At 69.6% G+C, this 57,671-nt stretch carries 52 protein-coding genes (2 of these 52 cut by a window edge); 35 read left to right on the top strand and 17 right to left on the bottom strand.

Annotated features, from left to right (window positions below; all coding sequences use genetic code 11):
* The 3 genes from leuC to murA all read left to right on the top strand — a co-directional run.
* Positions 1–1,176 carry the 3' portion of a 3-isopropylmalate dehydratase large subunit gene (gene leuC / locus BLU77_RS09705; protein WP_089772741.1) on the top strand. It extends 306 nt beyond the left edge of the window, so the window shows 1,176 of its 1,482 coding nt (coding positions 307–1,482); its start codon lies off the left edge, out of view; the stop codon is at positions 1,174–1,176.
* 26 nt (positions 1,177–1,202) lie between these two features.
* Entirely contained in the window at positions 1,203–1,841 is a 639-nt protein-coding gene (leuD, locus tag BLU77_RS09700; protein WP_089772740.1) for a 3-isopropylmalate dehydratase small subunit, read from the top strand.
* Positions 1,842–1,989: 148 nt separating this feature from the next.
* Entirely contained in the window at positions 1,990–3,303 is a 1,314-nt protein-coding gene (gene murA, locus BLU77_RS09695) for a UDP-N-acetylglucosamine 1-carboxyvinyltransferase (protein WP_089772739.1), read from the top strand.
* Between the two features lie 73 nt (positions 3,304–3,376).
* On the opposite strand, the gene BLU77_RS09690 is transcribed toward murA, so the two are convergent.
* Both BLU77_RS09690 and BLU77_RS09685 read right to left on the bottom strand, forming a co-directional pair.
* Positions 3,377–5,278, bottom strand: coding sequence for a hypothetical protein (locus BLU77_RS09690; protein WP_089772738.1), 1,902 nt, complete (start codon positions 5,276–5,278; stop codon positions 3,377–3,379).
* A 16-nt stretch (positions 5,279–5,294) separates the two neighbouring features.
* The gene (locus tag BLU77_RS09685) at positions 5,295–6,188 is read right to left on the bottom strand and encodes a MurR/RpiR family transcriptional regulator (RefSeq protein ID WP_089772737.1); all 894 of its coding nucleotides are present in this window, start codon (positions 6,186–6,188) and stop codon (positions 5,295–5,297) included.
* A 317-nt stretch (positions 6,189–6,505) separates the two neighbouring features.
* Here BLU77_RS09685 and BLU77_RS09680 point away from each other — a divergent pair, with 317 nt between their 5' ends.
* From BLU77_RS09680 to BLU77_RS09670, 3 genes are read left to right on the top strand one after another with little or no spacing between them, the layout of a single operon-like run.
* Positions 6,506–7,765: a sensor histidine kinase gene (locus BLU77_RS09680; protein WP_089772736.1), complete on the top strand. Its 1,260-nt coding sequence runs from the start codon at positions 6,506–6,508 to the stop codon at positions 7,763–7,765.
* Entirely contained in the window at positions 7,762–8,370 is a 609-nt protein-coding gene (locus BLU77_RS09675) for a response regulator transcription factor (protein ID WP_217632392.1), read from the top strand. The genes BLU77_RS09680 and BLU77_RS09675 overlap by 4 nt, the downstream gene beginning before the upstream one ends.
* The gene (locus tag BLU77_RS09670; protein ID WP_139177710.1) at positions 8,370–9,101 is read left to right on the top strand and encodes a lysophospholipid acyltransferase family protein; all 732 of its coding nucleotides are present in this window, start codon (positions 8,370–8,372) and stop codon (positions 9,099–9,101) included. The genes BLU77_RS09675 and BLU77_RS09670 overlap by 1 nt, the downstream gene beginning before the upstream one ends.
* A 4-nt stretch (positions 9,102–9,105) precedes the next feature.
* On the opposite strand, the gene BLU77_RS09665 is transcribed toward BLU77_RS09670, so the two are convergent.
* From BLU77_RS09665 to BLU77_RS09650, 4 genes are all read right to left on the bottom strand, one after another.
* A complete protein-coding gene (locus BLU77_RS09665) occupies positions 9,106–11,973 on the bottom strand; it encodes a fibronectin type III domain-containing protein (protein WP_139177708.1) in 2,868 nt (955 codons plus the stop codon).
* Complete coding sequence (locus BLU77_RS09660; RefSeq protein ID WP_089772733.1) at positions 11,883–15,215, bottom strand: Ig-like domain-containing protein; 3,333 nt, start codon at positions 15,213–15,215, stop codon at positions 11,883–11,885. Before BLU77_RS09660 ends, BLU77_RS09665 begins: the two co-directional genes overlap by 91 nt.
* Positions 15,216–15,314: 99 nt before the next feature.
* On the bottom strand, positions 15,315–16,013 hold the full coding sequence (locus tag BLU77_RS09655) for an AMIN-like domain-containing (lipo)protein (protein ID WP_089772732.1): 699 nt from the start codon (positions 16,011–16,013) through the stop codon (positions 15,315–15,317).
* Between the two features lie 24 nt (positions 16,014–16,037).
* Positions 16,038–17,207 (bottom strand): trans-sulfuration enzyme family protein, encoded by a 1,170-nt coding sequence (locus BLU77_RS09650; RefSeq protein ID WP_089772731.1) that lies wholly within the window; start codon positions 17,205–17,207, stop codon positions 16,038–16,040.
* Between the two features lie 95 nt (positions 17,208–17,302).
* Here BLU77_RS09650 and BLU77_RS09645 point away from each other — a divergent pair, with 95 nt between their 5' ends.
* The gene (locus BLU77_RS09645) at positions 17,303–18,418 is read left to right on the top strand and encodes a D-alanine--D-alanine ligase family protein (RefSeq protein WP_089773115.1); all 1,116 of its coding nucleotides are present in this window, start codon (positions 17,303–17,305) and stop codon (positions 18,416–18,418) included.
* A 3-nt stretch (positions 18,419–18,421) separates the two neighbouring features.
* Here the strand turns inward: BLU77_RS09645 and BLU77_RS09640 are convergent, their stop codons facing one another.
* Positions 18,422–18,919, bottom strand: a complete 498-nt coding sequence (locus BLU77_RS09640; protein ID WP_089772730.1) for a DUF3515 family protein — start codon at positions 18,917–18,919, stop codon at positions 18,422–18,424.
* Between the two features lie 35 nt (positions 18,920–18,954).
* Here BLU77_RS09640 and BLU77_RS09635 point away from each other — a divergent pair, with 35 nt between their 5' ends.
* The 6 genes from BLU77_RS09635 (at position 18,955) to BLU77_RS09610 (ending at position 22,914) form a co-directional block, all read left to right on the top strand.
* The gene (locus BLU77_RS09635) at positions 18,955–20,007 is read left to right on the top strand and encodes a thiamine-phosphate kinase (RefSeq protein WP_089772729.1); all 1,053 of its coding nucleotides are present in this window, start codon (positions 18,955–18,957) and stop codon (positions 20,005–20,007) included.
* A gap of 36 nt (positions 20,008–20,043) precedes the next feature.
* Positions 20,044–20,475, top strand: a complete 432-nt coding sequence (locus tag BLU77_RS09630; protein WP_089772728.1) for a CBS domain-containing protein — start codon at positions 20,044–20,046, stop codon at positions 20,473–20,475.
* Positions 20,476–20,606: 131 nt separating this feature from the next.
* Complete coding sequence (locus BLU77_RS09625) at positions 20,607–20,981, top strand: YciI family protein (RefSeq protein WP_089772727.1); 375 nt, start codon at positions 20,607–20,609, stop codon at positions 20,979–20,981.
* Between the two features lie 25 nt (positions 20,982–21,006).
* Positions 21,007–22,206 (top strand): RNA polymerase sigma factor, encoded by a 1,200-nt coding sequence (locus BLU77_RS09620; RefSeq protein WP_089772726.1) that lies wholly within the window; start codon positions 21,007–21,009, stop codon positions 22,204–22,206.
* Between the two features lie 202 nt (positions 22,207–22,408).
* Positions 22,409–22,642, top strand: coding sequence for a hypothetical protein (locus BLU77_RS09615; RefSeq protein WP_089772725.1), 234 nt, complete (start codon positions 22,409–22,411; stop codon positions 22,640–22,642).
* A 5-nt stretch (positions 22,643–22,647) separates the two neighbouring features.
* Entirely contained in the window at positions 22,648–22,914 is a 267-nt protein-coding gene (locus BLU77_RS09610) for a hypothetical protein (RefSeq protein ID WP_175477011.1), read from the top strand.
* 143 nt (positions 22,915–23,057) lie between these two features.
* Here the strand turns inward: BLU77_RS09610 and rpmB are convergent, their stop codons facing one another.
* Positions 23,058–23,249 carry a 50S ribosomal protein L28 gene (gene rpmB / locus BLU77_RS09605; protein WP_089772724.1) on the bottom strand — a complete coding sequence of 64 codons (192 nt, stop codon included), beginning with the start codon at positions 23,247–23,249 and terminating at the stop codon, positions 23,058–23,060.
* A 333-nt stretch (positions 23,250–23,582) separates the two neighbouring features.
* Here rpmB and BLU77_RS09600 point away from each other — a divergent pair, with 333 nt between their 5' ends.
* The 4 genes from BLU77_RS09600 to rsmD are packed head-to-tail and all read left to right on the top strand — an operon-like array spanning position 23,583 to position 28,672.
* The gene (locus tag BLU77_RS09600; protein ID WP_245708749.1) at positions 23,583–25,823 is read left to right on the top strand and encodes an ATP-dependent DNA helicase RecG; all 2,241 of its coding nucleotides are present in this window, start codon (positions 23,583–23,585) and stop codon (positions 25,821–25,823) included.
* On the top strand, positions 25,816–26,526 hold the full coding sequence (locus BLU77_RS09595; RefSeq protein ID WP_245708748.1) for an ABC transporter ATP-binding protein: 711 nt from the start codon (positions 25,816–25,818) through the stop codon (positions 26,524–26,526). The genes BLU77_RS09600 and BLU77_RS09595 overlap by 8 nt, the downstream gene beginning before the upstream one ends.
* The gene (locus BLU77_RS09590; RefSeq protein WP_089772722.1) at positions 26,523–28,121 is read left to right on the top strand and encodes a DUF6297 family protein; all 1,599 of its coding nucleotides are present in this window, start codon (positions 26,523–26,525) and stop codon (positions 28,119–28,121) included. Before BLU77_RS09595 ends, BLU77_RS09590 begins: the two co-directional genes overlap by 4 nt.
* Positions 28,118–28,672 carry a 16S rRNA (guanine(966)-N(2))-methyltransferase RsmD gene (gene rsmD / locus BLU77_RS09585; RefSeq protein WP_089772721.1) on the top strand — a complete coding sequence of 185 codons (555 nt, stop codon included), beginning with the start codon at positions 28,118–28,120 and terminating at the stop codon, positions 28,670–28,672. Before BLU77_RS09590 ends, rsmD begins: the two co-directional genes overlap by 4 nt.
* Here rsmD and BLU77_RS09580 read toward each other — a convergent pair.
* Positions 28,654–29,838, bottom strand: coding sequence for a Gfo/Idh/MocA family protein (locus tag BLU77_RS09580; RefSeq protein ID WP_089772720.1), 1,185 nt, complete (start codon positions 29,836–29,838; stop codon positions 28,654–28,656). The two genes, rsmD and BLU77_RS09580, sit on opposite strands and share 19 nt — an antisense overlap.
* Positions 29,835–30,707 (bottom strand): DUF6807 domain-containing protein, encoded by an 873-nt coding sequence (locus BLU77_RS09575; protein ID WP_175477010.1) that lies wholly within the window; start codon positions 30,705–30,707, stop codon positions 29,835–29,837. Before BLU77_RS09575 ends, BLU77_RS09580 begins: the two co-directional genes overlap by 4 nt.
* A gap of 113 nt (positions 30,708–30,820) precedes the next feature.
* Between BLU77_RS09575 and BLU77_RS09570 the strand changes: the two genes are divergently transcribed.
* From BLU77_RS09570 to BLU77_RS09560, 3 genes are all read left to right on the top strand, one after another.
* Entirely contained in the window at positions 30,821–31,531 is a 711-nt protein-coding gene (locus tag BLU77_RS09570; protein WP_175477009.1) for a ThuA domain-containing protein, read from the top strand.
* A gap of 389 nt (positions 31,532–31,920) precedes the next feature.
* Positions 31,921–32,178 carry a hypothetical protein gene (locus BLU77_RS09565; RefSeq protein ID WP_089772717.1) on the top strand — a complete coding sequence of 86 codons (258 nt, stop codon included), beginning with the start codon at positions 31,921–31,923 and terminating at the stop codon, positions 32,176–32,178.
* Between the two features lie 3 nt (positions 32,179–32,181).
* Positions 32,182–33,579 (top strand): HNH endonuclease signature motif containing protein, encoded by a 1,398-nt coding sequence (locus BLU77_RS09560; protein WP_139177706.1) that lies wholly within the window; start codon positions 32,182–32,184, stop codon positions 33,577–33,579.
* A gap of 114 nt (positions 33,580–33,693) precedes the next feature.
* Here the strand turns inward: BLU77_RS09560 and BLU77_RS09555 are convergent, their stop codons facing one another.
* Positions 33,694–35,238, bottom strand: coding sequence for a UxaA family hydrolase (locus tag BLU77_RS09555; protein ID WP_089772715.1), 1,545 nt, complete (start codon positions 35,236–35,238; stop codon positions 33,694–33,696).
* A gap of 112 nt (positions 35,239–35,350) precedes the next feature.
* On the opposite strand from BLU77_RS09555, the gene coaD reads away from it, so the two are divergent.
* Genes coaD through mutM form a run of 5 tightly spaced genes read left to right on the top strand, consistent with a single transcriptional unit; the run spans position 35,351 to position 38,593 of the window.
* Positions 35,351–35,851 (top strand): pantetheine-phosphate adenylyltransferase, encoded by a 501-nt coding sequence (gene coaD / locus BLU77_RS09550; protein WP_245708747.1) that lies wholly within the window; start codon positions 35,351–35,353, stop codon positions 35,849–35,851.
* Positions 35,851–36,372 carry an ATP synthase subunit B family protein gene (locus BLU77_RS09545; RefSeq protein ID WP_089772713.1) on the top strand — a complete coding sequence of 174 codons (522 nt, stop codon included), beginning with the start codon at positions 35,851–35,853 and terminating at the stop codon, positions 36,370–36,372. Before coaD ends, BLU77_RS09545 begins: the two co-directional genes overlap by 1 nt.
* Complete coding sequence (locus tag BLU77_RS09540; RefSeq protein WP_245708746.1) at positions 36,369–36,953, top strand: YceD family protein; 585 nt, start codon at positions 36,369–36,371, stop codon at positions 36,951–36,953. Before BLU77_RS09545 ends, BLU77_RS09540 begins: the two co-directional genes overlap by 4 nt.
* Positions 36,950–37,666 (top strand): ribonuclease III, encoded by a 717-nt coding sequence (gene rnc / locus BLU77_RS09535; protein ID WP_089772712.1) that lies wholly within the window; start codon positions 36,950–36,952, stop codon positions 37,664–37,666. The genes BLU77_RS09540 and rnc overlap by 4 nt, the downstream gene beginning before the upstream one ends.
* Positions 37,667–38,593 carry a bifunctional DNA-formamidopyrimidine glycosylase/DNA-(apurinic or apyrimidinic site) lyase gene (mutM, locus tag BLU77_RS09530; RefSeq protein WP_089772711.1) on the top strand — a complete coding sequence of 309 codons (927 nt, stop codon included), beginning with the start codon at positions 37,667–37,669 and terminating at the stop codon, positions 38,591–38,593.
* A gap of 235 nt (positions 38,594–38,828) precedes the next feature.
* Here mutM and BLU77_RS09525 read toward each other — a convergent pair whose 3' ends face one another.
* Both BLU77_RS09525 and eda read right to left on the bottom strand, forming a co-directional pair.
* Positions 38,829–39,929, bottom strand: a complete 1,101-nt coding sequence (locus tag BLU77_RS09525) for a sugar kinase (protein WP_089772710.1) — start codon at positions 39,927–39,929, stop codon at positions 38,829–38,831.
* A 44-nt stretch (positions 39,930–39,973) separates the two neighbouring features.
* Positions 39,974–40,612, bottom strand: coding sequence for a bifunctional 4-hydroxy-2-oxoglutarate aldolase/2-dehydro-3-deoxy-phosphogluconate aldolase (gene eda / locus BLU77_RS09520; RefSeq protein WP_089772709.1), 639 nt, complete (start codon positions 40,610–40,612; stop codon positions 39,974–39,976).
* 143 nt (positions 40,613–40,755) lie between these two features.
* Here eda and BLU77_RS09515 point away from each other — a divergent pair, with 143 nt between their 5' ends.
* The gene (locus BLU77_RS09515; protein WP_217632391.1) at positions 40,756–41,742 is read left to right on the top strand and encodes a LacI family DNA-binding transcriptional regulator; all 987 of its coding nucleotides are present in this window, start codon (positions 40,756–40,758) and stop codon (positions 41,740–41,742) included.
* A 12-nt stretch (positions 41,743–41,754) separates the two neighbouring features.
* Here the strand turns inward: BLU77_RS09515 and BLU77_RS09510 are convergent, their stop codons facing one another.
* Positions 41,755–42,186, bottom strand: coding sequence for a DoxX family protein (locus BLU77_RS09510; RefSeq protein ID WP_089772707.1), 432 nt, complete (start codon positions 42,184–42,186; stop codon positions 41,755–41,757).
* Positions 42,187–42,305: 119 nt separating this feature from the next.
* On the opposite strand from BLU77_RS09510, the gene BLU77_RS09505 reads away from it, so the two are divergent.
* The 3 genes from BLU77_RS09505 to BLU77_RS09495 all read left to right on the top strand — a co-directional run bounded on the left by BLU77_RS09505 (position 42,306) and on the right by BLU77_RS09495 (position 45,951).
* Positions 42,306–42,959, top strand: coding sequence for a response regulator (locus BLU77_RS09505; RefSeq protein ID WP_425441215.1), 654 nt, complete (start codon positions 42,306–42,308; stop codon positions 42,957–42,959).
* Positions 42,960–43,042: 83 nt separating this feature from the next.
* Complete coding sequence (locus BLU77_RS09500) at positions 43,043–44,467, top strand: dipeptidase (protein WP_245708745.1); 1,425 nt, start codon at positions 43,043–43,045, stop codon at positions 44,465–44,467.
* Positions 44,464–45,951: an arylsulfatase gene (locus BLU77_RS09495; protein ID WP_089772706.1), complete on the top strand. Its 1,488-nt coding sequence runs from the start codon at positions 44,464–44,466 to the stop codon at positions 45,949–45,951. The genes BLU77_RS09500 and BLU77_RS09495 overlap by 4 nt, the downstream gene beginning before the upstream one ends.
* Before the next feature lie 94 nt (positions 45,952–46,045).
* On the opposite strand, the gene BLU77_RS09490 is transcribed toward BLU77_RS09495, so the two are convergent.
* Positions 46,046–46,498: a DUF6326 family protein gene (locus tag BLU77_RS09490; protein WP_089772705.1), complete on the bottom strand. Its 453-nt coding sequence runs from the start codon at positions 46,496–46,498 to the stop codon at positions 46,046–46,048.
* A 200-nt stretch (positions 46,499–46,698) separates the two neighbouring features.
* Positions 46,699–47,712, bottom strand: a complete 1,014-nt coding sequence (locus tag BLU77_RS09485; RefSeq protein WP_089772704.1) for a LacI family DNA-binding transcriptional regulator — start codon at positions 47,710–47,712, stop codon at positions 46,699–46,701.
* Between the two features lie 163 nt (positions 47,713–47,875).
* Between BLU77_RS09485 and BLU77_RS09480 the strand changes: the two genes are divergently transcribed.
* The 6 genes from BLU77_RS09480 (at position 47,876) to BLU77_RS09455 (ending at position 56,679) form a co-directional block, all read left to right on the top strand.
* Entirely contained in the window at positions 47,876–50,185 is a 2,310-nt protein-coding gene (locus BLU77_RS09480; RefSeq protein WP_089772703.1) for a beta-xylosidase/alpha-l-arabinosidase, read from the top strand.
* 4 nt (positions 50,186–50,189) lie between these two features.
* The gene (locus BLU77_RS09475) at positions 50,190–51,173 is read left to right on the top strand and encodes an ABC transporter permease (protein ID WP_089772702.1); all 984 of its coding nucleotides are present in this window, start codon (positions 50,190–50,192) and stop codon (positions 51,171–51,173) included.
* On the top strand, positions 51,167–52,081 hold the full coding sequence (locus BLU77_RS09470; protein WP_089772701.1) for a carbohydrate ABC transporter permease: 915 nt from the start codon (positions 51,167–51,169) through the stop codon (positions 52,079–52,081). The genes BLU77_RS09475 and BLU77_RS09470 overlap by 7 nt, the downstream gene beginning before the upstream one ends.
* 66 nt (positions 52,082–52,147) lie before the next feature.
* A complete protein-coding gene (locus BLU77_RS09465; RefSeq protein ID WP_089772700.1) occupies positions 52,148–53,797 on the top strand; it encodes an ABC transporter substrate-binding protein in 1,650 nt (549 codons plus the stop codon).
* A gap of 5 nt (positions 53,798–53,802) precedes the next feature.
* Positions 53,803–54,549 carry a glycosyltransferase gene (locus tag BLU77_RS09460; protein ID WP_139177704.1) on the top strand — a complete coding sequence of 249 codons (747 nt, stop codon included), beginning with the start codon at positions 53,803–53,805 and terminating at the stop codon, positions 54,547–54,549.
* An 81-nt stretch (positions 54,550–54,630) separates the two neighbouring features.
* Positions 54,631–56,679 (top strand): beta-galactosidase, encoded by a 2,049-nt coding sequence (locus BLU77_RS09455; protein ID WP_089772698.1) that lies wholly within the window; start codon positions 54,631–54,633, stop codon positions 56,677–56,679.
* Between the two features lie 105 nt (positions 56,680–56,784).
* On the opposite strand, the gene BLU77_RS09450 is transcribed toward BLU77_RS09455, so the two are convergent.
* Positions 56,785–57,671, bottom strand: the 3' portion of a protein-coding gene (locus BLU77_RS09450; RefSeq protein ID WP_089772697.1) for a GAF domain-containing sensor histidine kinase. It continues 754 nt past the right edge of the window; the window shows 887 of its 1,641 coding nt (coding positions 755–1,641); its start codon lies off the right edge, out of view — the gene reads right to left on this strand; its stop codon occupies positions 56,785–56,787.

Raw genomic sequence — 57,671 nt, 5'->3', positions numbered from 1 at the left:
GATGCCGACCAGGGCATCGTGCACCAGGTCGGCCCGCAGCTCGGCCTGACCATGCCCGGCCTGACCGTCGTCTGCGGCGACTCACACACCTCCACCCACGGCGCCTTCGGCGCGCTGGCGTTCGGTATCGGCACCTCCGAGGTGGAGCACGTGCTGGCCACCCAGACCCTCCCGCTCGCCCCGTTCAAGACGATGGCGATCACCGTCAACGGTGACCTGCCCCCGGGTGCGACCTCCAAGGACATCATCCTGGCGATCATCGCCAAGATCGGCACCGGCGGCGGCCAGGGCTACGTGCTCGAGTACCGGGGCGAAGCCATCCGCAAGCTCTCCATGGAAGCGCGGATGACGATCTGCAACATGTCTATCGAGGCCGGTGCCCGGGCGGGGATGATCGCCCCGGACGAGACCACCTTCGCCTACCTCAAGGGCCGGCCGCACGCTCCCGAGGGAACTGACTGGGACGAGGCGGTCGAGTACTGGAAGACGCTGCGCAGCGATGACGACGCCGTCTTCGACACCGAGGTGGTCCTTGAGGCCGACGACCTGGAGCCGTTCGTCACCTGGGGCACCAACCCGGGCCAGGGGCTCCCACTGAGCGCCAACGTGCCGGTCCCGGAGCAGATCGCCGACGAGAACGAGCGCGTCGCCGCGGAGCGGGCCGTGGAGTACATGGGCCTGGTGCCCGGCACCCCGCTGCGCGACATCACCGTCGACACCGTGTTCATCGGCTCCTGCACGAACGGCCGGATCGAAGACCTCCGCTCGGTGGCCAAGGTGCTCAAGGGCCGGAAGAAGGCCGACAACGTCCGCGTGCTCGTCGTTCCCGCTTCCGCACGGGTGCGCCTGCAGGCTGAAGCCGAGGGCCTGGACCAGATCTTCCTGGACTTCGGTGCCGAGTGGCGCAACGCCGGGTGCTCGATGTGCCTGGGTATGAACCCCGACCAGCTCGCCCCGGGGGAGCGGTCCGCCTCCACGTCGAACCGTAACTTCGAGGGCCGGCAGGGCAAGGGCGGTCGGACCCACCTCGTCTCCCCGCTGGTCGCCGCGGCGACCGCGGTACGCGGCACGCTGTCCTCCCTGGCCGACCTCGGCTTCGGCGCCGAGGTGGATCTCGCCACCTTCGACGGCACCCCACTGGCCCCGCTCGACCCGCGCGTACCGCTGCAGGTCTGAGCTAGAGACTCGTCAGGAGAAGAGCTATGGAGAAGTTCACTACGCACACCGGCGTCGGGGTCCCGCTGCGCCGCAGCAACGTCGACACCGACCAGATCATCCCCGCCGTCTACCTCAAGCGGGTCACCCGCACCGGGTTCGAGGACGCCCTGTTCGCCGCCTGGCGTGGCAACCCGGACTTCGTGCTCAACCAGGACGCCTACTCCTCCGGTTCCGTGCTCGTGGCCGGCCCGGACTTCGGCACCGGGTCGTCCCGTGAGCACGCCGTCTGGGCGCTGAAGGACTACGGGTTCAAGGCGGTGCTCGCCTCCCGGTTCGCTGACATCTTCCGCGGCAACTCCGGCAAGCAGGGTCTGCTCGCCGCGCAGCTCGCCCAGGATGACATCGAGCAGATCTGGAAGGTGCTCGAGACCGAGCCCGGCACCGAAATCACGGTGGACCTGGAGAACCGGACTGTCACCTGCGGATCCGTGGTGGCACCGTTCCAGGTGGACGAGTACACCCGATGGCGCCTGATGGAGGGTCTGGACGACATCGGCCTCACCCTCAACCACGAAGCGGACATCACCTCCTTCGAGGCCAGCCGTGGTTCCTGGCGGCCGAAGACCCTGCCGGCCAAGCACCTGCCGACGGTCGAGATCGAGGCAGCCCGCTCGAGCTCCTGATCGACCCCATCGAGTGCCCGGCTTCTCGGCCATATCCAGCGGATATGAACGAGACGCCGGGCACTCGCGCGTGGAGCCGGTGACGTAGGCTTGACTGGCCCGTTCCACCGGACGGGCACGAGTCAGGGGTCATGATGAGGACGGTCGGATGAGTCATCTGCGGGTGCACGGCGGGACGCCGCTGGCAGGCGAAATCACGGTACGTGGGGCGAAGAACTTCGTCTCCAAGGCGATGGTGGCCGCTGTGCTCGGCGAGGAGCCCAGCGAACTACGCAACGTGCCCGAGATCCGTGACGTCAACGTCGTGGCAGGCCTGCTCAAGCTGCACGGGGTGCAGGTGGAGCGGGACGTCGCCGGGGGTGTGGTCCGGCTGAACCCCCGTTTCGTGGAGACTGCCCACAAGGCCGATATCGACACTCATGCCGGGGCCAGCCGCATCCCCATCCTGCTCTGCGGCCCGCTGCTGCACCGTCTCGGCGAGGCCTTCATCCCGGACCTCGGTGGCTGTCGGATCGGCGATCGCCCGATCGACTACCACCTGGAGATCCTGCGCCAGTTCGGCGCCCAGGTGGACAAACTCGATGCCGGCATCCTGATCACCGCTCCGAGAGGCCTGCACGGCACCAAGGTGGATCTGCCGTACCCGAGCGTGGGAGCCACCGAACAACTGTTGCTCACCGCCGTCCGCTCCCACGGGGTCACCGAGCTGCGCAACGCCGCTATCGAGCCAGAGATCATGGACCTGATCGCGGTACTGCAGCGGATGGGGGCCATCATCTCGGTCGACACCGACCGGGTGATCCGGGTGGAGGGCGTCGACCATCTTGGCGGGTACACCCACACGGCACTACCGGACCGGATCGAGGCCGCCTCCTGGGCGTCTGCCGCACTCGCCACCGAGGGTGACGTCTACGTCCGCGGTGCCCGCCAGGCCGACATGATGACCTTCCTGAACACCTTCCGGAAGGTCGGTGGCACGTTCGACATCGACGACGACGGCATCCGTTTCCGCCACCCCGGCACTCCGCTGCGCTCCATCGTGCTGGAGACGGATGTGCACCCCGGGTTCATGACCGACTGGCAGCAGCCTCTCGTCGTGGCGCTCACCCAGGCCACCGGACTGTCGATCGTGCACGAGACCGTCTACGAGAACCGCTTCGGCTTCACCGAGGCGCTCCGCCAGATGGGCTCGACCATTCAGGTCTACCGCGAGTGCCTGGGCGGGCTGGAGTGCCGATTCGGGCAGCGGAACTTCTTCCATTCCGCCGTCATCTCCGGACCCACCCCGCTGCGCGCCGCCGACATCGAGGTGCCCGACCTGCGCGGCGGGTTCTCCCACCTGATCGCCGCCCTCGCGGCCGTCGGCACCTCGGACGTGCGCGGCATCGAGTTGATCAACCGCGGGTACGAGAACTTCACCGGCAAGCTCGAGGCGCTCGGCGCCAAGTTCGAGACGGTCTGAACACCCGACGGCGTTCCTCATCCGGTCAGGTGACCTCACCTGAGCCAGGCGAGGGCCGCCGTCGGGAGCCGGCTCAGCCGAACCTGATCAGGGTGGCGGCACCGGCGTCCAGGCGCAGCACACCGCTGCTCATGGCGCGGTACTCGCCACGGCGCAGGTCGAAGGACTCCGCGCCGGTGCCCAGGCTCAGCTCGACGTCGGCGCGGACGTGCCGGGAGAAGTTCGCCACCAGCACGTACCGCCGATCCTCGGGACCGGTGAACCGGCCGAGCACCACACCGTCACCACCGATCGCGGTGAGATCCTCGTCGGGCTCGAACGGGTCCAGGCCTGCCGGCGCCTCGTCCACCCCGGCCACCTGTACCGCGGTGGAGGTGAGCGGTCGCAGCTGCGCACCGAGCGGCGCGAGATACTCGGTGTTCACCCGGGCGGCGGCGCGGTACAGCCCGGTCTGCCGGCCCTCCACCGTGATCAGGCCTTCGTGGAACCCTTCTCCGCGGGCCGGGTCCGGCGTCCAGTAGGTGAAGTACTGCACGCCCTTGTACCCGTAGGCGAGGCTGATGCTGATCTGCCAGCGAAGGTCGTCCTCGGTCGGTACGTCATGACCGGCGTACCCCACGCTCTGGATGTACACCCACGGCTCCCGGCCGTGGTCCAGCGCGGCGATGCGCACCTGGGCAAGGTTCTCGAAGTATCCGAGGTCCTCGCCGTCGGCGAGGATCGGGTACCTGTCGAAGGAGAGCACGGGCGTGTCGATCTGCTCAGCAGCCCGCTCGTAGGCGCCCCCGTCGCGGAACTCCGGAACGCCGTTCGGGAAGTGGTTGAGATAGTGCAGGGCGTCCGGGTATGCCTGGTTCGCGGCCGCGACGGCGGTGGCGAGCTGGGCGAACTTCGTCTCGCGTGGTTCGTCGAACAGGTGCAGGCCGGCGAAGGACGTGCGCCCGGATCCGGCGGGCCGGCGCCACGCCGAGAGGTCGGTCTCGAAGTCCTCGCCGAACAGTTCCGAGCCGTCCGGTGCGGTGACCCGCACCTCGTCGAAGAAGGCCGACTCCGACCCGGCCTGCCGGAAGCCCGCGCTGCCCGAGGTGAAGGTGCGGTCGGTGGTGGTGTCGACCACCTCTCCGTCGATCGTGGTGGTGATCGTGGCACCGTCCAGGGTGGTCTCCACCTGGTAGGTCTGTCCCTCGGTGAGCGGGAAGGGGAGTGGGGTGGAGGTCACCGTCGGTGTACCGCCGACGAAGACGGCCTTCGTCAGCGCGGCGTTGCCGTCACTGCCTTGGGAAGACAGGAGCCACACGTATGCGTTCGCCTCGTCCTGTACGCGGAACGCCCAGCCGGCCTGAGCGTGCCCGCCCGCTCCGGTGGGGCGGGGTTGGGTGGTGAAGGCGAACGTGTAGTCGTCCCAGTCCGTCCCGTCGCTGACCCAGCCGATGGAGCCATTGCCGCTGCCGCCGGTGATCAGCAGGCGGCCCTGCTGCAGCTGCCACTGCGGGGCGTAGCGGCCGACCACCTCGGCGACCTTCTGCCGGGCCTCGTCCTCGCTGAGAGTGAACGGCTGGGCGGGGTCACCGAAGGCGAACTGGCGCAGCAACCATCGGATGTCGGGGTCGTCCACGAGCACGTGCAGCCCGGCCTGCTCGGCCACTGCCAGCTGGTGGTGGTTGATGTGCACGTCGGCGTAGGTGTAGTTGCCGCCGTGGACGAAGGTGAACCCTGCGTCGGCGATCTCCTGGTAGCGCTCCACCGTGGTCTGCAGCGGGGGTGGCGGCCAGAAGATGCCGATCGGGAACCGGTCATCGGCCAGGATCGGTCCGCCGGTCGATCCGGTCTCGGACGCGGCTGAGTCGGGGGCGGCATGTGCCGCCGCGACGGGACCGATGGTAGGAGCGCCGATCGCGGTGGCGAACGTCGCGCCTGCTCCCAGTCCGCTCGCGCGGAGGAAGGTCTTGCGGCTCAGGTGGTGCGAGGTGGTCATCGTCGGCTCCTCGATCTTAGGTGGACGTGCCCCGTTCGGGGCGTCGGGGTCGCACCGCTCGGGCGGTGTCGGCAAGATGCTGGACGGTGCGTTTATAGGTGGATTGGCTCACAGCGAGGTAAAGCACCTCAACGACGGCCAGTTCGGAGTGCCGAGCCGCGAGCGGCCCGTCCCGGAAGGTGGTCTCGGCACTGATGGTGAGCAGGCTGTGGTGGACCAGGTCGGCCAGGGACGAACTGTGGCCACCGGTGATCGCCGCGGTCAGCGCACCCCGTTCGCGGGCGCACGCGACCATGTCGAGTGTCTCCTGAGTCTCCCCGCTGTGCGAGACGGCCAGTGCCACGTCCCCTTCGGTGAGCTGGACCGCGGCGACCAGGCCGTCGTGCACGTCGGCGTAGGTCCAGCAGGGGACGCCGATCCGGGTGAGACGTAGCTCGAGTTCGCGGGCTATCACGCCGCTCCCGCTCACGCCGTAGACGTGCACCCTGCGTGCGGTACCGATCGCGTCAGCCACGGCCTGCACAGCGTCCAGGTCGAGGCAGGCCAGTGTCGCGTGCACGGCACGCGCCTGCGCGGCCTCGAAGGTCCGGACCACGTCGCTGAGTGGGTCGTGGGGCCCGATGGTGCGACTGATGTCGACGTCCCAGTGGCCGTGGGCTGAACTCGCTGCGTCGGCGGTGACGGCGACCCGTAGCGCGGGATAGCCGTCGAGGTCCAAGGTCCGGCAGAGCCGGGACACGGCGCCCGGTGAGGTGCCGGCGGCCTCGGCGAGTTCGGTGATGGTGCCGGCGACGCTCCCGTGCGGATCGTTGAGGAGTTGTTCGGCCGTCCGCCGGACAGCTGTGGGGAGCTGGGGGAGCAGGCGCCGGATCTGCGCGAGAACACCCGGCGACTGGTCAGCATCAACCATGACAAGGAATATCGCAGGGAACGATACGAACGTCAAGAGTTGATAGAAAGTATCGCACTGGATCTCTGAGCGAATTGCTAGGTGGCTCCCAGGGGATACTCAGGTTCGCCGCGCAGAGTAAGTGATGTCGGAACGGAACCGACCGGTCGTAGACGACACCATCGACCGCAACCCCCGGTGACTGTCTCCCACCGGGGATTGGGGATGCGGCGCGTTTCTCTCCCCTCGCGCCCGCATTCGGGTGCCGGGCCCTCGGGCCCGGCACCTCCGTCTGTGCCAGCCCGAGCGGCAGAGCGGATGAGGCTGGGGACGGTAGCGTGACGACCGTGCGAGCAGGAGGAACGGCCGGGACCGGCTGGCGGGGCCAGAGCGACCCTCAGCGATTCGAGCTCTACAACCGCTGGTCCCTGTACTTCCTGTTGATCTTCGGCCCGATCGTCGGGATCAGCGCGGCGGCGAGCCTGGCGAACGCCACGGGGACGCAGGCGTGGTTCGGGCCGGCGGCCACGGCCGGGTTCCTGATCCAGACCGGCGTGGCCGAGATCGTGCTCGCTCGAGGCTTGAACCACTACCTGGGCCGCGCCGCGCGCCCGACTCGTACAGCAGCGGTTCTCGTGGTGATCACGCTGCTGCTGATCGCGCTCGCGGCCGTCCCACTGATGCAGGCGGAACCGTTGCCGACCGACGACGGTCGGCTGCTGATGCCCGGTTGGGTGTTGCTGGCCCCCGTGGGGATCGCGTTGTCCGCTCTTGCGCCGCTGTTCACGACTCGCTGGCTGGTGACCGCCGGTGTGCTGGCGATGGGGGGCGCCGCCGCCCTGCAGACCTGGGGGAGCGGTGAGCCACGTGCCCTGGTCCCGTTCGTGATCAGCGGCACCCTGGTGGTGATCGGGGTGGTCCTGTCGTTCCGCGTCTCCGCCTGGATGATCGGTGTGGTGTGGGAGCAGGCGAACCGCCGCGAGGTGGACGCCCGGCTCGCCGTGGCCGAGGAGCGGCTGCGCTTCTCCCGCGACCTGCACGACATCTTCGGTCGCACCCTCTCCACGGTGGCAGTCACCAGCGAGCTCGCCGCCGAGCTGGCCCGCCGCGGTGATCCCCGTGGACCGGACAAGATGCTCGAGGTGCGCCAGATCGCGCAAGACGCGCTCCGGGAGGTGCGGGACGTCGTCGAGGGCTATCGACGGGCCGACCTGCCGACCGAGCTGGCCGGTGCCCGGGAGATCCTACGGTCGGCCGGGATCACGGCCGAGGTCCGGGGCGAGGAGCTCGTGCTGGGAGAGCAGGCGGCCGAAGGGCTGGGATGGGTGGTGCGAGAAGGCGTCACCAATGTGGTGCGTCACGCCGATGCCCGCACCGCGGGCATCACGGTGGAGATCGCCGACGGCGGAGCACAGGTGGTCATCGTCAACGACGGTGTTCGTCCGGTCGCCACAGCACGACCGGGGTCCGGACTGCACGGCCTGCGTGAACGCCTCGCAACGATCGGTGGGAGGATCGAGGCAGGCGTGGACGACGCCGACCAATCCCAGTTCCGGCTCGAGGCGTGGGTTCCCGACGACAAGGAGGTCACGCCGTGACGATCCGGCTGCTGCTCGCTGACGACGAGAACCTGATCCGGGACGCGCTCGCGTCCCTGCTCGACCTGGACGATGACCTCGAGGTGGTGGCCCAGGCAGCCAGCGGCACCGAAGCGGTGGCGGTCGCCGCCCGGGAACGCCCGGACGTGGCCGTGCTGGACCTGCAGATGCCCGGTCTCGACGGGATCGAGGCTGCGGCCCAGATCATGGCGGACCTGCCGGAGTGCCGGTGCGTGATCGTCACCAGCCACGGGCGCCCGGGGTACCTGAAGAAGGCACTCGAGACGGGTGTGCGCGGATTCCTGCCGAAGACGACGTCGGCGGCTGTGCTGGCGGACGTGGTGCGGCAGGTGCATGCCGGCGGGCGGTATGTGGATCCGGAGCTGGCAGCGGACGCCATCTCGGCCGGGGCCAGCCCCCTCACTGCCCGCGAAGCAGATGTGCTCGAGCTCGCCGCGGACGGCGCCCCGGTGGAGGAGATCGCGACCCGCGCCTCGCTCAGCCCAGGCACAGTCCGGAACTACCTGTCCTCCGCGGCCACCAAGCTGGGTGCGTCGAACCGGCACGAGGCGGCGCGCACGGCTCGCGCACGGGGGTGGATCTGATGGGCTCCGTCGATCGCGCACCTGTGCCCCGTGCCTACCGGGTAGCCGCAGGAATCGCCCGGGTGCCGGTGCGGGCGATGACCCGGCCCCGGTGGAGCGGGCTGGAGAACCTCCCGGACGGTCCGTTCCTCGCCGTGGCCAACCATGTCTCCACGATCGACCCCCTCACGGCCCTGCACTTCTTCGTCGCCCAGGGTCAGTTCCCGGTGGCGCTGGCGAAGTCTCCGTTGTTCGAGGCCCGCGGGCTCGGCTGGCTGCTGCGCGCGTGCGGCTACGTCCCGGTGTACCGGGACAGCGACGATGCCGCTGCCTCGATCGAGGCGGCCGCCGAACGGCTCCGCAGTGGCACCAGCGTGCTGATGTTCCCCGAGGGCACCCTCACCCGGGATCCGGACCTGTGGCCGATGGCGGCACGCACCGGTGCCGCCCGTCTGGCACTCGAGACCGGGGTGCCGGTGGTGCCGATCGCCCAGTGGGGAGCGCACGAGCTGATGCCCCCACCCACCTACACCCTGCACCCGTGGCGCCGGCCGCGGATCACGGTGCATGCGGGGGCACCGGTGGACCTGAGCCGGTTCCGCGGCCAGGAGATCGATGGCGACGTGCTGCGCGCGGCCACGGCGGTGATCATGGCCGATCTCACCGACCTGCTGGCAACGATCCGACCAGGCACCCCGCCGACCGAACCGATGCAGTGGCGGCCGGAGCCCGGGCAGGGCTACCGGCGCTGACGCCTCAGCTGCTCGGCCAGGTGATCGTGTCCTCGAACGTCCCGCTGGGCCCAGTGACCACCACGCGCACCTGCTCGCCCGGGTTGCCACGGAACCATTGGGATTGCCAGTCGCCCGAGCCGGCAGTCAGCGTGACATCGGCCTCCCGCCACGGCTCGCTGTAGGGCGTCCCCGACTGGGAGGCATGGAATGCGACGTGATAGTCGCCCGCGACGAAGCCCGAGTGTTCGAACCCCAGATAGTGGCAGGCGTCGCTGACGCAGGAGCCGTCGGCGCTGGTCGCTCCCTGGGCGTCACCCATGGCAAGCATCGTCACCGAGGGAGGGCTGACCACCTGGGGCATGTCCGATATCTGACGATCCTCCGCGTACGGGCCGCCGGACCGGGTGCCGCTCCACTGCCCGTGCTCGTTCCGCACCTGGACGCGGATCGTGTGGATCGTCTCCCAACCCCCTGTCACACTCGCCGATCCGGTGCGGCCGGTCACCACGTTCCAGCTGTCGCCGTTGATCGAGTACCGGGTCGCCGTCAGGTCCGCACCGTTGTTGCGGTTCGGCACTGACCAGTCGAAGGTGACGGTCTGCCCGTCGGCGGAGGAGTCGATGCTGATGCCCCCGTTCCCCGGTGGGCCGTGGGTGGAGAACGTGGGGGAGGCCCCGCTCCAGCCGCCACAGTAGGAGTTGCAGGCGCGGACTTCGATGCGATAGCTCTGCCCGTCCTGCGCCACCGTGATCCTGTTGTTGCTCGACAAGGACTGCACGGACCCACCGTTCAACCGGTACTCGTACCGGCCGATCGCCTGCCCGTTGTTGTTCGGCGCGGAATAGCTCACCTCGGCGGTGTTGTCCTGGCCGGTGGCGCTCGCCGTGACGTTCGTGGGTGCCCCTGGGGCACCGAAGGAGCGCAACGGCTCCGATCTCGCGGAGAAGTCGCCTCGCCCGGCCCGGTTGGTGGCGGCCACGGCGAAGGAGTAGTCGTGACCATTCTCCACCTGGACCTCACGGGAGTTCCCGCCGCCGGTCGGGGTGAAGGTGTGGGCGAGCTGCCCGTCCCGGTACATCCGCACGTGGTACGTCCAGACCGGGTCGCCATTGTCGTCCGGGCTGGTCCAGGTGACCTGGATCCGACCGCCGGCAGCGTCGTCGATCCGGACGGCCTGCGGTGCCTCGGGCTGGAACGGCGGACCATACGGGTGGATCGGCGCCGACCACTCGCTCCATGCACCCGGGTTCGGTGCGTCGTTGATCGCCCGCACCCGGAACGTGTAGCTCTCACCGTTGGTCAACCCGGTCCAGGTCAGGCTGTTCCCCGTCACCGACCGCTGACCGGCGCCGTCGCCAGGGGAGATCTGCACGTCGTAGGAGGTGATCGGGGTGCCCTCGTTCACCGGGTTTGCCCAGCTCACCTCGAGCTGTTCGTCCCCGGCGCTGACGTAGACGACCCGCGGGGCTTCCGGCCGCACGTCGGGGATGGCCTCGGCCGAGGCCGGGCTCGCCGGGGAGTCCCCGACGGCGTTCGTGGCAGTCACGCTGAATGTGTAGCCCGTGCCGTTGGCCAGGCCGGTGATGGTGCAGGTGGTCGTCGGGCATGCCTGCGAGCCGCTGCCATAGGTCACCGTGTAGCCACTGATCGACGCGCCATTGTCCTCCGGCGCGGTCCAGCTCAACGTCACCTCGCCGCTCGCGACCTCTTCGATCAGCGGGATCGTCGGTGCCTCCGGTACGCCGAGCACTGCGGCGGTGATCTGCCCCTCCACCGCCCGGTCGGGCTCGCCGGTCACATCCACCACCGTGTAGGTCGCCGTCAGTCGGCCCACGAAGTCGGCTGCGGGGGTCAGCACCACCTGATCCCCCTCGACGGACACTGCGCCGGAGCCCGCCGTGATCTCCGCGGCCGTGATCTCCCGGGGTTCGCCGGAGAACGGGTTGGAGTCATTGGCCAGCACCGGTACCGAGACGCTGTCGCCTTGCTCGATCTCACCGGCGTCGTCCGGGTTGGTGGAGATCAGCGGCCGGTTGCTGGAGGTGGAACTCAGCACGACCACGGCTCGGACCGGGTCGCTCTCGCCGTCGGTCACCTCGATCACCAGATCCTGCGAGGACCCGGCCGGGGTGTCCTCATCAGCAGTGACGGTCAGGATGTAGTCCTCCAGGCTCGCCTCGAAACCGTCGGCCTCCTCCGCGATCCGATACTCCAGATCGGTGGACCGCCCGTCCGGATCCTCCGCCAGCCTCGCGATGTCCAGGGTGACCGCCTCGCCACCCTGCTCGGCCTCCACCGACCCGTCCCGCATCCGCGGCGGCTGATTCTCGTTCGAGACCACCATGATGTCCAGGGTGAGCACCGAGGTCAGGATGTCATCGTCATTGATGTCCTCAGCATCGGTCACCTCGAACGTCAGGGTCGCGGGCCCGACATAGTTCGGGTCCGAGGTGTACTGCAAGGTATCGGTATCCACCACCGGGGACGACCCGTCGGAGTTCGTGGCCCGCACACTGCTGGAGTCCGACAGCTGCACCGGCTGGCCACTGAGTGCCACCACGTAGTCATTGAGCTGGATGGTCTCCGGCTCCCCGGCGAGCACCTCGATCACCTCAGTATCCGGACGCAGCACCGGACCGGTGTCCTCGGTCCCAGGCACCTCGATGAACGCATACGAGGTCAGATCATCCTCATCAGTCACCCGATACGTGACCACCTGACGGGTCGGCGCCAGGGTCACCGTCACCGTCTCCCCGTCATCGGAGCGCGCATTCTCCTGGCCGGCGGTCACTTGCACGGTCAGGCGCTCGGCGCTGCCGTCCGGGTCGGTGTCGTTGGCGAGTACATCGAGGACCACCTCCTCCTGGCCCAGCAGCGAGGTTGCCGGCACCACGTCGTCCACAGCGATCGGGGGAGGAGCTCACTGTCGGGATCGACCGTCACGGTCAGCAGGCCGCTCGCTGTCCCGCCATGCAGATCGGTGATGTGATACGTGACCAGGTGGTCCCCGGGATCCGACGGGGAGGTGAAGGCCAGCATCCCCTCCCGGCTGTGCACATCGTCGACGGAGCTCTCGGAGACAGCCGGGTCGTCGACGATCGGCAGGTCGCCGTCAGGATCGGTGTCATTGGCGAGCACGTCCACCACGACGGGACGGTCCGGTGGCACGGTGACGGTGTCTTCGACGGCCATCGGTGGCCGGTTCTGCGCCGGTGGCGGGACGACGCCCACCGAGACCGTCGCCACCGAGAGCGTGCCTGGTCGATCCCGCACCGTGTAGGTGAATTGGTCCGGGCCGGCCGAGTCGGTGAACGCCTGGTAGTCGATATAGCTGGGGCCCACCTCGACGATCCGCCCAAGAGTTGGTGGCTCATCCACACCCAACAGCTGCACCGAGTCCCCGTCCGGATCGATCCCGTACAGCTCGACCGGAATCCGGATCCGCTCACCGGAGAACGCCCGCGTGTCCACATCGCGCGCCTCCGGCGGGCTGTTCGCGTCCTCGGCGCGTGCCTGCACGTTGATCCGGATCGTCGCCGAGTCCTCGCGGCCATGGACGTCGATGATCCGGTACACCGCCGTCAACGGTCCGGCCTCCTCGGGGGCGCGGAACCGGATCATCTCGCCTGCCGTGAACATCAACCCGGTGCGGGGCGTCTCGGCCAGGTCCGGTGCGAGGCGGAAGTCGACGCCGTCCGGGTGGGAGTCGTTACTCAGCACCGGGATCGTGACGTGGTCCCCGGCCCGCACCTGTACCTCGTCGCCGACCGCCACCGGCGCGCGGGTCCCGGTTTCGGCGTCCATGGGGAGCACCAGCACGTCTCCCTCAGCGGACCGGGTCCCGTTCGAGACGGTGTAGGAGATCGTCACCGGTTCGTGCAGGGTCCGGGTGGCGCTGATCTGCAGGATCCGGTGCTCCAGCACGGCCACCCGCAGTCCGTGACCGTCGGGAACGGTGATCTGCTGCACGGCGAGGACCCCGCCGGCGCGATCCTCGTCGTTGGCCAGCACGTCCACGAGGACGGAGCCGCCCGGGGACAGTTGCGCTGTGTCCGTCGCGGCGATCGGATCCAGGTTCTGGGGCGCGAGCACCCGCACCCGCACCAGACCCGTGGCCGAGAGCCCGTCATCGTCGGCCACGGTGTAGACGACGTAGTAGTCCCCGCTCGATGCGGCCGTGAAGGTGAAGGTGGCGGAGTTCGTGCTCTGCCTCACGTCGGCGCCGTCAGCGAAAGTGAGGTTCGCCAGCCGCAATGGCCGATCGTTCGGGTCCCGGTCATTGGCGATCGGGTCGATCTCGATGGTCTGGTCCACGAACGTCGTCGCGTAGTCGAACACGGCGACCGGAGGGTGGGCCGCTTCCGGGAGCACCGTGACGTCGATCGGGATGTCACTGGTCGAGCGCCCGTCGGTGACCTGGACGAGGACGGTCGCCGTGCCGGTGGTTCCGCCCGGGTGGGTGATCGTCACCATCCCGGCCGGACCGAGGCGGACCTGCATGCCGCCGGTCTCGCTGGTCCCCACCACCTGAAGCGGATCTCCGTCGGGATCGAGCACAGCCTCGAGCACGTTCACCTGCACCGTCCGGCCGGCGACGACCTGGACAGCAAGGGGATCGCCGGCCTGTTCCGGTGGGCTGTTCGCCGACGTCACGTCGAGACTCACGGTGGCTGTGTCGGTACCGCCGCGGCCGTCGTCAACGGTGTATCCGAAGGACGCGGTGCCGCTCGCCCCAGGGGCCACCCGGACCTGCACCGCGCGCCCGCCCTGCACAGCCTCCACCCGTCCGAACGAGGCATCGATCCCCTCGGTGATCGCGACCGTCAGCAGGTCGCCATCGGCGTCGGAGTCATTACGCAGGACTGGCAGCGTCACGGTGCGGCCTGCACGTACCCCGGACTCGTCGTCCTCGGCGACCGGTGGCCGGTTGGGTGCCTCCCGGTCCAGCTCGAGCTCGTGCTGCGCGAGGTCCGGTGTGTGCGAGTCCTGAGTCTCGTCCTCGCTCGGTGGGAGGGACTCCTCCCAGCTGTCCACCAGGATCAGCGGGTTCTCCACCATCCAGGAGTTCCCTGTCGCCAGCTCGTTCAGCACGACGAAGCCATGGTTCTCCCGGAACACCAGCTCACCGCCGGTGGCCTCCGGAACATCCAACTTCTCGGGTGCGGCCCCGCCGCACTGGCGCAGGTACTCGCCCGGGGTCGAGGCCCAGGCACTGTGCACACACCCGGCCACCTGCACCGGCTGCGCGGGCAGACCGACGGCCGATGCCGGGTGCACGGTCGGCGGGGAACCGTCCAACGGCACCGTGACCAGTGCATCGGAGGTGGCTAGGGCGACACGGTCGCCGTGCGCGCTCGGAGCCTGCAGCCGTGCCGACGCCTGATCGATGTCCAGATCGGTGAGGGAGAGCGGGTCCGTGCCGGGCTGGATCAGCGTGAGCTCGGCGGTCGTGGGATCAACGGTGAGTGCCACCGGGACGTTCCCGACCGCCGTCAGCTGGGTCTGTGCACCGTCGAACAGGGCGGGGTTCAGCTGGGTGACCTGCGGCTCGGTACCCTCCCGCGGGTCGAAGGTGAGCAGCTCACCGGCCGCGGTGTCCAGTCCGTATGCGGTGCCGTCCTCAGCGATGGCGTGCGCGGCTCCGGTACCCAGCACCGCCTGCGGCTCCTCGCTCGCCTCCTCCAGCACATGCAGCTCATCCAGTGCCAGGATCCGCCACTCGCCGGTCTCGGGATCGAGCACTCCGACGGTGTCCTCTCCGAGCTGCACATCGGCACCTGACGGCAGCGGCGCCGCTGGACCCTGCACCGTCACCGTGGCGGGATTGACCCGTTGCAAGGTCTGCCCGGCCCGGTCCTCGATCAGCACCACCGCACCGTGCTGCAACAGATCGACGTCCTGGCTCAACGCCGCCAGAGTGGCGTCGATCTGGCCCACCGGGTAGTTGAGCCGACCCACCAGGATCGATTCGTTGTTGGAGACCCACACCCCGCCGTCGTTCAGATCGACATCAGCGGTGGCGACACCGTCGTAGTTCAGGCTCAGGGCCACCACCGTGCCCAGCACGAGCGAGAGAATGGTGGCACTGGCGATCGGGCGACGTCGACGACGCAGTTCAGCCCACCAGCTCACCCGTACCCCCGTGCAACGTGCAGCGATCCGCCGATCATCTTACGCACTGCGAGGCAGGGCAGCGGGGGCAGAACTCCCCATGCCGGCCCGGGGCGGCGCTCAGTCCTCCACGTGCTGGACGTCGATCACGACCCGGACCGGGTCAGTGAGCGAGAACACCCGGAACGGTGCGTCGGAGTCGTCGATGCCGAGCACCACCTGGGTGTAACCCTCGAACGTCCCACCGACGTCGACCTGCTCGACTTCCTCACCCTCGTGATCGAGGGTGGTGGGGGAGAAGTAGTCGTCGGTCTTCTCGGGGTACCGGGTGCCGTCCAGGCGGACCTCGAGCACGGCGTCACCCTCGAGCAAGATCGGGTTGCCGCTGCCGTCCTGGACTGCTTCATCGACGTACTCGGCGGTCCAACCAGGCGTACCGGTCCCGTCGAACTCGATCACGACGCGGTCGAACCCCTCGTGCGCGCCGGTCCGCGCGTCCACCAGCAGCGCGTCGGGCTCGCCCTCCTGCGCCTGGGTGTCGGTCGAGGTGTCCGCCGGGAACGGTTCGGCGCCCTCGGAGGGTTCGTCCTCGGACGTCGGTGCTGTCTCGGTTGGCTCGGAGGACTCCTGGTCGGAGGTCGGATCCTCGCTGGGTTCGGCGGTCGGCTCCGCGGCGGGCTCGGACTCGCTCGTCGTCGGGTCGGTCGCCCCGCCGCCGTCACCGGGCGAACCACCGCCCCCGTCACCATCGCAGCCGGCCAGGGCCAGGGCGGCGGCCAGAGCCGCTGCGGGGACGTATCGGATCCGTGTGCGTCGCATCACCGCCTCCTTCCCACGATCGTGCTATCGAGCGTACTCCGCGGCGACGGCCAGGGCCCGGTCGAGATCGGCGATCAGGTCGTCGGCGTCCTCTATGCCGACGGACAGCCGCAGCAGGTCCTCCGGCACGGTGGGCGCCTCGGCAGCCAATCGGCGCCGCCGCTCCAGCAGCGACTCCACCCCACCCAGGCTAGTGGCCGGGAGCCACAGTTGCACCGCGCGGGTGAGCGCATCCGCACCGGCCACGCCGCCGAGCGGACGCAGCGTGAGGATCGACCCGAAACCGTTCATCTGGTCCGCGGCACGCTGGTGCTGCGGGTGGTCCGGCAGCCCGGGGTAGCCCACCGCGACCACGTGCGGGTGCCCGCTGAGGTGTGCGGCCAGCGCGGCGGCGTTCTGCTGGGCACGCTGCACGCGCAGGGACAGCGTCCGCATGCCGCGCAGCGCGAGCCACGCCTCCCACGGTCCGGCGATCGCACCGCCGATACTGCGCCGCGTGTGCAGGTGCTGATGCAGGGAGGAATCGTTGGTGAGCACGGCGCCGAGCACCACGTCAGAGTGCCCGGCCAAGTACTTGGTGACCGAGTGCACGACCACGTCGGCGCCCAGCTCGAGCGGACGTTGGCCGAGCGGGGTGGCGAACGTGTTGTCGGCGATGACCAGCCCACCGGCGGCGTGGGTCGCCTCCGCCAGCACGGGTAGATCGGCCACCTCCAGCATCGGGTTCGTCGGGGACTCCACCCACAGCACCGGAGCGTGCCCGCGCTGCGCGGACGAGGTGAGGGCCGCCGTCACCTGCTCGGTCTCGGCGATGTCCACCTCGGTGACCGTGACCCCGGACCGCTCCGCCAGGTGCCGGGCGGCCACCAGGGACGCGTGATAGCTGTGCCGCGGAATCACCACCTCACCACCGGCCGGCACCAGGTCGAGCGCGGCGGAGATCGCGCCCATCCCGGAGGCGAACGCGAGAGCGGGCAGCTCCGCGCGCTCCAGTGCGGCAAGCGCCTGCTCCAGCGGCAGCCACGTCTCGGTGCCCGCCCGTGCGTAGACAAGATCGCCGGCCTCTGGCACCCCGGTGGAGTAGTAGGTGGAGGAGAGCACCACGGGCGCGTTCACCGGCGTCTGCTCGGTCCGGGGCGGACGGCCGGCGGTCACCGCCGTCGTGTCGGGGTGCAGGTGGCTCAGGTCGCTCATGGCTGGCAAGCCTACGCACGCTCCCGCCCCGGGTGAGCCGCCGGACCGGAGTGTGGGCGCCGTCGGAGGGCGCCGGTGTCGTACGCTCGGCGGTGATGAGCGAGCGAACCCGTGTGGCGATCCTGTTCGGCGGACGCAGCGACGAGCATCCCGTGAGCTGCGCGACCGCGGCCGGGGTGCTGGCCGCGATCGACCGCGAGCGGTACGACGTGGTCCCGATCGGGATCACCCGCGCCGGCGAGTGGGTCATCGCCTCCGACGACCCTGCCCGGTGGCAAATCACCGGTTCCGCCCCGCCGGAGGTCGCCGCCGCAGACGGTACCCGGGTGCTGCTGCCGCTCGGTGAGGTCTCCCGGGACATGGTCAGCTACGAGCCCGGCGCGGTCCCCGCGCTGCTCGGTGAGGTGGACGTGGTGCTCCCGCTGCTGCACGGCCCGTTCGGTGAGGACGGCACCCTGCAGGGACTGCTCGAGCTCGCCGGTCTGCCCTACGTGGGCTCCGGGGTGCTGGCCTCCGCCGTCGGGATGGACAAGCACTACATGAAGATCGTGCTCGCCGGCGCCGGGCTGCCGGTGGGCCCGTACACGGTGATCACCCCTCGCGCCTGGCGCACCGCCCGTGAGGAGGCCCTGGCCTCGGTGGCGGCGCTCGGCTGGCCGGTGTTCGTCAAACCGTGCCGGGCCGGCTCCAGCATCGGCATCACCAAGGTGGACCGACCGGAGGACTTGACGGCCGCCGTCGAGGAGGCCCAGCGGCACGACCCCAAGGTGATCGTGGAGGCGGCGATCGTCGGCCGAGAGATCGAGTGCGCGGTGCTCGAGGGCCGAGGCGACACCCCGGCCCGCACCACGCTGCCCGGGGAGATCGTGGTGACCGACCCCGAGCACGGGTTCTACGACTACGAGTCGAAGTACTTCCACGCCGACGGCGTCACGCTCGCCTGGCCCGCGACGTTGCCCGAGGAGGTGACCGCCCAGGTGCGTGACCTTGCCGTGCAGACCTTCGAGGCGCTCAGCTGTGAGGGGCTGGCCCGGGTGGACTTCTTCTACACCGACGCCGGCGAGGTGGTGGTCAACGAGCTCAACACGATGCCCGGGTTCACCCCGTTCTCCATGTACCCGATGATGTGGGAGCGCTCCGGGCTGGCCTATCCGGACCTGATCAGCGAGCTGGTCGAGCTCGCCCGGGAACGGCCCACCGGCCTGCGCTGAGGCTCACGCGGTGTCGTCGAGCGCGAGACACTCCCGCTCAGCCTCGATGAACGTGAGCGCCTCACCGATGTCCACCAGCAGCGTGGTGGGATCTTCACCTGCGTAGATCACCGGGACCACCAGCTCGATCGCGGGCGAACGCCCATAGGTGGTGAACTGCCAGGCGTCCCCGGAGACGCTGCCCAGCTCGGCCACCACCCAGTCCACACTGGTGCCGTCTGCCGCCTCGGCAGTGATGCACCGGTCCGTGGTGGGCCCGAGCACCGGGACCCCGCACCGGAAGGTGATGGCCGGGTCGCCCCACGCGGCAGACGCCTGGGAGGTGGTGGACCGCCGCTCTGCGCCGGCCAGCTCGTCCGGCAGGCTGCGCAGCACCTCGGCGCAGACCGGGGTACTGGCCTCTGGTGCCGGCTCCACCTCCACCGGAGCTCCGCAGGCGGCGAGCCCGAGGACCAGCAGGGCAGTAGTGGCCGCGGTGGCGACTCGGGTACGGACAGGCACGGCCCCACGATACCGGCGCGGATAGGCTCGCCGGTGTGACTGAGCACCCGAACCAGCCTGTGCGTGACCTGACCGAGGAGGAGCTGCTCGCCCGGATCATCCCGCGCCTGCCGCAAGGGCCGGCCACCGTGCTCGGCCCGGGCGATGACGCCGCCGTGGTGGCCGCACCCGATGGGCGGTTCGTGGTGACCACCGACGTGCTCGTCGAGGACCGGCACTTCCGCCGCGCGTGGAGCTCGGGGTGCGATGTGGGCTGGCGTGCCGTGATGCAGAACCTGGCCGATGTGGCCGCCATGGGCGCCCGCCCGACGGCGGTGGTCACCTCCCTGGTGATGCCACCCGACCTCGAGGTCACCTGGGTGGAGTCGCTCGCGGACGGGATGGCCGCTGCGTGCGCACCGCATCAGGTGGGGGCCGTGGGCGGTGATCTCTCCTCCGGGCCCGTCGTCATGATCTCCGTGACCGCACATGGCGACCTGCAGGGCCGGGAGCCGGTGCTGCGGGACGGAGCCAGGGTGGGCGACCGGGTCTGTCACGCCGGCGTGCTCGGCCGCTCGGCCGCCGGGCTTGCCGCGCTCGAGGCAGGCATCGTCGCGAGGTGCCATTCGCCGTCGGAACCGGGGCAGGTGACCGACGACCAGCGGCACCTCGACGCGGTGGTGCGGGACGCCGTCGGGGGGTATGTACGCCCCGACCCGCCGCTGGCTGCGGGACCGGCGGCCGCGGCGGCCGGGGTGCGGGCGATGATGGACCTCAGCGACGGGCTGCTGCGCGATGCAGGTCGGATGGCGCGTTCCTCCGGGGTGCAGCTCGACCTCTCGGGCGACGGGTTGCGGCCGGACGTGGAGGTGCTGGCCGAGCTGGCGCAGGCGTGCGAGGACGACCCGTGGCGGTGGGTGCTCACCGGGGGAGAGGACCACGGACTGCTTGCCGTGTTCGGGCCGGACCAGGAGCTGCCCGAGCGGTTCCGGGAGATCGGAACGATCGCCGCGCACGAACCGGGGCGGCCCTGGGTGACGCTGGACGGCGCGGCGCCGCCGGTGGACGGTGCGGGCTGGGACCACTTCGCACCGGGAGCCATGTCGTAGGGATGTGATCGGCCTCACACGGGCGTACGCTGAAGTATGCGTATCTCAGAGGTGATCCGTCGCAAGGGAGCCACGGTCGTCACTGTCTCGCCGGAGGCGACCGTGACCGAGTTGTTGGCACTGCTGGACGAGCAGAACATCGGTGCCGTGGTGGTCTCGGCCGATGACGGCCGAACAGTGAGCGGGATCGTCACCGAGCGGGACGTGGTGCGGCGACTGCACCGCACCGGCCCGGAGGTGCTGGGTGCCCCGGTGTCCGAGGTGATGACGGCCGAGGTGCACACGTGCGTGCCCGAGGACGAGCTGGAGGCGCTCGCGCGCACGATGACCGAGCACCGGATCCGGCACCTGCCCGTGGTGGTCGACGGCAAGCTGACGGCGATCGTCTCCATCGGCGACATCGTCAAGCACCGGATCGATGAGCTGCAGTCCGAGCGGGACTCGCTCGTGGACTACGTCTCGCACTGAGCCGCCGTCAGCAGGTGTCCACGCGGCCGCGAAGTGATCGGCACGTGCATGTCGAGAACGCGTTGTCGGCTCCGACGTCCATGATGAAGCCAGGCAACCGGTGCCCGGGCACGAGACGAGGAGCGCGTGAGATGAAGTACCTGATCCTGATCCACTCCAACCCGCAGCCGTGGGGCCACCCGACCGGCGACTACGTCGCCGAGCTGCAGGACCAGCCGGCGGAGGTCCGGGAGCGGCTGAACGCCGAGTTCGAGGAGATGCTCACCGAGCTGCAGTCCCGCGGTGAGCTGGTCACCGGGGAGGCCCTGGGAGACCCGACGACCTCGCGGCTGTTCCGGTGGGACGACGGGGATCGCCTGGTCACCGACGGACCGTATGCGGAGGGGAAGGAGCACCTGGCCGGCTTCTTCCTCATCGACGTGGACAGCCACGCCCGGGCGGAGGAGATCACCCACCGGTTCTCCGGACCGGGCGAGACGGTCGAGCTTCGGCCCGTGATGAGCTGAGCCAACCGGCGGGGCGGACGGCTCGGTGACTGAGGCATGGGAGGGCGTGTGGCGTCAGGAGACGCCGCACGTCCTCGCCGCACTGGTGCGACGGCACGGCCGGTTCTCCGACTGTGAGGACGCGGTTCAGGAGGCACTGCTGGCCGCAGCGGTGCAGTGGCCGCGCGAGGGTATGCCTCGCGACCCGCGCGGCTGGCTGGTGCGGGTCGCGAGCCGGCGGCTCGTGGACCAGGTGCGCAGCGAGGTCAGCCGCCGAGCCCGTGAGGAACAGTTCGCCGGGCTCCGCATGCCCGGCCCGGCGAGCGCGACCGACGACCCGCTCCAGCTCATGCAGCTGTGCTGCCACCCCTCGCTGACCAAGACATCCCAGGTGGCGCTGATGCTCCGGGCGGTCGGCGGGCTGACCACCGCCGAGATCGCGAGCGGGTTCCTCGTGCCGGAGGCCACCATGGCCCAGCGGATCAGCCGCGCCAAGGCCACCGTGACCCGTGCCGGAGCGACCTTCAACGCGGTCGAGGACGAGATGCGCTCGACCACTGCGGTGCGGCACGCGATCGCGCTGCTCTACACGGAGGGCCACACCCGCAGCAGCGGCCCGGTGATCACCGACGTCGCCCTCACCGGGGAAGCAACCGGGCTCGCACGCCGGCTGGTGGCCGCCCGCCCGGACGACCCGGAGAACCTCGGCCTGCTCGCACTACTGCTGCTCACCCAGTCGCGGGCTGCCAGCCGCGCCGACGCCGCCGGCGAGCTGGTCCCACTGGAGGAACAGGACCGGACCCGGTGGGACGACACCCTCATCGGCGAAGGGGTAGGTCTTATCGAGCGTGCCCTCCCGGTAGGGCCCGTGGGCGAGTTCCAGCTCCAGGCGGCGATCGCGGCCGTGCACGCCGAGGCGACTGTCTGGTCCGACACCGACTGGCTCCAGATCGCCGAGCTGTACCGGCTCCTCGGTGTCGTGGCGCCGAGTCTCTCGGTCACCCTGGGCCGTGCCGCCGCTCTGGCGCGCGTGCACGGCCCCGAGGAAGGTCTGGCGGTGCTGGCTGAGCTCGGGCAGCGGGAGGCGGCCCGCCACCACCGCGTGCATGCCGTGCGCGGGCACCTGCTCGCCGAGGCGGGACGGGCGGAGGAGGCGACTGCCGCCCTGACCGAGGCCGCCCGGCTCACCCGCAGCATCCCGGAGCAGCGCTACCTGCACCGGGTCGTCGATGAGCTGGTGCAATGACCCACCGCGAGTCTGTATCGACCCGAGCCGGTCGGTCGCGGGGCGTGACCACGCATGGGAGCGGTCAAGGCGTCATTGGAACGTTCGGTGTCACACCACCGTGGTGTCATACACGTCGTTGTCAGATCTGCGAGGGGTCGCATCGACCGATCAACGCCCCGCAAGTTACCTTGACACGATGGCTTGCTGACGGGAGTATGTAGTGGAGGACCATGAGCCGATCGTCACTGAGTCGGCGCTCCGGCATGGTGTCAGTGACGTCGACATGCTCCATGCGCTTGAGTTCAACGTGAGACATTATGTGCTTGACGACGGAATGACGATGTTCATCGGTCCCTCAACGTCCGGCCTTCTGCTCGAGATCGGCGTTATCGAGTGGTATGAGAATGTCGCCATCGTGCACGCCATGCCAGCCCGAGACCAATTTCTGAGGTGAGGATCATGCCGCGATCGACCAAGGACCTGATGGCTCACGCTGAGGCGATGGCGGAGGCCTTCGAGGCGTACGAACCGCAGCCCGGTGATTCGGCGAAGCCGATCCCGCCGACGATGGCCGTCAAACTTGCCGCCTTCCGGCGTTCGCGCGCGGAAGCCGAGCTGGCGGAGGCTGTGCGCACCGCCCGGAGGCAGGGGACGTCGTGGCGCGACGTCGGTGAAGCGCTCGGTACCTCAGGTGAGGCGGCGAGGCAGAAGTACGCCGAACTGTAACCGCGTTCCCCATGCCGGCCTGAGGTGGTCGGTGGGCGCGCTTCGTAGAGGGTGGGACACGACGAGCGTGAATACGCAAAATCCCCCGCCGACCCGATCAGTGATCGGGCCGACGAGGGATCTCGTCAAGGTGCGCGGGGCGCTCAGAGAGCGCGGGTGACCTTGCCGGCCTTGAGGCAGGAGGTGCACACGTTCAGGCGCTTCGGCGTGCCGTTCGTCACGGTACGCACCTTCTGGATGTTCGGGTTCCAGCGACGCTTGGTGCGACGGTGGGAGTGCGAGATGCTGTGGCCGAAGCTCGGGGCCTTGGCGCAGACGTCACACGTAGCAGCCACGGTGGGTCTCCTCTAGGTCAGTGCTCGCCACAGGGTGAAGCGGCGTGGTTCGGGGGTCTCGGCCTGGTCGCCACAGGGGCGGGCCGGAACGCGTGCCCAGGGCGGGCAACCGCTCAAGAGTACTGTATCGGCGGCGCGGTGCTCAAACGTCGCCCCGGACGGCGTGCGTGTTCTCTCGCACAGTCGCCCGTCTCGGCGACGCACCACCAGGCCAGCGGGACTGCGCGGACCGGGCGCGGACCGCCGTCGGGCTGTTCTGGCACTTGGTCGAATGTCCACAGCAAGGAGCGGGCGAGGACGGAATGTCGGAGGGTGGGCGATAGCATCACCGAGGTGGCTAGCACGGATGAGGAGTACGCCGCGGAACAGCTGACGCGGCAACTCTCGCGCGCCGTCGGAGCCGCCACCGCCAAGGCGCTGGGTGCTCTGGACATCCGGTCCACCGACGAGCTGCTCCGCCACTACCCGCGCCGCTACCTGCACCGCGGCAAGTACACCCGCCTCGCCGACCTGGTACCCGGGGAGCACGCCACCGTGATGGCTGAGGTGGCCGACATCGAGAGCCGCCCGGCGCGCAACCGCAAGCTCCAGGTGGTGAAGGTGACCATCACCGACGGCCACACCCGCCTGCCGCTGACCTTCTTCGCCCGCCACGGTGGCATGGTCTCCCACCTGCGCCGCCAGCTCCCGCTCGGGGCCTCAGCGATGTTCTCCGGCCAGGTCTCCCTGTACCGCAACGAGATCCAGCTCACCCACCCCGAGTACGAGCCGCTCGAGGACGCCGCGGACGAGTCGCGGGTGCAGGAGCACGTGAACCGTCCGGTCCCGGTCTACCCGGCCACCACCAAGCTGCCGAGCTGGAAGATCGCCAAGGCGGTCCGGATGGTGCTGGACCCGATGAACGAGGCCGACACCCCCGAGTGGCTCCCCGCGGACGTGGTGGAGCGGCGTCGCCTGCCGGCCGCGGGGGCTGCGCTACGGATGATCCACCAGCCGACCGCGGACGAGGAGTGGCAGCAGGCGCAGCGGCGCTACCGCTACGAAGAGGCCTTCATCCTCCAGACGGCGCTCGCTCGCCGCCGCGCCGACATCGCCTCCTACGACGCCACCCCACGACCACCGCGGCCGGACGGGCTCGTGGACGCCCTCGACGAGCAGCTCCCGTTCGACCTCACCACCGGTCAGCGCGCCGTGAGCGAGGAGATCAGCGCCGACCTCGCTGCGGACGAACCCATGCAACGGCTGCTCCAGGGGGAGGTCGGATCCGGGAAGACGGTGGTCGCGCTGCGGGCGATGCTTCAGGTGATCGACGCCGGTGGGCAGGCTGCGCTGCTCGCGCCGACCGAGGTGCTCGCCCAGCAGCACGCCCGCTCCATCGGTCACCTGCTCGGACCGCTCGGCGAGGCGGGCATGCTGGGCGGAGCCGTCGACGGCACGCGGATCGCCCTGCTCACCGGTTCGATGGGCGCGGCCGCCCGCCGGCAGGCGCTCGCCGACGCCGCCTCCGGAGCTGCCGGCATCGTGATCGGCACCCACGCACTGCTCTCGGAGCAGGTGCAGTTCGCCGACCTCGGGCTCACCGTGGTGGACGAGCAGCACCGGTTCGGCGTGGAACAGCGCGACGCCCTGCGCGCCAAGGGCCGCACCATGCCGCACCAGCTCTTCCTCACCGCCACGCCGATCCCACGGTCGGTGGCGATGACGTTCTTCGGGGACGTCGACGTCTCCACGCTGCGGGAGATCCCGGCGGGTCGATCGCCGGTGCAGACCTACAGCGTCCCGGCCGACAAACCCCGCTGGTTGTCCCGTACCTGGGAGAAGGTGGCCGAGGAGGTCGGCAAGGGCAACCGCGCCTACGTGGTGGCGCCACGGATCACCTCCACCACACCGGAGGATGACGACAGCCCGGTGGTCGCACTCCGGGCGACGGACGCCGTCGGCGGCGGGACCAGCCCGGGGGAGCCGTCCACCGTGGAGGACACCTACGCCACCCTCGGGCGAGAGCCCGCGCTCGCGGACGTCGCCCTCGGGATGATGCACGGCCGCCTCAGCTCCGAGGAGAAGGACGCCGCGATGGCCGACTTCGCCGCTGGACGCACCCCCGTGCTGGTGACCACCACCGTCATCGAGGTGGGCGTGGACGTGCCCGAGGCCACCGCGATGGTGATCCTGGACGCCGACCGGTTCGGGATCTCCCAGCTGCACCAGCTGCGCGGCCGGGTGGGTCGTGGCAGCGAACCGGGCACCTGCCTGCTCGTCTCGGCCGCTGCGGAGGCGAGTCCGGCGTGGGAACGGCTGAACGCGCTCGTGCAGACGTCCGACGGTTTCGTGCTCGCCGAACGTGACCTGGAGCAGCGCCGCGAGGGAGACGTGCTCGGTGCCGCACAGTCCGGCCGTGGCAACTCCCTGACCATGCTGCGCGTGCTGCGTGATCGTGACCTCATCGAGCAGGCGCGAGATGATGCCAGGGCATTGATCGCCGACGACCCGAACCTTGTCCACCACCCCGAGGTGCTCACCTCGATCACCCGGCTCGTCGACCCCGACCATGAGGAGTACCTGGACCGTGCCTAAGCGCAAGACGTCCGCACCCGCCCTGGTGCGCGCCAAATCGGTGAGTGTGGGTTATGGCAGCACCATCGACAGTGCGGTGTGCCCACCGATCAGCGTGGAGCTGCAGGCCGGGCACGGGCTGGCGATCGTCGGGTCCAACGGCACCGGGAAATCCACCTTTCTGCGTGCCGTGGCCGGCCTGCTCGACCTGTTGGGTGGCTCGCTGGACGTCATTGGCAAACCTGTGGACGAACGCGCCCAGAAGTTCCGGGCCGAGGTGGCCGTGGTGCTGGACGAGGACTCCTACCTGCCCGCCCTCACCGTGCGGGAGCACCTGCTGCTCACCGCGCGCGGGCACGGGATGCGCGAGGTCAGCGCCACCGTGACCCAGGCGATCGAGGAGTTCGGGCTGACCGCCCGTCAGCACGCGGCACCCACGGCGCTCTCCTCCGGTCAGCGGCGCCGGCTGCTGCTCGCCGCCGCATTCGTGCGCCCCCGCACGCTCCTGGTGCTCGACGAACCGGAGCAGCGTCTCGACTCCGGGATGCGTGACCGGCTCGCCCAGCGGCTCGTCGATGAACGTGAGAACGGCGGTGGCGTGGTGATGGCCACCCACGACCCGGTGCTGGTGCGGGAGGCAGCCACCCGTGTGGTGGTGCTCGCCGAGGACCAGGTGCGCGTGGTCTCGGCGGAAGAAGGCGCCCGAGCGATCGAGGAACTGTGACAGCGCAACAGTGGCCCAGCGGGCGCGAGCTACGCCGGCTCACCCGCACCGCGACCGAGGCCCACACCGGCGGCAGCGCGTCCGAGGCGATCTCGGAGATCTACTCGGTGCTGTTCAGCATGGCGATCGCGCTGGCGATCGCAATGGGTGCGGTGCAAGCGCTCAACGCGACCCTGAACACCGGTCCGGAGGCGGCCACTCTGGACCCGCTCTGGCTGGCGGTGGTGACCGTCCTGATCGTCACGGGCGGCATCGTCGGCCTCGCCGGACGGCTCGGCCCGGTCGGGATGGGCGGCGGGCAGGCCACCTGGTGGCTCACCACCCCCGCCGATCGCCGCGGCCTGCTGCGCCCGCGCTTCGTGCTGGTCCCGGTGCTCGGCGGTGCTGTCGGTGCGGCCGGGGGAGCGATGGCGATGTTCCTCGCGCTCGGGATGGACCCGACCGTCGGGTGGGGGACCGGAGCGTTCGCTGCCGCGGGCGCCGTGCTCGCCCTCGGCACCGCGGCCGGTCAGGTGCTGCTCGGAAACCGTAAGGCGCGCCGGTTGCGCCCAGCGATCGTCATCGGCGACGTCCTGATGGCGGCCGGGCCGGTCCTCGGTGCCGTCGTGGCGGTGGTGCGCCCTCCGGCTCCCGCGTTGGCGGGCTTCTCCGGGTGGCCGGTGATCCTCGCCGTCGGGGTCGTGGCAGCGATCGTCCTGACCTGGTGGGCCGAACGCAGCCTGGAACGCATCTCCGGCCGTGAGCTGCGGGCTCGGGGCGCCATCAGCGCCTATGCCGGCGGTGCGGTCACCTCGCTGGACACTCGTGAGCTCGGCCGTGCCCTGAGCGTCACCACAGCCCCGGATACCCGACGGCGTTCGGTCACCTTCGCCTGGGTGCGCGGCCCGGTCTCGGCAATCGTGACCAGTGACGCGACCGTATTCGTGCGCTCACCCCGGCACGTGATTCAGGTGCTCGTGGCGGCATGCCTCGCCCTGCTCCCGACGCTGGCCGGGTGGCCGCTCGCGCTGAACGTGGCTGCCCTTGTGCTCGGTGGTGCGTTGGCGGCGATGGCCACCGGGGAGAGCGCCCGCCGCGCCGAGATGGCGCCCGTGCTGGACCGCCACTTCCCGATCTCAGCGTTCGACGTGCGCAAGGTGCGTGCGCTCTGGCCCCTGGCCGTGATGGTCCTGTGGTGCGTTCCGATCTTCGCGATCTGGGGGGCGGCGCACGGCACCGCCCTCGGTTGGGCGATCATGGGAGCACTGTGTGCCCCCACCTTCGCCGCCGGGACGCTGCGAGCCGCGTACCGAAAGCCCCCGGACTGGGACAAGCCGCTGATCCACGGCCCGATGGGTCCGGTGGCTCCCGGTGTGATGCTCGCGTTTGCCCGTGGTCCGGACCTGGTGGTGCTCTGCCTGATCCCGCTGCTGATCGGTGCGCTCGCGGTCGGCCCGGCGCCGCTGATCCTGACGGCACAGCTGGCGACCTCCTCGCTCGGTCTGCTCGTGGCCACCCGGGTCAAGGACGAGAAGAAGCCCAGCTGGATGGAACAGGCCCAGGCCGAGCAGGAGCGCCAGCAGCGGGAGAAGGCGCGGCGGAAGGCTGGCCGGTGACCCGTGTGATCGCCGGCACCGCTGGCGGGCACCGCCTGGACGTGCCCGCCAAGGGCACCCGCCCCACCAGCGAGCGCGTGCGAGAGGCGATCTTCTCCCGCCTGGAACACCTCGGGATGCTGGACGGCACACGGGTGCTGGACCTGTACGCCGGCTCCGGGGCGCTCGGGTTGGAGGCCGCCAGCCGGGGCGCTGCGCAGGTGACACTGGTGGAGTCCGCTCGCGCTGCTGTGGGTACGTGCCGGGCGAACGCCCGGCGCACCGGGCTGGAGTCGATCGTTCAGGTGGTTCCCACGGCGGTCGAACGCTATCTCTCCGGTGGGCCGCCGGCGGCTGGGTACGACCTGGTGCTGGTGGACCCTCCGTACACCGAGGACGGGCTGGATGCCGTGCTCGAAGCGCTCGCTGCCCCGGGTTGGCTGGCCCCGGAGGGCGCGGTGGTGGTGGAACGCTCGAGCCGTTCCACACCACCGGTATGGCCGGACGGCTGGGCCGAGTCCGGCACCAAGTCCTACGGCGAGACCCGCGTGTACTACGCCCTCACGCCGTGAGTGTGCTGCGGGGCTGAGGCCGGCGCGTGAGCTGCGGCCGGCGCGGCGGTCCACGGGGCACTGAGCTCGGTGAACGTGGCCAGCTCCTCGGACACCTTCCGGCACCAGTCGTCTACACCGCGGACCACGCGGTAGGACTCGGGGCCCTCGCCGACGATCTCCTGGTGCTCGGCCGCGATCGGCGCCGGGTCCGGAGCCGTGCGCACGGCCTCGAGCACCCGCATGAACGCACCCGTGTCGCGAACGTCGGCGAGCAGCGCGATGCCGTGCTGGAGATGATCGAGGAGGTTCTCGAACAGGCTCGTACGCTGCACCTCTTCGGTCTTTTCACCGCCACCGGCGCGCACGATGAGCACGTCCGAGGTGTACCGGAACTCGATCGAACCGGCCGTGCCGTGCACGAACACGCGCGGGGTGGTGTGCGGCTCCTCCGCCGCCAACGTGAGTCCGAGCGCGATCGGCATCCCTGAGGTGGTGCGCAGCCGGACGGCGGAGGTGTCGTCGGCCTCGATGTCGTTGGCGTGGAACAGGTCCACCACCACTTCGGCCACGTCCTCGGCGCGCCGGGCACCGGCGATCCGCAGCGCGGAGGCGATCGAGTGTGCGAGTGGGTTCGTCACCACGCCATCGACCACTTCGAGCCCGTCCAGACGGCGCATCCCGGCCCACGGAGAGCGGTCGTAGTAGGAGCGTGCCCGGCGCCACAGGCCGATACCTCCGATGCCCGTGATCTCTCCGATCCTGCCCGAGGCGGTGATCTCGGCGATCCGGTCGAAGGCGTGCGAGCCGAAGCTCTGGAACCCCACCTGAACGCTCTTGCCCGTCTCGTCCGCAACGGCGATCAGTTCCCTCAGCTCGGGCAGGGACGCCGTCGTGGGCTTCTCGAGCAGCACGTGTGCACCGGCACGCATCGCCTGGGCCGCGAGCGGGAGGTGGGTGTGGATGGGGGTCGCGAAGGTGACCACGTCCGGCACTGTTTCGGCCAGCAGCTCGCTCAGATCGCCGAATGCCGGGGTGCCCGGTGGAACGTGTGCTGCTCCGTCGGTCCCACGCGGGTCCACCACGGCCACCAACCGGGCACGGCCCTCAGCGGCCAGCTGACCGATCTGATGCAGGTGCTGCTTGCCGTAGCCGTGGATCCCGACGACGGCGAAGGTGGTGGTCACGGAAGGAGCTCCAGTCGTTCGTAGAGGACAGCGGCGTCGGACGGGGTGAGGGCCCGGTCAGCGAGCACACCCCACAGGTGCAGGTCGAGGTGGGCGCCCGCGGCGACAGTACGCGGTTCCTGCCAGGCGGCCGCCGGTCCAGCGCCGACGTAGCCGGTGGTGCGGACGAACCACGGCAGGATGGCCGTACGGGGTTGGCCGAGCAACAGGCTCACCGGACCGGTCTCGCGTTGCTGCACCAGCAGCAGCCACGGGGACACGTCGTCACCGAGCGGGTCACCGCCGCTGGCGACGTGGGCCGTGGTCGGCACCTGTTCGGCGGAGACACGCCAGAAGACGCCGCCGTACCCGGCACCGGTACGTCCTCGGGTCGCGGGGGAGCCGATGGTCAGGTCGTGACCGCCGTCGGCATGCATCCGGCTGTGCCAGCGCAACGCCCACGCATCCTCGGCGGGCATCAGGTCGGCGAGGATCGTGCGCTCCTCGGTGAGGACGTGCTCCTCGTTCGGATCCACCCACTGCAGCTCCTGGGTGATCCGGTGGTCGGTGGCCTCGGTCCGGCCGGGAACCTGCCGCCCGTGGTTGGCGAGCATCTCGTAACCGCTCGGGTGCACGTAGGACTTCCCGCCCCAGAACATCGTGCCGTTCACTTCCACGACGGCGTTGCTCACGCCGTGGTGGTGCGTGTGGTCCTCGGGAAGGATCTCGGTGAGCGGGATCCCGGCCGCGGTCGTCACCGGGTGCAGGTATGGGCGGGGGGAGAGCGTGCCGGCCATGTCCTGGCCGTCGCGATAACGAGCCATCTCCTTGGCGCCCAGGCGCAAGGAGAGGTCTGTCCCTGGTGTGCCCGGGGCGTCTGGCACGGTCACGAGGAGATCCTTCTCACGGGTGCAAGGTTGGGTCGCCGTCGAGGCGACGTCCGTGGCAGTCTATCGGCAACCGCTTACCGAGGCGTTTCGGCACCACGAACCAAGGAGAGCCCATGTCGCAGGACCGTACGGCCGCCGTCGTGATCTCAGGGGCGGGGCGCTACTGCGACCCGTGGCACGACTTCGAGGGCACCTCAGCCGTGCTCGCTGAGCAGCTCGACGACTACGGGTTAAGCGCCGAGGTGCTGGTCACGGGAGCGGCCGAACCACCGGAAGCGGCCGTGGGCCTGATCGTGGTGAACGCGGGGGGTGGGAGTACGCCCTCGCCGGTCAGCGATGATGAGGAGGACGTGCGCGCGCGTGCGCTGCGTGACTGGGTGCTGGCCGCCGTCGGGCGGGGCGTGCCGGTGCTGGCCACGCACACCGGCTCGAACGCGTTCTACGAGGACGAGCGGTGGGCACGTGCCCTCGGCGGGCGCTGGGTGCCCAAGCAGAGTGGGCACCCGACGCCGTCCTGGCACCCCAAGCGCGGGCCCGCCACCGTGACGGTCCTCGGCGATGGGCACCCCATCACCGATGGGCTTGCTGCTGAGCTGGCGATCGACGACGAGCGGTACAGCGATCTCGAGGTGCACGAGGCGTCCGTGGCGCTGCTGGAGCACACCGAGGACGGCGTCCGGCACACGATGTCCTGGGCGGCCGAGCCGGTGCCGGGGTTGCGTGGGCGGGCCGTCTACGACGGGCTCGGGCATGACGTGACAGCCTGCCGCGAACCGGCACGGGTGAGGATGCTGACGCGGGAGCTGGACTGGCTGCTGGGGTAGTGGGTGCGGAAGCGCTCGGACGGAGCGGCGTTCTGCTGGATCTCGGTCTGTCTCGACGAGTGGGCGTGGGACTGTAGCGCTGTCCTGATGAGGGCGGCATCGGATCCGGTGTGCCCGGCGTGGTCAGGGCGCGGGACGCATGGCGGGTCTTGGTGTGACTTGGATTGCTCATGTAGGTCCTCACTACTCGCTTGTTGTCCACAGATGTGGGTCCGATACCCCTTCCCGGGGCGCCTTGTCCACAGGCGCATACCCGATGCATCTTCATCCACAGGCAGAGGCTGACTTTTCGTTGCAATACCAACGATTACCCTTGACTGAGGCGAACAACAGTTCTAGACTATGAGGCAGGAAACAAGGCAGGGTTCGGGGACCGCGAGGAGGCGGGGATGAGCACCACCACCCACCTGGGCACCACCCCCGCCGAGGCTATCCGGGACCTGCTGAGCGAACACCTGAGCGAGACCGATGCGCCCGGGAAGTTGGCCGTGATCACCGCCCTGCTCGATGACGTCCTCGAGACGGACCTGCCCGGGCTGCCCTCCGCGGTGCTGCCCGACCTGGTCGGTGAGTTGGAGCAGGCGCGGCGCCGGTTGGACGCGTTGACCACCGCCACCGTCAGTGCGGTCGAAGCCGATGGGACGTAGGCTGTGTCAGGGGCACGCACGATGGCGTCCTGGTGGGCCAACGCCACCGGGACTCACGGGGGTAAAGCCCGTGGCCAGGTGCACCTGTCCCGCACCCTGCGTGACCACCTCCCCGCCACCGAGGCCGCGTTGGCTGCCGGGGTGATCGGTAGCGACCATGCTGCCGCGTTGGCCAGGCACGCCACCACCACCGACACCTTGCGGGAACGATTGAGTCACCCCGACGTGGGTGAGGACTTCCTCGTGGCTCAGGCGCGGGTGTTGGATGCGGACTCCTTCACCCGATTGGTGAAAACCTGGGCGGTGCGGGCTGACCCGGAGGCGGCGGAGCGGAACTGGCGTGAGGAGTCCGCCAAAGAGCACCTCTTCGTCTCGGCCACCACCGCAGGACGGCGCGTGGATGGGTGGCTCGATGACACCAACGGTCAGATCGTGGAGCAAGCCTTCGCCGCGGTCACCGGTGTGCCCGCCGCTGATGATGAACGCACCCCGTCCCAGCGCAACGCCCACGCCCTGATCACCCTCGCCCAGCACGTCCTCGACAGTGGCCAGTTCCAACCCACAGCCCGGGTCCGCCCCCACCTGCTCGTCCACGTCCCCGCCGACACCCTGCACCGCCTGACCACCACACCCACCCCCATCAGTGATCACCGGCGCCCCCGCTGCACCTGCCACCACCCCACCAGCAGCAGTGCAAGTGGTGCGGGTGAGGTCTCGGGCGATAAGGGTGAGGCGAGCCTGCTCGAGACTGCACCGGCGCTTCCCGGCCTGGGTGAGGCTCCCGGCACCGTTGGTGGTCACGCCACTGACCCGGGCGAGGGCGCGGTGCATGCGCCGGGGTGCCCGGGTGACCCGTCCGCCCCGGTGATCAGCTCAACCATCGACCACGAACACCTGGTCGGCGCAGAACCCGCGACCCTGGCTGATGGCACCCCGATCAGCCACGCCGAACTCGCCCACCTGACCTGTGATGCCGAGTTCACCCGCATCATCCTCAACCCGGCGGGTCAGGTACTGGATGTGGGCCGGGCGCAACGCCTGCACACCGCCGCCCAGACCAAAGCCATCTGGGCCCGCGACCACCACTGCCAGCACCCAGGGTGCACCGCACCACCAGGATTGGGCGAGATCCACCACAGCACCTGGTGGTCCCGCGGCGGCCACACCAACACCCACCACGGCATCCTGCTCTGCTGGTACCACCACCGCCTGGTCCACCAACGCGATATCACCATCACCCGACACCACGACCACTGGCACTTCACCACACCCAGCGGCCACCCCATCAACTACCACCACCCACCACCCTGCGAACAACCAGCCATCCCACCCGAGGAACCAGAACCACCAGAACCACCCGTCATCCCACCGGACACAACCCGGACGCGCCCACGTGAGTGACCGAGGCTCGCTCGGGTGTCGAGAGCAGATCGAGGGGCGATGACCGCGCCGTTAAATCTGCGCGCGTACGAACCGGTCGTGGACGCCGTGTCGAGCCGAACTGGCTGATTCCCCTCAGGTCACCGCGCCCACGTGCCAGGGGATGAACTCGTCCTGACCGAGGTCGAGGTCCTCGCTCACCGTGGTCTCTCCCGAGGCGACCGCCACGATCCTCCGGTAGATCTCCTCGCCCACCTCGGCGAGGGTGGCAGTGCCGTCGACGATCCGCCCGCAGTTGATGTCCATGTCTTCACGCATCCGCTCATACATCTGCGTGTTCGTCGCGAGCTTGATGGACGGCGTGGGCTTGCAGCCGAGCACCGAACCTCGGCCGGTGGTGAAGCACACCACGGTGGCCCCGCCGGCCACGAGGCCGGTCACCGACACCGGGTCGTATCCGGGGGTGTCCATGAACGTGAACCCCTTGGCCGTGATCGGCTCGGCGTACTCGTACACACCGGCGAGCTCGGCCGTGCCTCCCTTGGCCACCGCGCCCAGTGACTTCTCCAGGATGGTGGTGAGCCCGCCCGCCTTGTTGCCAGGGGAGGGGTTGTTGTCCAAGGTGCCCGCCCCGGCGGCGGTGTAGTCCTTCCACCACTCGATCCGGCCCAGCAACCGCTGGCCCACCTCCGGTGAGACGGCGCGACGGGTGAGCAGGTGCTCCGCGCCGTACACCTCCGGTGTTTCGGCAAGCGTGGACGTGCCGCCGGCCGCGACCAGCAGGTCCGAAGCGTGCCCGAGTGCCGGGTTGGCCGTGATGCCGGAGTACCCGTCGCTGCCACCGCAGTTCAGGCCCAGCGTCAGATGGGCCACGTCCGCGGGTTCGCGGCGTGCCTCGTTCACCCGCGGAAGCATCTCGCGGATCTTCTCGGCGCCGGCGCGGACCGTGGCACGCACACCGCCGATGTCCTGGATCGTCATGGTCTCCACATAGGTGCCCTCGGGCAGCCCGAGACCCTCCAGGAGGGACTGCACCGCGATCATCTCGCACCCCAACCCGAGCACGAGCAGGCCGCCGAAGTTCGGATGGTTGGCGTATCCGCGCAAGGTACGCAGCAGCATCTGCCCACCCTCGGAGTCGGGCACCAACCCACAGCCGCTCTGGTGGGTGATCGCCATGACGCCGTCGACGTTGTCGTAGGAGTCCAGCGAGGCCTGGGCGAACTGGTTCGCGATCATGTTCGCCGAGCTGGCCGAACAGTTCACCGACGTGATCACGCCGATGTAGTTGCGGGTACCGACCCGTCCGTCCGGACGGTGATAGCCCAGAAAAGTGCGCGGCAGGTCTGTGCCCTCCGGGAACGTCGGGCGGTGGCGGGCGGTGCCGAACTCATGCTCACGTTCGCCGGTGTCCATGCCGAGATTGTGCGAGTGCACGTGGTCGCCAGGCGCGATCGGTGCGGTGGCGCGGCCGATCGACTGACCGTACTTGAGGACCCGGCCACCCTCTGGCACCGAGCGCACGGCGACCTTGTGTCCCTGCTGTACGGCCGCCGTCGTGCGGAACGGCTCGAGCCCGTCGAGGGCGATCACGGTCCCGGCCGGGAGATCGGCGGTGGCCACCACCACGTGGTCTTCCGTGCGTAGTCGAAGGACGGCGGTCGTGTCGTCGGCAGGCAAGGGGCACCTTCGCTCGGGGTGGGGGTGACGTGGCCCCCATCCTACGCGAGAAACCGGTCTCTCGGCGGGTGTGATGGGCCACGTGCGTGCCTACGCAGGTAGGTTGGCGCATGTGAGTTCTCGTATTGCTGTGTGCCCTGGGTCCTACGACCCGGTCACCCTCGGGCACCTGGACATCGTCCGGCGCGCCCGCACGCTCTTCGATGAGGTGGTGGTGGGTATCGGCATCAATGCCACGAAGGCCCCGTTGCTCGAGGCCGAGGAGCGGGTTCAGCTGTTCACCGATGCCGTCGCCGACCTGGACGGCGTGCGCGTGGTGCGAATGCCTGGCCTGCTCGCGGACCTGTGCGACGAGCTCGGTGCACGCGCGATCGTGAAGGGCCTGCGTGGCGGTGCCGACTACGACGCCGAACAGCCGATGGCCCTGATGAACCGGCATCTCAGCGGTGTCGAGACGGTCTTCGTCACCGGCGCGCCTGAGCTCGCACATGTCTCCTCCACCATGGTCAAGGACGTCGCCCGCCACGGCGGCGACATCACCGACCTGGTTCCTCCCGCCGTCAGCGCCGCGGTGCACGCAGCGCTGGCCCATGAGAAGAAGGATCTGTCCTGATGAGCAAAGCAGCCGAGCAGGGCGAGTCCCTGGTGGCCATCCTCGAAGAGCTCGCCGATCTTGTCTCCTCCGCGCGTGCCATGCCCATGTCTGCCTCGGTCCTGGTGAACCGGGCCGAGGTGCTCGAACTGATCGACTCCGCCACCGGAGTGCTCCCGGACCAGATCACCCGTGCTGACTCGGTGGTCGCCGATGCGGAATCCGTGCTCCAGCGCGCCCGCCGCGAAGCCGGCACGATCGTGGAGAAGGCCAAGGCGCAGGCGGACGAGCTCGTCTCCAAGGAGGCGGTGATCGCCGAGGCGAACGAGCGCGCGGAGCAGATCGTCAGTGAAGCGCGGGCCTCGGCGGACAAGCTCTCCCGCGAAGCCGATGACTATTGCGACCGTCAGCTCGCCCAGTTCGAGATCGACCTGAACTCGATCGCGAGCCAGGTAGCGGCCGGGCGAGCACGCCTGATGGAACGTACCCGTGGCCGCTCGCACAGCCCGAGCGAGGCCCCCGATGGAGGTGACCAGGAGTGAAGCCCTACCAGATCTCCACCCACGACCTCGGCCGCAGGGCCGGGTCGATGCGCACCCTCACCCTGGACGTCCCCGTCACCGAGCCGATGGGGACCGAGGTGATCGCCGTACCGGCCGGGGAAGACGTGGCCCTGGACCTGCGGCTGGAGGCCGTGATGGACGGCGTGCTGGTGACCGGCACGGCTCAGGCCAGCGCGAGAGGGGAGTGCGTGCGCTGCCTCGCCGCACTCGACCTCGACCTCGACGCCGACATCACCGAGATGTTCGCCTACCCGGGCACGCAGAAGCCTGAAGACCTGGGTGAGGACGAGGATCCCCTGCCTGAGCTCGACGGGGAGATCCTGGACCTGGAAGCGACGGTGACGGACGCCGTCGTGCTCGCCCTGCCGTTCCGGCCGCTCTGCCGGCCGGACTGCCCGGGACTGTGCCCCACCTGCGGTGCACGCATGGCCGACGTGGAACCGAATCACGCCCACGAGCAGATCGACCCTCGCTGGTCTGCCCTCGCCGCGCTCGCCGGTGCGGACACCGATGGGAGCAACGAGGACGCCGATGCCGACGACGTCGAGTCGCCACAGTGAGTGCGCCTGGAGTCGACGCGTTGATCGAGGCGCTCGGCATCGACGTGGATCCCGAGCTGCTGGTGCTCTCCCTGACGCATCGCTCGTTCGCGCACGAGGCGGGCGGTATCCCCACCAATGAGCGGCTGGAGTTCCTCGGGGACGCGGTGCTCGGCATCATCGTCACCGAGCACCTGTACCGCACGCACCCGGACAATTCCGAGGGTGACCTCGCCAAGATGCGCTCGGCCACCGTCTCCCAGCGGGCGCTCTCGGCCGTGGCCCGCGAGCTCGGGCTCGGTGAGTACCTGCTGCTCGGCCGAGGTGAGCGCGGCACCGGCGGGCACGACAAGGACTCCATCCTGTGCGACACGATGGAGGCCGTGATCGGCGCGGTATACCTGTGCCACGGGCTGGAGCCCACCCGCACCTTCGTCGAGCGGCTCGTCGGTCCGACGTTGGAGTCCGCAGCCGGTCTCGGTGCCGGGCTCGACTGGAAGACCAGCGTGCAAGAACTGGCCGCGGCCCGGAGCGTCGGCGCCCCGACCTACCAGGTGGACAGCTCTGGTCCCGACCACGAACGGCACTTCACCGCCACGCTGTACTTGGGCGAGCGGGCCTGGGGCGTGGGCGATGGAACGTCGAAGAAGATCGCCGAGCAACGTGCCGCCGAGAACGCCTATCGCGCGTTGGAGGCAGACGAAGCGACCGCGTCGGCGAGCACGGACCAGTAGGTGCCCGAGCTCCCCGAGGTCGAGACCGTCCGCTCCGGTCTCGCCGACCACGTGCTGGGCCGCCGCATCACCGGCGTCCAGGTCCTGCGCGATCGGGCCGTGCGGCGCCAAGCGGGTGGCGCGGAGGAGATGCGCGCGCTGCTGACCGGACGCGCGTTCAGTGCGGCGGTGCGGCGGGGCAAGTTCTGCTGGCTCACCCTGGACGGCCCCGGCGGAGTGGGGGAGGACTACGCGCTGCTCGCCCATCTCGGGATGAGCGGGCAGCTGCTGGTCGCTGACGCGGCCAGTGGCGCGGCGACCAACCCGCACCTGCGCGTGCGGGTCGAGTTCGCTGATGGTCCGGACCTATGGTTCGTGGACCAGCGCACGTTCGGGTACCTCACCGTGGCGGATCTGGTGCCCACTTCCGACGGCGGCCCTGGCGGTGATGCAGGCGGGTCACCGGTGGCGCCACTGCTGCCCGCCCCGGTGGCGCACATCGCCCGAGATCTACTCGATCCCGTGCTCGCCGAGCCCGCTGCCCGGGCCGCGCTGAACCGGCGGGTGCGGGCGGGGCGCCGCGGTATCAAGCGAGCGCTGCTGGATCAGGAGCTCATCTCCGGAGTCGGGAACATCTACGCCGACGAGGCGCTGTGGCGGGCGAAGGTGCACTACGCACGACCCACCGACCGGATGCGACCGGCCACCGTGGCGACCGTGCTCGACGCCGCTGAGGCCGTGATGCGCGACGCCCTCGTCGCTGGCGGCACCAGCTTCGACGCCCTGTACGTCAACGTGAACGGAGCATCCGGGTACTTCGACAGGTCCCTGGCGGTCTACGGCCAGGAGGGTGAGCCGTGCCCGCGCTGCGGCGCGCTCGTCGTTCGGGAGACCTTCATGAACAGGTCGTCCTTCTTCTGCCCGAGGTGCCAGCGAGCGCCTCGGTAAGGCTGCGGCACGGATCGCCGACTCGACCCCATTAGAACGGGCTTCCGGTGTGCGAGCGGGAATCCGTGCGCGCGGAAGCCACTTCGTACGCCGGAACCCCGTTCGAACGGTGCGTTGCGGTGGGTGCGCAGCCGGTGCGGCCGGGGACACACGTCGGCGGCCCGGTCGCGGGTCCGACACCCAGACTGCCGGACCCGCGGCCGGACCGCCGACGTGTGATCACGGAAGAGGCAACTCAGCGATCCACGCGTGCGCTCCCGCCGCCGGCGAGCTTGAGCACCTCGGCCTTGGTGACCATCGTGGTGTCGCCCGGGGTGGACATGGCCAGGGCGCCGTGCGCTGCCCCGTACTCCACCGCCGTCTGGATCGGCTCGCCCTCGAGCAGGCCGTAGATGAGGCCGGAGGCGAACGAGTCGCCGCCGCCCACCCGGTCCATGATCTCCAGGTGTTCCCGGTGCGTGGCCTCGGCGAAGCCCTCCTCGCGGGACCAGGCAATGGCGCCCCAGTCGTTGTCGGAGGCGGTGTGCACGGTGCGCAGCGTGGTGCCGATCACCTGGAAGTTCCGGAACGCGTCCGAGGCGGTGTTGATCATCGCCTTGAAGTTGTCGATGTCGAGGTTGTCCAGGTTGTCCCCGGTGCCCTTCACCTCGAAGCCGAGGGAGGCGGTGAAGTCCTCTTCGTTGCCGATCATCACGTCGATGTGCGGTGCGATCGCGGTGTTGACCTGCTGCGCCTTGGCCTGGCCGCCGATGGTCTTCCACAGGCTGGGCCGGTAGTTGAGGTCGTAGGAGACGATCGTGCCGTGCTTCTTCGCAGCAGTGACTGCCTCGATCACCACGTCCGCCGTGGAGTCGGACAGGGCGGCGAAGATGCCGCCGGTGTGCAGCCAGCGCACGCCGAGCTCACCGAAGAGGTGGTCCCAGTCCACCTGCCCCGGCTTCATCTGGCTGATCGCCGTGTTGCCGCGGTCGGAGACCCCGACGGCGCCGCGCACTCCGAACCCGCGCTCGGTGAAGTTGAGCCCGTTGCGCACCTCACGGCCGATGCCGTCGTAGGGCACCCAGGTGATGAACGAGGTGTCCACCCCACCGGTGAGCATGCAGTCCTCCACCAGGCGGCCCACTTCGTTGTCGGCGAGGGCGGTCACGGCGGCGGCGCGCAGGCCGAAGGCGCGGCGCAGGCCGCGGGCCACGTTGTACTCGCCGCCTCCCTCCCAGACGCGGAAGTTGCGGGTGGTGCGGATGCGGCCCTCACCGGGGTCCATGCGAAGCATGATCTCGCCCAGGGAGACGACGTCGTAGCGGCACTCGGATGCGGGGCGGATGGTCAGGCTCATGAATTCCCTCGTCGATCTGGTTGCTGGGTCAGGTGCAGTCGGTGTCAGCCGGCGACCAACGCGACGGCCTCGCGGGTCAGCTCAGCGACCCGGTCGAAGTTCCCGGCCGCGATCTCGTCCCGCGGCACCATCCAGCTGCCACCCACCGCGAGCACAGCACTGACGGCGGTGTACTCGGCCACGTTCTTCGGGCCGATCCCGCCGGTGGGAACGAACTGCAGACCACCGAACGGAGCAGCGAGCGCCTTGATGGCCTTCGCCCCACCGGAGGTCTCCGCGGGGAAGAACTTCACCACGTCCAGTCCCTCAGCGAGCGCGGCCTGTACCTCGGTGGCCGTGACGGCACCCGGCAGGGGCAGCACGCCACGCTCGAGGCAGCGACGCACCACGGCCTGGGAGAAGCCGGGGGAGACGACGTAGGACGCGCCGGCGTCCACCGCGGCATCGACCTGCTCGGGGGTGAGGACGGTGCCGGCACCGACGAGCATGTCGCCGCGGGCCGACACCGCACGGATCGACTCCACAGCCGCCGAGGTTCGGAAGGTCACCTCGGCGACCGGCAGGCCACCGGCGACCAGGGCTTCGGCGAGCGGGGCGGCCGAGGCGGCGTCGTCGAGCACCACGACGGGAACCAGTCGGGCGGCGCCGATCTTCTCGACGAGTTCGGCGGACTGCTGCGTCATATGGTGTCTCCTTCGCTACGCCGCCAGCGCGGCATTCGATCACAAACGTTTGCAAGAATGTGCTGAGTGGCACGCTAGCATGGCGATATCGTGTGGTACAAGCAGTATGAAAGCGTTTGTGGTGTCGAAAGGGGAGCGACGTGGTGACGACATTGCGCGAGGTCGCTGCGGCCGCGGGCGTGTCCATGGCGACCGTCTCGCGCGCCCTCGCAGGTTCCACGATCGTCGCCGCGCGCACCCGGGAGCGGGTCAGTCAGATCGCCGCCGAGCTCGACTACCAGCCGAACCGGGCGGCCCGCCAGCTCGTCACCGGGCGCGGACAGGCGATCGGCCTGGTGGTGCCCGACCTGCAGAACGCCTTCTACGCCTCCGTGGCCACCGGGATGCAGCGGCGGGTCCGCGCCGCCGGCCTGAACGCGATGATCGGCGACACCGACGAGGATCCCGCCCGCGAGCTCGAGGTGCTCAGCCAGCTGGCGATGGTGTGCGACGGGGCCGTGCTCGCGTCGTCACGCACCAGCGATGCTGACCTTGCCGAGGTGGCCGGCAGGACCCGGGTGGTGCTGGTGAACCGCGTGCTCGAGGGCGTCCCCGCCGTCGTGGGGGACAACGCCGACGGGATGGCCCAGGCGGTCGCGCATCTGGCTGCCCTGGGCCACACCCGGATCGGGTACGCGGGCGGTCCGGCGACTTCCTGGTCCGATGCCCGCCGCCGTGAGGGGCTCGCCACTGCGGCGCGGCGCGAGCTGACCGCCGATGGCGTGGTGGACCTGGGCGCTTTTCGCCCGGGGTCGGCCGGTGGCATCGCCGCGGCTGATCGTGCCCTGGCCAACGGCGTGACGGCGATCCTCGCCTTCAATGACCAGCTTGCCCTGGGCATCCTGGGCCGCCTGGCTGACCGTGGTGTGGCAGTGCCGCAGCAGATGAGCGTGGTGGGCTTCGACGACGTCCCGGTCGCCCGACTCCTTGCCCCGCCGTTGACCACGGTGTCCGTGCCCGCGCTGGAGATGGGCTCTGCGGCTGTCGACCTCCTGCTCAGCTCCGAGGAGCCTGCCACCCGAGTGCTGCCGGTGGAGCTGCAGGTGCGGCGGTCCACCGCCGAGCCTGCGAGGCACTCAGGTCGTACGTGAGCCGGGAGGTGTCTACTCTCGGCGGCGTCGAGCGAAAATGGCAGAGTCGAGTGAGAACCGACCGGCCCCCAGTGCCGTGAGTGCGAGCGCTGCCGATCCGAGTGCGGCGACGAGTTCCCAACCGCCGTCCGTGACGAAGATCCCGGCGCCGGCGTGCACCAGGACGAGTGCGCCGACCATGTTGAGCAAGAGGAGCGCTCCGGCGATCGGGGTGAGAATGCCGAGGATGAGGGCGGCGCCACCGCCGAGCTCGACGATCGCAGTGAACCATGCGGAGGCGGTGGGCAGCGGAACGCCCATCTGGGTGAAACCCTCTGCAGTACCGGCGATCCCGAAGGTGGAGACCTTCTGCCAGCCGTGTGCGACGAAGATGATGCCGATGACGATGCGCGTCACGGCCAGGGCGAGATCAGCCACGATGGGGTGGCGTGCACTGAGGTTCATGTGATTCTCCCGAGTCGTTCTCTTGGTGCGAGGGGCCAGCGCCACAAGGGTAGTTGCTACTTCAACTGTCGCCACGCCTGGGCGCTCCGACCTGCGCCGACATCTGCGAAACTTCTCATATGGCCACCGATGCGCACCCGGCAGGTCGGGTGATGATCGTGGACGATCACGAGATCGTCCGGCGCGGTATCGCCGAAGTGATCGACGCCGCCGACGACCTGACCGTGGTGGCGGAAGCGGCCACGGTCGCCGAGGCCACCCGCCGTGGCGCGCTCACTCGCCCGGACCTGCTCCTGGTGGACCTGCAGCTCCAGGACGGCACCGGCCTGGACGTGATCCGTGCCGTGCGGGCCGAGCGGCCCGAGATCCGGGCCGTGGTGCTCACCGCCTTCAGTGACGAAGACGCCCGCGCTGCCGCGCTCGAGGCCGGGGCGCACGCGTTCGTCCTCAAGACGGTGCGCGGCGCCGATATTGCCGCGGTGGTCCGCGCCGTGGTAGCCGGCCGCACCCTGCTGCGCGAGTCGGGTGGAGCTCCCACGGGCGCGGACGACCCGACCCGCGCACTCACCCCCACCGAGCGCCGCATCGTCACCCTCATCGGCGACGGGCTCTCCAACCGGGAGATCGCCGAGTCCCTCGGGGTGGCCGAGAAGACGGTGAAGAACCACGTCACCTCCCTGCTGGCCAAGATGGGCCTGCAGCGTCGCACCCAGGTGGCTGCCTGGGTGGCCGGCCACCGTGGCGGTCATTGGCGCACCGCACCGGCTCCGTGAGTGCCGCCGTATCTGCTCCCGGTCGGGTGACCCCATGGCTACTGGGTAAGGTGCAAACAGATGCACATCACGGGAGGCAGACGGTGGACGAGACTGACGGCCACGGAGCCGAGAACCTATCGGGATCGGACTCCCGGGAAGATCATCCCGATCTCGAACAGCTGGCCGTCGCCGTCCGTGGGCTGATGCCCCAGGCGCTCTCGGACCTGGCCGAGCTGGTGGCGTTCCGTTCGGTCCAGGACCCAGCGGTCGAGGACCCGGAACAGTGCCGCCTCGCCGCCGAGTGGGTGCGTCACCACCTCCTCGATCTCGGCCTGGCCAATACGGCACTGGTGCGCACTCCGGACGGTAGCGACGCCGTCATCGGCGACTACCAGGGCCCACCTGGCGCGCCTCGGGTGCTCCTGTACGCCCACTACGACGTCCAGCCGGCCTCCGTGACCGAGGCTTGGGCGAGCGATCCGTTCACACTGACCGAACGGGACGGGCGCTACTACGGGCGCGGCGCCGCGGACTGCAAGGGCAGTGTGGTCTCACACCTCACGGCGTTGCGTGCGCTCGCTGCCACCGGTGAAGCCGAGCTCCCTGTCTCCCTCACTGTGGTGGTCGAAGGATCCGAGGAGCAGGGCACCGGCGGGCTGGAGCAGTACGTGGCCGCGCACCCGGAACGGTTCGACGCCGATGTGATCATCATTCAGGACACCGGGAACGTGGTGGTCGGCCAGCCCACCCTCACCGTGGCGCTGCGTGGGATGGCTGACGTGGTGGTGCGGGTCGAGTCCCTCGCCGGAGAGTTGCATTCCGGGGCGTTCGGGGGAGCAGCCCCCGATGCGCTCGCAGCGCTGGTCTCGATGCTCGCGACACTGCGTGACGCGGAAGGCAACACCACGATCGATGGTCTGGCCGCCGACGGGGTATGGCCCGGCACCGCCTACGACGAAGCGACCTTCCGGACCGACGCCGGCCTGCGTGAGGGCGCGCACGTGCTGGGCTCGGGCACGGTGGCCGACATGGTCTGGGCGCGCCCCGCCGTCACCATCATCGGTATCGACGCCCCGCCCGTGGTCGGGGCACCTTCGGCGATCCAGCCGACGGCGGCCGCTCGCCTGAACCTGCGCGTGCCACCGGGTGCGGATGCTGCTGCCGCTGCTGATCTGCTGATGGCGCACCTGCAGCGGGTGGCACCGTGGGGCGTGCACGTGACCACCGAGCTGCAGGGCGTCGGCGCACCGTTCGCCGCCCGCACCGATACCCCCGAGTTCGAGACCTTGAGCACCGCCCTGAGCCAAGCGTTCGGCACATCGGCTGTCACCGCCGGTCAGGGCGGCTCCATTCCCCTGACGGCGGCCCTCGCCTCCGCGCACCCGGACGCCTCCATCGTGATGCTGGGGCTGAGCGATCCGGCCTCGCAGATGCACGCCCCGAACGAGAGCGTGCACCCGGCCGAACTGGAGCACACCGCCGTCGGGGTCGCGACGTTCCTGCGCCGCCTGGGAGCACGCGCATGAGCGGGCCCGAGCCGCAGGACCGCCCGAACATCGTGGTCGTGTGCACCGACCAGTGGCGCGGGGATGCGCTCTCGGTGGCTGGGCACCCGATCGTGAAGACCCCCACGCTGGATCGGTTCGCCAATCGCGGCGTGCGCTTCACGAACGCCTACTCGGCTACTCCCACCTGCGTGCCGGCGCGGATGGCCCTGATGTCCGGGCTCTCCCAGCATGCGCACGGGCGGCTCGGGTACCAGGACGGGATTCCCTTCGACGCCGATCCGACGCTGCCCAGCGCGCTGCGTGACGCCGGCTACCAGACCCAGGCGATCGGCAAGATGCACTACAGCCCGGAGCGGGTGCGGATCGGGTTCGACGATGTCACCCTGCACGACGGGTACCTGCATGCTGCCCGCGGCAAGGAGCGGGGCGTGGAGTGGTACGACGACTACCTGGTCTGGCTGCGCGACCAAGCCGGGGAGCCCGCCGTCTCGGACTACTTCGACGACGGGGTGAACTGCAACTCGGTGACCGCTCGTCCCTGGGACCGGCCGGAGCGCCTGCACCCGACGAACTGGGCGGTGACCGAGTCGATCCGGTGGCTGTACCGCCGCGACCCCACCCGACCGTTCTTCCTTTACCTCTCCTTCCACCGGCCGCACCCGCCCTACAACCCGCCGCGATGGGCGTTCGAGCAGTACCTCGACCCGTCCTTGCCTGATCACGAGCCGCCGGTGGGGGACTGGGCCGAGTATTTCGAAGCCCATCGCGACGATCACGACGACCAGGCCAACGTCGCCCAGTACGACACCCAGACGCGCAACCGGGCCCGCGCCGGCTACTACGGCAACATCACCCACATCGACCACCAGATGAACCGGTTCCTGGAGTCCCTCCAGGAGTTCGGCGTCGCGGACAACACCTACGTCCTGTTCACGTCCGACCACGGGGAGATGCTCGGCGACCACCACCTGTGGCGGAAGGGCTACCCGTACGAGGGGTCGGCCCGGGTGCCGATGCTGCTCACCGGACCGGATATCCCTGCCGGCCAGGTCCTCGACGACGTCGTGGAGCTGCGTGACGTGATGCCGACGCTGCTCACCGCGGCTGGGGTGGACGTGCCCGAGCAGGTGGAAGGGGTGCCGCTGCAGCACGCCTTCGCCGCCGGTGCAGACCCCGACGGCGGAGCCCGCGTTCGTGAGGCACTGCACGGTGAGCATGTGCTGCTCGGAGAGTCCATCCAGTGGATCCGTTCCGGGGACCACCTGTACGTGTGGTTCTCCGGGACCGGGCGCGAGCAGCTGTTCGACGTGGCGGCTGACCGCGACCAAGTGCGGGACCTGGCGGCAGCGCCGGAGGCGCAGGGCCGGCTGGCCGAGCTGCGGGCGTTGTTGGTGGAGGCGCTGTCCGGCCGGGACTGCGTGGCAGGCGGTCAGCTCGTTGCCGGACTGGACCCGGTGTTGGTGCTCGATCCGGCCGACCGGGCGCGTGGCCGGCTCACCTGAGTCCCGCGCGTGGTGACGCGATCGACGCCGAATGCGTCGAGCTGAGTGCCCATGGCCCGCGGCTTGACGCATGGCCGTCGATCGGGCCGGCGACTCAGCCCTCCCCGGACCGATCACCGCGCCAGCGGAAGGCGGCGTAGTAGGCGAGGAATCCGGTAGTCGCGATCTCGATCACGGAGAAGTAGAGGTAGTGCAGAGTGTTGCTGCCGACGAGCAGCGACGCCGCCTGGACGATCGTCATGAAGCCAGCGGCACCCACCGTGGCCCATCGGGCGACGGAGTGTGGTGCGACCCGCGAGACGAGGGTCATCGCCATCGGGATCGTCATCAGCACGGCCGAGCCGAGCAGGAAGCCCTGGGTGACGGCGATCGAGCCGACCTGACCCGCGAGCAGCTCACGCAGGTGTGGCTCGTAGTAGAAGCCGAGCACGTCGCAGTAGAGGTAGCACAGGATCACGAACAGCCAGAGCGCTGACACCAGCCGTCGTGGGCTGCCCCGGCGGCCTGCGGCCTCGAGCGGTCGGGATTCGGTGGGGAGGGTCGTCATGATGTCTCCGTCCAGTCTCCTTCTTACTATGTAAGGAAACGTACAGCGTAAGTCTGGAGGGGTCAACGAATGCAGGGGCGGACTCGCCACGGCTGAGCATGCCGGGTCGTACGGCCGACGACACCCTGATGGTCGACTGGCGACTGGTCGGATGGTGGCCATTGAGATGGCGGCCGATCGAAGGGGGCGCTCGAGTGGCGTCAGGGTGGCGGTGCGGTGCTCTCTCGCACCACCAGTTCGGTCGCCAGGTCCACCCGCAGCGCCGGTGGCTGCTCGCCCCGGGAGAGGGTGAGCAGCATCTGGGTGGCGGTGGCCGCCATCTGCCGGAGTGGCTGGTGCACGGTGGTGAGCCTGGGGGAGTACCAGGAAGCGATCGGCAGATCGTCATAGCCCACTACGGAGAGGTCCTCCGGTACCCGGAGCCCGAGGTCGCGGGCGGCACGGAGCACCCCGACTGCCTGCATGTCTGAGCCCGCGAAGATGGCGGTGGGTCGATCCTCGCGGCTGAGCAGGTCGCGGGCGTGCGCTTCGCCGCGCCAGATGTAGAAGTCGCCCCAGCGCACCAGGGCGGGGTCGTAGGCGATGTCCGCCCGCTCGAGTGCACTGCGGTACCCGTCTACCCGGGCGCGTGAGCAGAGCACGTCCGGCTGGCCGGAGATCACCGCGATCCGACGGTGCCCCAGGTCGATGAGGTGTTTGGTTGCTGCCAGACCGCCGTCCCAGTTCGTCGACCCGACAGCCGGAACGCCGGGGCGAGGTTCGCCGTCGGTATCCACGACGACCGAGGGGATCTGGCGGGACTCCAGCTGATCGTGCTGGGCGTCGGTGAGGCGGGCGAGCACGAGGATCACGCCGAGCGGGCGGCGCGCGAGCACGTTGTCGAGCCAGTCCTGTGCGGGGCGGTGCCGGCCGCCCAGCTCGGAGAGCACCATCCCTGCGCCGGTGGCGCCGGCGGTCTCCTCCACGGCCTTGATGATCTCCATCGACCACTCGTTGGTGATCTCGTGGAAGACCAGGTCGATCATCGGCGGGCCCGCGTGCACCGGGCCGCGACTGCGGCGCCGGTATCCGGTCCTGCTCACCGCCTGTTCCACTCGGGCGCGGGTGGCGGCGGCCACGTCGGAACGTCCGTTCAGCACCTTCGAGACGGTCGGCACCGACACGCCGGCTTCAGCGGCGATCGACGCGATCGTCGCCCGTGGCTGCTCCGTCATCGTTCGTCCCTTCGCAACTTTCGAAACTGAACGCTAGCACGCAACCGCCAGATCGACGACTGATTCGGTGGTCGGGGGTGTTGACGTGCCAGGAACCATGTCGTACGGTCTCTGCACTATCGCAATGGACGCGATAGTTTCGATACTCAGACGAGGGAGTCCGATGACGCTGCACGCCGACGCCGCCACCCAGGAGATCTGGAGAGACACCTCGGCCACGGTCACCGAACGGGTGGACGGACTGATCGCGGCACTCACCCTGGAGGAGAAGGCCGCGCAGCTCGTCGGCCTCTGGGTCGGCGCGAACGCCGAGACCGGTGACGTTGCCCCGCAGCAGTCCGAGATGGCCGGCGACCCCGTCGTCTGGGCGCAGGCGATCAGACACGGCCTCGGTCAGCTGACCCGACCATTCGGCACCGTCCCGGTGGACCCCGAGGGCGGTGCGCGGGCGCTGGCCGCCTCCCAGCGAGACATCATGGCCACCAGCCGGTTCGGGATCCCTGCCCAGGTGCACGAGGAGTGCCTCGCCGGCTTCGCCGCCTGGCGCGCCACCGCCTACCCCGTCCCACCCAGCTGGGGCGCCACCTTCGACCCGGACCTGGTGGCACAGATGGCCGCCACGATCGGTGCCACGATGCGCTCGGCGGGCATCCACCAGGGCCTCGCCCCGGTGCTCGACGTCACCCGCGACTACCGGTGGGGCCGCACCGAGGAGACCATCGCCGAGGACCCGTACCTGGTGGCCGCGGTGGGCGCCGCCTACGTGCACGGCCTGGAGTCATCGGGCGTGGTCGCCACCCTCAAGCACTTCCCCGGTTACTCCGCCTCCCGCGCCGGACGCAACCTCGCCCCGGTCTCGATGGGCCCCCGCGAGCTCGCCGACGTGATCTTGCCCCCGTTCGAGGCCGCGCTCCGGCACGGTGGCGCCCGCTCCGTGATGCACTCCTACACCGAGATCGACGGTGTCCCGTCCGCGGCCGACGAAGGTCTCCTCACCGATTTGTTGCGTCAGCAGTGGGGCTTCGACGGCACCGTGGTGGCCGACTACTTCGGGGTCCGCTTCCTGCAGGCATTGCACGGTGTGGCGGGGAACCTGGGCGAGGCCGCCGGACTGGCGCTCACCGCCGGTGTGGACGTCGAGCTCCCCTCCGGGGATGCCTATCTGCAGCCCCTGGTGGACGCCGTCCGCGGCGGGAACGTCCCGGAGTCGCTGCTGGACCGAGCGCTCGGCCGGGTGCTGGCGCAGAAGATCGAGCTCGGCCTGCTCGATCCCGACTACGCCCCCGAACCGACGGGCCGCGTGGTGCTCGACGATGCCGAGGGTCGCGATCTGGCGCTGCGCCTCGCCCGGGAAGCGGTGGTGCTGGTGGCCAACGACGGCGTCCTGCCCCTGGCCGCAGACGCCGGCGTTGCCGTGGTCGGTCCGCTCGCCGACGACCCCTACGCCATGCTTGGCTGCTACTCCTTCCCCGCGCACGTGGGGGTACGGCACCCCGACCATGAGATCGGAATCGACATCCCCACCGTGCGCGCCGCCCTCGCCGCACGCGCCGACGTCCAGTACTCCCGTGGCGTGGACGTCACCGACCCCGACACCACCGGCATCGCCACGGCAGTGGCCGCTGCCGAAGCGGCCGGTGTGTGCGTGGCAGTGGTGGGTGACCGGTCCGGCCTGTTCGGACGCGGCACCTCCGGCGAAGGGTGCGACGCCCCGGACCTGGCCCTGCCCGGCAAGCAGCGCGACCTCGTGGAGGCCGTGCTTGCCACCGGAACTCCCGTCGTCATCGTCGTGCTCAGCGGCCGCCCGTACGCCCTCGGCGACCTCGCGGACCGGGCGAGCGCCGTCGTCCAGGCGTTCTTCCCCGGCCAGTGCGGCGGCGAGGCGATCGCCGAGATCCTCACCGGCGAGACAGAGCCGTCCGGGCGGCTGCCGCTCGGCATTCCGCGCGATCCCGGCAGCCAGCCCGGTACCTACCTGACCGCCAAGCTGGGGCAGGCCTCCGGGGTCTCGAACCTTGATCCCACGCCTGCCTTCGCCTTCGGGCACGGACTGTCCTACACGAGCTTCGCCTGGAGCGATGCCCGTGTCGTCTCCGACGGTGACTGGGCCAGCGACGGCGTCGCCTCGGTGGCAGTGACGGTCCGCAACACCGGCGACCGCCCCGGCACCGAGATCGTTCAGCTGTACCTGCATGACCCGGTCGCGCAGGTGACGCGGCCGGTGGTCCGGCTGATCGGATTCGCCCGGGTGCCGCTGGAGCCGGGGGAGTCCGCCTCCGTCAGGTTCGACGTCCCCGCCGACGTCACCAGCTTCACCGGCCGAGACCTGCAGCGGATCGTCGAACCCGGGCGGATGCAGTTACGCCTCGCCCGCTCTGCCGCCGACACCGAGGCCGCGCTCGACCTCGACATGGTCGGCCCCACCCGTGCGGTCGGGTACGACCGCGCACTCTTCACGACCGTTCGGAGGTGACCAGATGAGTGTGGCGACTAAACCGGGCGACCCGCCACAGGTGGCGCCGCCCCCGGACCGGGCGAGCGGACGCCGTCGGGCCGGACACACCACCTGGCGGCAGGCGCTGCGCCGGGACTGGCGCCTCTACACCTTCCTGGTGCTGCCGGTGGTGTTCCTCGCGATCTTCAAGTACGTGCCGATGGCGGGCAACATCATCGCCTTCCGCCGATTCCGCCCCGGCGGGTCCATCTTCGGCGACGAGTGGGTCGGCCTGCACTACGTGGAGATGTTCATCCAGGACCCCACGTTCTGGCGGGTCTTCACGAACACACTGATCATCGGCGGCCTCACCCTGGCGATCGTCTTCCCACTGCCGATCATCCTCGCGCTGATGCTGAACGAGGTGCGGACCCGACTGTTCAAACGGTTCGTGCAGACGATGACGTACCTGCCGCACTTCATGTCGATCGTGATCGTGGCCGGGATGGTGCTGCAGCTCACCTCCCTGAACGGATCGATCAACCAGCTCATCTCCGCTCTCGGCGGCGAGCAGATCTCGTTCATGCAGGACCCGGACTGGTTCCGCACGATCTACGTGGGCTCGGAGATCTGGCAGACCGTGGGGTGGGGGACCATCCTCTACCTCGCCGCGCTGACCACCATCGACGACCAGCTCTACGAGGCCGCCCGGATCGACGGAGCCAACCGCTGGCGGCAGACCTGGCACATCACTCTGACCGGGATCCGGCCCACCATGATGGTGCTGCTCATCCTGAACATCGGCCAGTTCATGGCAGTGGGCTTCGAGAAGATCCTGCTGCTGTACAACCCGCTGCTGTACCCGACGGCGGACGTCATCGCCACCTACCTGTACCGGGTGGGCATCGGCTCGGGCAGCTACTCCTACTCCACTGCGATCGGCCTGTTCGAGGCACTCATCGGGGTCACCCTGGTGCTCTCCGCGAACGCCCTCTCGCGTCGAATCTCCGGGAACTCCCTATGGTGACCACGAACCCGCCCACCCCTGACCTGACGCGCGTACGGTCTGCCGGGATCGTCGAGAGCCGCGGCTACCGCGTGTTCCAGGTGATCAACACCAGCGCCCTGGTGCTCATCGTGGCGCTCACCCTGTACCCCTTCGTGAACCTGGTGGCGAAGGCGTTCAGCTCCGAGGGCTACATCGTGGCCGGGCAGGTGAACATCTTCCCGCGCGGGTTCAACACCACCACGTTCACAGCCGTGATGAGCGACCCGATGTTCTGGTTGAACTATCGCAACACCGTGGTCTACACCGTGGTGGCCACCCTGATCGCGATGGCCCTGACCACCACCTTCGCCTACGCGCTCTCGCGCACCCACCTCAAGGGCCGGACGTTCTTCATCGGCCTGGCGGTGTTCACGATGTTCTTCAACGGTGGGCTGATCCCCAACTACCTGCTGATCAACTCCCTCGGGTTCAAGAACACCATCTGGGCGATCGTGCTGCCGAACGCGATCAGCATCTTCAACCTGCTGATCATGAAGTCCTTTTTCGAGAACTTCCCCAAGGACCTCGAAGAAGCGGCCGCCATCGATGGCCTCACCACCTACGGCATCTTCGGCCGCATCGTGCTGCCACTGAGCAAGGCGGTGATCGCCACGATGGTGCTCTTCTACGCCGTCTCGTTCTGGAACAACTGGTTCCAGGCCTTCCTGTACATGGACAGATCCGACCTGTATCCGGTGACCGTCTATCTACGGAACCTGTTGGCAGCCGCCACCAGTACCGAATCCCTGGGCGCCGACAGCGCCCAGATCGCCTCGAACGTGCAGGCCGTGACCATGGTGCTCACTGTGCTGCCGATCGTGTGCGTGTACCCCTTCATCCAGCGCTACTTCGTCTCCGGCGTGATGCTCGGCTCCGTCAAGGGTTGAGCGCGCCGCCACGTTCCATCCACCGACCCCTGACCTCGAACGAGGAAGTTTGCGAGGAGAAATACCATGAGAAGAACCCGTACCGGTGCCGCGATCGCCGGCCTGCTGGCCGGCAGCCTCACCCTGGCCGCGTGCTCGACCGACAGTCTCGGCGGAGGAGGCGGTGACGCCCCTGCTCCGGACGAGCTGGGGATGGTCGGCGCCATGGAGGACTACGAGGTGGGCACGGAGTTCGTGGCCACCGAACCCGTCACCTTCAGCATGCTCTACCGGGATCACCCGAACTACCCGTTCCAGGAGGACTGGCCGATCCTGCAGCAGCTGGAGGAGAACCACAACGTCTCCTTCGACATGGTCAACGTGCCGCTCTCGGACTGGAACGACCGGCGCAACCTGCTGCTGGCTGCCGGTGATGCCCCGGACATCGTCCCCTCCACCTATGTGGCCGACGCCGAGCAGTTCGTGGCCAGCGGCACCCTGCTGCCGATCTCGGACTACCTCGAGTACATGCCCAACTTCACCGCGAAGGTCGAGGAGTGGGGACTCACCGAGGACCTCGACCGAACCCGACAGGCGGACGGCGACTTCTATGTGCTGCCCGGTCTGCTGGAGAACCCCAAGCCCACCTACACGATCGCCATCCGCCAGGACCTCTGGGAAGGCGCGGGTCTGACCGAGGACCCCGAGACCTGGGAGGAGTTCGCCGACCAGCTCGAGACGATCGCCGACACCTACCCGGAGATCGAGTACCCCTATTCGGACCGGTGGTCCATGAACGGGCCGATGGAGGCCACCCTGCAGGCCGCCGCCGGCAACTTCGGCACCGAGGCCGGCTGGGGCTACGGTGACGGCGTCACCTGGAACGGCAGCGAGTACGAGTACACCGGCGCCCAGGACGGGTACCGCGACCTGGTCGGCTACTTCGCCGACCTGGTGGACCGGGGCCTGCTCGACCCCGAGTCGCTCACCCAGGACGATGACGCCGCCAAGGCCAAGCTCGTCAACGGTCAGTCCGCTGCGATCGGCTCCAACGACCAGGAGATCCTCGGCTACCGCACCGCCCTGGAGGACGCCGGGGTCGAGGGCGCCGAGCTGCGTCAGATCGTGGTGCCGGCCGGCCCGGCCGGGAACCGGATGGACTCCTCCACCGGGGGCCGGTTCGAGTCCGGGATCACCTTCTCCGCCAGTGCCGCTGAGTCGGAGAGCTTCGTGGCGATGCTGCAGTACATCGACTGGCTGTACTACTCCGACGAGGGTCTCGAGTTCGCCAAGTGGGGCACCGAGGGTGAGACCTACACCGTGGCCGACGACGGCACCCGCACGCTCGACGAGAACATCGACATCAACGGCCTCAACCCGGGAGCCCCGGAGGCGTTGAACACCGACTACGGCTATCACAACGGTGTCTGGATGCTCGCCCACGGAACCACGCAGGACCTGCTCGACTCCATGCTGCGGCCCGAGGTGATCGAGTTCCGGGCAGCGATGAACGCCAAGGAGGTGGCGGACCCGGGGCCGGCGATTCTGATGGACGAGTTGGACCGTGAGCAGGCCTCCCTGCAACAGTCAGCGCTGGAGGACATCGTGATGCAGAACACCGCCGCCTTCATCCTCGGCCAGCGCCCGATGGAGGAGTGGGACGCCTATGTGGCCGAGCTGGAGGGCGCGGGCATGAACGACTATGTCGAGCTCGTGAACGGCGCCGCTGCAGAATGACCTTGATGGCATCGACGAGCACACCCCTACCCGGGGAACCGGGCCGGGGTGTGCTCGGGCGCACCACCACCTGGATCCACTGGGCGCTCACGCTCACCGTGCTGTGCGCCCTGGCCAGCGCACCGGGTCTGGTGCTGCTGGCCCTGCTCGACGGCGGACGGTCGGCCTGGGCGCTCGCGCTCGCCCTGGTGCCGGTGGGCCCGGCGTTCTCGGCCACGCTGTTCGCGTGGCGGACGCGGGCGCGTGGCGATGCTCCCGACGGCGGGGCGCCCCAGCCGTGGCGTGCGTTCCGACGCGGTTACGGCGCCGGTTTCGGTGACGTACTGCGGGTGTGGGTGCCGATGCTGGCCGTCCTGGCAGTGATCGCCACCTCTGCTGCGAACATCGGCGCCACCGGCGTCCCCACTGCCTACGTGGGCGTGCTTGCCGTGATCGGGATGGGCGTGCTGCTCAGCGGTGTGCAGGCCCTGGTGATCGCCACGTGCTTCTCGTTCCGGACCCGCGACGCCGTTCGGCTCGCCGTGCACCATGTGTTCCGGATGCCCCTGGTCACGGTGGGCGTCCTGGCCGTGGTGATCTGCGCCGTCGGGCTTCTCTGGCAGGCGGGCGACGGACCCCTGGTGCTCGCGGGCGGGATGCTCGCCCTCGCCCTGTGGCGCATCGACATCCCCCTGATCGCGCGCATCGAACGCGACTTCACCCTCCCCACCGACGACCCACCCGCCACCCCCTCACCTCCCACCACCCCCTGACGCGAGTGCGCAGCATCTCGCTCACTTGGTGAGATATGAGCGAGATCGGCCGCACTCGATGCCCCGACGAGTAGGAGTTTCATGTCTGCCCCTCGCACCTCGAAGGTCCTCTACGGCGGCGACTACAACCCCGAGCAGTGGCCGGCCGAGGTCTGGGACGCCGACTACGCGGCCTTCGAGCTGGCCCGGATCGACACCCTCACCCTGGGCGTCTTCACGTGGTCACTGCTGCAGCCGGACGAAGAGACCTACGACTTCACCGCGCTGGACGCCGCGGTGCAGCGCGCCGTGGCCGAGGACAGGCAGATCGTGCTCGCCACGGCAACCGGCGCCATGCCGCCCTGGCTGGGGAAGAACTATCCGGACGCGAACCGCACCGACTTCGAGGGACGCCGGCACGTGTACGGTCAGCGGCACAACCACTGCCCGAGCTCGCCGGCGTTCCGGCGCCTGGCCACGGCGCTCGCGGACCGGATCGCCGAGCGATACGCCGGCACGCCCGGGCTGGTGGCCTGGCACGTGGGCAACGAGTACGGAGGACCGGACGGTTCCTGCTACTGCGAGAACTGCGCCGCCGGCTACCGGGAGTGGTTGGCGGAGCGGTACGGCTCCCTGGAGGCGTTGAACGAGGCGTGGAACACCACGTTCTGGTCGCACCGGTACACCGCCTGGGATCAGATCGAGGTGCCGAGCGCGCTCAGCGAGCACTGGCGAGGCCCGAACCACACGGCGTTCCAGGGCCACACTCTCGACTTCCGGCGGTTCATGTCCGAGGCGCTGTTGCGCAACTTCCGTGACGAGAAGGAACGGATCCGTGCCCACGACTCCGGCACCCCGGTCACCACGAACTTCATGGGCACGTTCCGCCCGATCGACTACCACCGGTGGAGCGAGCATCTCGACTTCGCCACCTGGGACAACTACCCGCCCGGGCGGGACAAGCATGTGCGGATGGCGTTCACGCACGACCTGATGCGCGGGCTCAAGGACGGTGAACCGTTCTGGGTGATGGAACAGACGCCCACCATCACCGCCAGCCGGGATGTGAACCCGGTCAAGCGCCCCGGCGTGCTGGGCCTGTGGTCCTGGCAGGGGATCGCCCACGGGGCGGATGCGATGCTGTACTTCCAGATGCGTGCCGCCCGAGGGGCGTGCGAGAAGTACCACGGTGCAGTGCTCGACCACGCCGGCCGCACCGACTCCCGCCCGTTCCGGGAGGTGGCCCGGTTGGGCGAAGAGCTCGAGCAGCTGGGCGATGCGGTGATCGGGGCGCGCACCCCGGCGAAGGTGGCGCTGATCGTCGACTGGGACAACTGGTGGGCCACCGAGATCACCGACGGGTTCAACCGCCACGTGAGCTACCTCGCCACCGTGCTCGGCTACTACGACGCCGTCTGGCAGGCAGGCGCTCAGGCGGACGTGGTGCCGATGACGGCGGACCTCACCGGCTACGACGTGGTGCTCGCCCCGCAGCTGCACCTTCTCAAGGGGGACATCGCCGAGCGCCTGCACGCGGTCGCCGAACGAGGCGGCACGGTGCTCACGTCGTTCTGGGCGGGCCGGGTGGACGAGTCCACGAACGCCTACCTGATGGACGCGCCCGGCCCGTTGGCACCCACGTTCGGGATCCGGGTGGAGGAGATCGACTCCGCCGAGCCGGGGGAGACGAACCCGGTCACGATGGATCTTGAGGCAGGGCCGGTGGACTCTGACGCGAGCCTGGTGATGGAACTGATCGTACCCACCGGCGCGGAGACGATCGGCACCTACGGAGCCGACTTCTATGCCGGGACTCCGGCCGTCACCCGGAACACCGTAGGGAAGGGGCACGCCTGGTACATCGGTGCCGGGCTGGAAGCGACCGGGCTGCGCGCCGTGCTGCTCCAGGTGTTCGGCCGGCACGGGCTCGTCGGCCCGTACGCCGACGTGGTGGACCTGGAGCACGCAGTGCGGGAGCGGCAGACGGGCGGCCGGACGGAGCGGGTGCACTTCTTGCTGCACCACGGCGACCGGGAGGTGCAGGTGCCTGCGCACGTCGACGCCACGGACCTGCTCACCGGTGCCGCGGTCCGGGCCGGTGAGCCGCTCACCCTCGACCCGACCGACGTCCTCGTGCTGCTCGAGGTCTGACGGCCGGCCCGCCGGATTCACCGGGGGACTCGATCGACGGGAATACGTCGAGCTGAGTGCCCATGGCCCGCGGCTCGACGCATTCCCGTCGAGTGGGAGCGCACCTCAGGGGAGGTCGGCGGTCCAGGTGAGGACGGCGCCGCCGGCCCTGCCAGCCCCGCCCGCGCCGGTCTGGCCAGACCCGACGGTGGTCAGCGTGCACCGTCCGCCGTGGCGGCGGGCTCGTCCGGCGAGGTTCGCCAGCCCGGAGCGACGGTCGGTGGCCGGGTCGGGCCCCACACCGTCGTCGGTGATCGTGATGGTGAACTGGCCGTCGTCGGCGACCAGGGCCACCTGCACGTGCTCGGCGCGGGCATGCCGGGCCGCATTGGCGAACCCTTCTCGAACCACAGCCATGACGTCGTCGGCCAGGTCCTCCCTCGCCTGCAGAGCGGCCGCGGTCGCCTCGTCGAACGAGAGCGCCACCGCCAGGCCCAGGTCGGATCGCGCGAGTGCTACCTCCCGGTTCACCCGCTCGGTCACCGGTGCGTTCTCCGCGTCGGTGCGTAGTGCATGCACGATCCGCCGGATCTGCCCGACCGCGCTGTCCACCCCGTCCAGGGCCGCTTCCAGATCACCGGCCACCGCCTCCTCCACCCCGCCGCCCGGCTCGAGGAACCGCTGCTGGGCCTGCCCGAGCCGCAGCCCGGTGGCGAACAGGTGCTGGATCGCCAGGTCGTGCAGGTCCCGCGCGATGCGGCTGCGCTCCGAGAGTAAGGCAGCGAGGTCCTGCGCCTGCCGCGACTCCGAGAGCGTGATCGCCAGAGCGGCCTGCCGGGCGATCGACTCGGCGATGGTCAACTCGTTCTCGGTGAACTCGGGCGCACCGGTGCGCCGTAGCAGGATCAGCACACCGATACCGTTCTCACCGGCCATCAGCGGCGCGTACAGCGACGGCCCGTACCTGCCGAACTGCGGCACACGCAGGTTCCGGGCCCGGGCGAAGGAGTCCA

It is taken from the genome of Ruania alba, assembly GCF_900105765.1.
Taxonomy (GTDB): Bacteria; Actinomycetota; Actinomycetes; order Actinomycetales; family Beutenbergiaceae; genus Ruania; species Ruania alba.
The sequence above is the reverse complement of the archived record's forward strand: the minus strand, read 5'-3'. Positions and strand labels throughout refer to the sequence as shown.

Excerpts from the sequence above, each read along its gene's own strand:
- BLU77_RS09625 (WP_089772727.1), top strand. The coding sequence starts at position 20,607 with ATGAAGTACCTGATCCTGATCCACTCCAACCCGCAGCCGTGGGGCCAC.
- BLU77_RS09630 (WP_089772728.1), top strand. The coding sequence starts at position 20,044 with ATGCGTATCTCAGAGGTGATCCGTCGCAAGGGAGCCACGGTCGTCACT.
- BLU77_RS09505 (WP_425441215.1), top strand. The coding sequence starts at position 42,306 with ATGGCCACCGATGCGCACCCGGCAGGTCGGGTGATGATCGTGGACGAT.
- BLU77_RS09690 (WP_089772738.1), bottom strand. The coding sequence starts at position 5,278 with ATGACCACCTCGCACCACCTGAGCCGCAAGACCTTCCTCCGCGCGAGC.
- BLU77_RS09565 (WP_089772717.1), top strand. The coding sequence starts at position 31,921 with ATGAGCACCACCACCCACCTGGGCACCACCCCCGCCGAGGCTATCCGG.
- BLU77_RS09570 (WP_175477009.1), top strand. The coding sequence starts at position 30,821 with ATGTCGCAGGACCGTACGGCCGCCGTCGTGATCTCAGGGGCGGGGCGC.
- BLU77_RS09490 (WP_089772705.1), bottom strand. The coding sequence starts at position 46,498 with ATGACGACCCTCCCCACCGAATCCCGACCGCTCGAGGCCGCAGGCCGC.
- murA (WP_089772739.1), top strand. The coding sequence starts at position 1,990 with ATGAGTCATCTGCGGGTGCACGGCGGGACGCCGCTGGCAGGCGAAATC.
- BLU77_RS09650 (WP_089772731.1), bottom strand. The coding sequence starts at position 17,207 with ATGAGCGACCTGAGCCACCTGCACCCCGACACGACGGCGGTGACCGCC.
- BLU77_RS09510 (WP_089772707.1), bottom strand. The coding sequence starts at position 42,186 with ATGAACCTCAGTGCACGCCACCCCATCGTGGCTGATCTCGCCCTGGCC.
- BLU77_RS09460 (WP_139177704.1), top strand. The coding sequence starts at position 53,803 with ATGGCATCGACGAGCACACCCCTACCCGGGGAACCGGGCCGGGGTGTG.
- BLU77_RS09610 (WP_175477011.1), top strand. The coding sequence starts at position 22,648 with ATGCCGCGATCGACCAAGGACCTGATGGCTCACGCTGAGGCGATGGCG.
- BLU77_RS09545 (WP_089772713.1), top strand. The coding sequence starts at position 35,851 with ATGAGCAAAGCAGCCGAGCAGGGCGAGTCCCTGGTGGCCATCCTCGAA.
- BLU77_RS09485 (WP_089772704.1), bottom strand. The coding sequence starts at position 47,712 with ATGACGGAGCAGCCACGGGCGACGATCGCGTCGATCGCCGCTGAAGCC.
- BLU77_RS09525 (WP_089772710.1), bottom strand. The coding sequence starts at position 39,929 with ATGAGCCTGACCATCCGCCCCGCATCCGAGTGCCGCTACGACGTCGTC.
- BLU77_RS09495 (WP_089772706.1), top strand. The coding sequence starts at position 44,464 with ATGAGCGGGCCCGAGCCGCAGGACCGCCCGAACATCGTGGTCGTGTGC.
- BLU77_RS09470 (WP_089772701.1), top strand. The coding sequence starts at position 51,167 with ATGGTGACCACGAACCCGCCCACCCCTGACCTGACGCGCGTACGGTCT.
- BLU77_RS09645 (WP_089773115.1), top strand. The coding sequence starts at position 17,303 with ATGAGCGAGCGAACCCGTGTGGCGATCCTGTTCGGCGGACGCAGCGAC.
- BLU77_RS09670 (WP_139177710.1), top strand. The coding sequence starts at position 8,370 with ATGGGCTCCGTCGATCGCGCACCTGTGCCCCGTGCCTACCGGGTAGCC.
- BLU77_RS09685 (WP_089772737.1), bottom strand. The coding sequence starts at position 6,188 with ATGGTTGATGCTGACCAGTCGCCGGGTGTTCTCGCGCAGATCCGGCGC.
- BLU77_RS09455 (WP_089772698.1), top strand. The coding sequence starts at position 54,631 with ATGTCTGCCCCTCGCACCTCGAAGGTCCTCTACGGCGGCGACTACAAC.
- BLU77_RS09475 (WP_089772702.1), top strand. The coding sequence starts at position 50,190 with ATGAGTGTGGCGACTAAACCGGGCGACCCGCCACAGGTGGCGCCGCCC.
- BLU77_RS09655 (WP_089772732.1), bottom strand. The coding sequence starts at position 16,013 with ATGCGACGCACACGGATCCGATACGTCCCCGCAGCGGCTCTGGCCGCC.
- eda (WP_089772709.1), bottom strand. The coding sequence starts at position 40,612 with ATGACGCAGCAGTCCGCCGAACTCGTCGAGAAGATCGGCGCCGCCCGA.
- leuD (WP_089772740.1), top strand. The coding sequence starts at position 1,203 with ATGGAGAAGTTCACTACGCACACCGGCGTCGGGGTCCCGCTGCGCCGC.
- BLU77_RS09480 (WP_089772703.1), top strand. The coding sequence starts at position 47,876 with ATGACGCTGCACGCCGACGCCGCCACCCAGGAGATCTGGAGAGACACC.
- BLU77_RS09465 (WP_089772700.1), top strand. The coding sequence starts at position 52,148 with ATGAGAAGAACCCGTACCGGTGCCGCGATCGCCGGCCTGCTGGCCGGC.